Here is a 57,039-nt window from a genome sequence, read left to right as displayed (position 1 = left end):
ATGACATCAGCGGATGTTGTTGTTGCCAGTGCTGCAAAAGGGGGGCCAGATAGAGGTGTGCCAGCGTGTCTGTGATACCGATCCGCAGGGTACCCTTCTGCGGGTTTTCATCGGAGATCTGCTGTTTCATCTCCTGACTGATTGCCAGAAGTTTCTCCGCGTAAGGCAGAAGCTGAACGCCCCGGGCGGAGAGCCGGGTGCCACTCTTATCCCGGATAAACAGCTGTGCTCCCAGTTCCTCTTCCAGGGCATGGATTCGGGCTGAGATCGCAGGCTGAGTGGCATGCAACTGCTGGGCTGCGGCATGAAAACTCCCCAGGCGGGCTACTTTGACAAAGGTGTTAAGGTTTCTCAGGCGCATAGTTGCAGGGCTCAGCAGATATTGGTGTCACTATATAGGAGCTGCGTTTTACATAGAAGTCTGGATTTTGTTGCAGGCTTCGATAGTGCTTCACCGGTTAGCAGTTGGACAGTGGCAGTCGGGTGGAAAATTTGATCTCTTCCATCGCAAAACTCGAGGTAACATCGGTCAGGCCATCGACTTCACTGATCAGCTTTTTATAGAAACGGTCGAAGGATTCGATATCCCGGGTCGCTACCCGCAGCAGATAGTCCCACTCGCCAGCCATCCGGTAGCACTCCATCACTTCATCGAACCGGCTTATTGAGTGCGCAAAACGCGTTAACCACTGCTCTTCATGTTGCTGGGTTTTTATATGGACAAATACGGAGACCCCTGCGCCTACTTTGGCGCTGTCGAGCAGGGCCACCCGGGCTTTGATGACGCCGTTCTCTTCCAGGCGTTTGATGCGCTTCCAGCAGGGGGTTGTCGAAAGGTTAACCCGTTCAGCTATTTCCGCTACCGGCAGGGTAATATCCTGTTGTAGCAGATTGAGAATCTTCTTATCTATCGAATCCATGGAAAAATTATCTTATTTTTTTAGATTATAGATAAAATTATTCTATAAATTCTCTTTTTTATCCAGCAGAAAGCAAAAAATATCTCTGCCTGCATACGTATACTGTCTCCATTAATTGTTGATTAAAAGAGAGGCTTTCATGAGTGTCTGGACCGAACAGGCAGTGGCAAGAATTCAGGCTGATGCACAGCGCTCAGCCGACACCCATCTGATTAAACTGGAGCTCCCCGCACTGGCGGGGATCGATCTCTACCTGAAAGATGAAAGCAGTCATCCTACCGGAAGTCTCAAACATCGGTTGGCCCGCTCCCTGTTTCTCTATGCATTATGTAATGGTCAGATCAACCAGGGAACGACTGTGATTGAGGCATCATCTGGCAGTACTGCGGTGTCGGAGGCGTATTTCGCCCGTATGATCGGTGTACCCTTTGTGGCGGTTATGCCCCGCAAAACGGCCAAAGCAAAAATCAGACAGGTTGAGTTCTATGGTGGCCGGTGCCACTTTGTCGATTGTCCCACGCAGATGCATGAAGCGGCGGTAGTGCTTGCAGCTGAGTGCAATGGCCATTTTATGGATCAGTTCCGTTTTGCTGAGCGGGCCACCGACTGGCGAGGCAACAGTAATATAGCCGAGAGTATCTTCCGGCAGATGAAACTGGAATCACATCCGGTACCGGCAGCGATTGTGATGAGTGCCGGTACCGGTGGTACCACCGCCACCCTGGGGCGCTATATTCGCTATAAGGGGTTGAACACCACGCTGGTTGCGGTAGATCCCGAAAATTCGGTTTTCTATGATGTCTGGCAGACCGGTGATCGCAGCCTGGAGATAAAGCAGGGAAGCCGTATCGAAGGGATCGGTCGCCCCCGGGCAGAGGAGTCATTTCAACCAACGGTGATTGACCGGATGATGCGGGTCCCTGATGGCGCATCGGTCGCGGCGATGCTCTGGCTGGAACAGCACTGTGGTCGCAGAGCGGGAGCGTCTACTGGCACCAATCTCTGGGGCATGCTGACGCTGGCGGCGGAGATGCATCAGCGGGGAGAGCAGGGGTCGCTGGTCACCCTGATCTGTGATGGTGGCGAGCGCTATCTCGATAGTTACTATGATCCGCTATGGGTAGCAGAAACGCTGGGCGATATCTCTGGGTATCAGTTACAGCTGAAAGGGGTGTTAGGGGGGAGATAGATCAGGCTTGAAATACAGTTTGGTCTATCGCGTCTGGACACCGCTCCTGCGAAAAAGTCTATATTGTAGGAGCCCCTTCCAGGGGCGATAACCAGAATCGCGGCTGGAAGCCGCTCCTACAGTCCAGGCGGCGTTTTTAAAAAGTTAGTCTGTATAGCCGATCAGCGCCCTGAGTCCGGCGATTACACTGTCGCCCTCTTCCAGCGGCAGGCCATCTTCGGTCAGTTGGTTGATGCGGGTGACACCATCGACACTGCCCAGTTTTGACAGATATTCAATGATCGCCAGCGGATCAATTTCACCCAGCAGGTCACGGCCGCTCCACAGGCTGAAGAAGGTGATCAGACCGTAGGCACCCCAGTTGGACACATCGGCGATCAGAAGCTCATCAACACGGGTCGCTGCCGGAGTGATATCCAGTCCCTTAATCGCTTCGGTGATGTTGCCCATGCCGATCTCGTTGCCACCATCGCCAATACCGATGGTTGGGCATTTTGCATTGTTAACAAAGGTGTCGAAGCAGGCTGTACGGGCGCTGATGCTTTCACCGCGCATATTGTAGTAACCACCATCTTCAGCCTGTCCCGGACGTTCAATCGACAGCACCGCATCAGGGTTGTAGTTATACAGCGCCTTGAACGCTTCAAGGGTGCGTTCCTGGTGCTCGCCGACGCGGATCTCGTGGACACGATATCTTTCCATCAGCGCCTGAGAGACCGGCGGACCGCAGACAATGACCGGCGTAGCGCCGAGTTTTTCCAGCGCATCGTATAGTGCAATGGCCCCCAGGGGGCCATCGGTTTCAAAGGTATCCACCACCGGGAATCCGGTGCCGATCAGGACATGCCCTTTACACTTATAGAGGGTGCGTGCTGCCCGCAGATAGTAGCCGCTGGAAAGTGCTGGCTGGACGGTTTTCATGCCACGCAGGTTACGTGCAACCAGCAGGTCTTCTACCTGCTTGCTCAGAACTGTTTCATTGATCGAATGTTGTGACATCGAGTGCTCTCTCTGTTTCGATTCTGTACGTTATCCGGCGTGTTACTGTGACCGGAGATAAAATGCGACCGTTCTCGACCGGAATTAATCAACGGGTTCCGGCTCGGTATTGTTAAACCGTATATGGGCCAGGCAGTGCAGGTTATGGGCATCATCGATGCTGATCTCATCGAATGATATCCGTGAGCCGGGGAGCATCTGGGCCATACGGGCGGTATCCAGCGCGATCATTGAGCCAATCTTAGGATAACCGCCAATGGTCTGGCGATCATTCAGCAGTACGATTGGCTGGCCATCGGCGGGGATCTGTATCGCACCGTGGCAGATACCTTCCGATAGAATACCGTCAAGCGAGGGCTTTACTTCAGGCCCCGCCAGTCGGTAACCCATACGGTCAGCCCGATCGGTGACTTTGTATTCACTGCTGAAGAACAGCCGTTTCTGATAGTCGCTGAAGGCCTGTTGCTGATAGCCGGGAATAACCCGCAGAGTTACATTATCGCTGTAGTCCGGGCGGTGTGTTTCAGGCAGGCGATAACCTTTGTGCTGTACAGGGGGGGTGCAGTTCAGGTAGTCGCCCTGCTTTAGTTTCTCTCCGGTGAAGCCGCCGATCCCCTCCCGGGTGACGGTCGCGCTGCTGGAAAAACTATGCTCGACCTGAAAGCCGCCGCTGACGGCCAGATAAGCGCGGGCTCCCTGGGCTGAAAAACCAACTTCGATCTTGTCCCCGGCTTTAATCCGGTGGGCATGCCAGCGATCCTGCTCAACACCGTTTATCTTCAGGGGCATCTGCGCGCCTGCCAGAACGATCTGTGCATCGGTTTCTGCCAGCAGTACCAGGCCTCCAAAACTGATCTCAAGCGCTGTGGTGTTCACTGGATTATCAACCAGGCGGTTGGCCCATTTGAATGCCAGTGCATCCAGAGGACCACCCGTGGTCAGGCCGATACGGTGATGGCCAAAGCGTCCGGCATCCTGAATCAGAGTCATCAGGCCGGGCTGTACTACTTTAAAACCGCTCATCTGATCTCTCCCAATTCACCGCCCTGGGCGAAAAACTCTTCCCGGCTGATCGGATTAAACCGCACCCGGTCACCCACCTGTACCGGCATGGTTGGCTCCGCTTTTGGATCAAACATCCGGGTGGGGCACAGGCCGATAAGATTCCAGCCGCCCGGGGATACTGCCGGATAAACCGCTGTCTGACGATCAGCTATAGCGATGGCTCCCCGCGGTACTTTGGTTCGGGGTGTTGCCAGCCGGGGCGCAGCAATACGAGCATCCACTTCGCCAAGGTAGGCAAAACCGGGGGCAAAACCGATCGCGTATACCCGGTATTCCATCTCGCTGTGAATTTTAATGACCTCCTCTATGCTGAGGTCTGCCCGCTGCGCCAGTGCTTCAAGGTCAGGGCCTGATTCGGTGCTGTAATAGGCGGGTAAAATAACTAAGTTGCCTTCGCTGCCTTCATTGTCGTCCAGCTTGCTCAGTACTTCACGAATGCAGCGGCGTACCTCCAGATGGTCGGTCGCCAGCTGATCGTAGATCACCAGCAGGGAGGCGTAAGAGGGCACCATATCGATCAGTTTGCCATTAAGCTCCGTTTCGAGAATGGTCACTGCCTGTTGCACCTGAGAGGAAACCCGGGGATCGGTTTTGTCACCGAAGTAGATGATCAGGGCGTTTTCCCCGGCAATTTCAACCCGAATGTTGTTTGTTTCGGTATTCATTGGCTGATCAACCTGCGAATTTCCTGGATGGCGTTGACCCCGTCCATATTATCGCCATGGACACACAGTGTATCGGCTTGCAAGGTCAGGGTGTGGCCGCTAACTGTGGTAACTGTGCCCTGTTCCTGCAGCTGTTTAACCTGAGCGAGCATTTTCTCTTTACTATGCACTGCACCGGGCTTTGATCGGGCCAGCAGTTTGCCATCATCGTCATAACAGCGATCAGCAAAGATCTCAAACCAGAGTTCAAGGCCGATACTGTCGGCTTCCTGCTGATGTTGCGCTGACTGGGGGGTGCTTTGCAGCATCAGCACCAGTGGGCGGTGATAGTCAGACACTGCCTGCATAATGGTAGCGCGGACAGCCGCGTCGGCCATCATATCGTTGTACATTGCGCCATGGGGTTTGACGTAGGTCAGCGTAAGCCCCTGAGTCTGAGCCATGCCATCAATAGCAGCGATCTGATAATGCACCATCGCTTTGAGTTCGTCGGATGAAGCTTTGAGGCTGCGACGGCCAAAGCCAACCAGATCAGGATAACCCGGATGGGCACCGATGGTGACATTGTTCTGTTTTGCCAGAGTCAGGGTTTTTTGCAGCACTAGTGGGTCGCCCGCATGAAAACCACAGGCGATATTAGCCTGATCGATATGCGGCATCACCGCTTCATCCAAACCCATTTTCCACGAGCCGAAGCTTTCACCCAGGTCACAGTTAAGACGTAAAGACATATTCAGTGCTCCTTTTACAGCACAGCCAGTCGGCTGTTAGGCAGATCGGTGATCAGCATGTGGCCGGGACTGTGGGTGATACAGAACTCGGGTTTAGCCTGTTCAATCGCGACCTGAGGTGTTACACCGCAGGCCCAGAATACCGGCAGTTCTCCCGCTTTAATGGTGACGGCATCACCAAAGTCAGGGCTATTGATATCGCGGATGCCGATCTGAGAAGGATCACCCAGATGCAGTGGTGCACCGTGAACTGACGGGAAGCGGGTGCAGATCTGAACGGCACGGATCGCATCGGCAGCCTTCATCGGGCGCATGCTGACTACTGTGGTGCCACTGAAACGGCCGGCACTTTTACACTCAATATTGGTGCGGTACATCGGCACATTGACACCTTCGGTGATATTGCGTACTTCCAGTCCGTCAGCGAGCAGCGCTTCTTCAAAAGAGAAAGAGCAGCCCAGTACAAAGGTGACCAGATCATCGCGCCAGTAGGGCTTGAGGTCGGCAACTTCCTCGGTGAGGACTCCGTCTTTGTAAATACGGTATTTGGGAACATCGCTACGGATATCGATATCCTGTCCCAGATCGGGCAGCATGAACTCGCCAGGCTGGCTGGACATACCAACGATAGGACAGGGCTTGGGGTTTTTTTGGCAGAACTGCAGAAAATCATTCGCCCACGCTTTCGGCATGATAGCCAGGTTTCCCTGAACGAAACCCTGACCATATCCGGATGTATTGCCGGTAAACTCACCGCTGCGAATCTGCTGGCGGATCTCAAAAGGTGTCATCTCTTTGTTCATCGGTTAAGCCTTAGTCTGCGGGCCGCAATGCGGCGATCTTGTAATCTTTCTACAGCCTGGTTCCTGTGGAATACCAGGTGGAAAGGAGTAACCTGGCCATGCAAGATGTCAGGTGATTTATCTGTTCTGCACGGTAATAGCTTAGACCCTACAGGAGAAAACGGGCATCCATGACAGACGATGGTACCGGAGAATGTGCCGGATGGCAGGGGTTAGAGAGGCTGCCCAGGATCACTGGCCAGCCCATTAACTGATCTATCTGCAGATGCTGAAATATCAGTTAAAAAACCAGCTGGCTTACTGTGAAGCCAGCCATTGTTCAACCTGCGCTTTGCTGCGGCCGAAAAAAACGACACGCGCTGTAGCACTCAGGGCACCGTTATAGCCGATATTGCGACGGTAGACCCACCAGCTATCAGCGGCCTTCTCAATGATTGCGTCAACGTGACGGAGTTGCTGAAACTGGTCCAGCGGAATCATTGTGCTCATGGTCTTGGTTGTGCTCCTGATAGAATCATCACTATTGTCAAAGTAAGTAGCATTGTGGCGTTACGCTGATGAGCTGTCTAATGAATAATCCCTTACATATCTGATAACTTTTATTTATCAGGCCGGAAACTGACTGCTGCCAATGAGGGGAGTTGTCGGGGAGGATCTGAGAACGTCTGAGCCTAGGTTATTTTTTCCATGGTCTCACGAACCCAGTTGAGGCTGTCTGTGTAGGCATTGTTCAGTTGCGGGCCAGAGTAAAGGTCGGGTAATGAATGCCACTCGCCCAGAATAAAACTGTCGACAGTGGTTAGCAGATTACCGTACTCCCCGTCACCATACTGAATCGCTTTGTGGATCACGTCACTCAGAGGAACCTGCTGCAGAATTTCCTCTCTGGGGGTGTCCAGCAGCGCATCCAGTCCGGCAAATATCCCCATCATAAATGCACTGGAGCCGGAGAGAGCAGGATTGTTTTCGGCCAGCAGTTCACACATTCTCGCCCGTATCAGCGTATGTCGGGTGAGTTCGTCGGGTTTAGTCATCTCTCCGGAAAAGGCGATCAGGGCGCACCAGCGCTTTATCTCCTGCACTCCCAGTATGACAACCGCCTCGTCAAGACTTTCTATCTTCCTGACCAGATTGAATAGTGGAGAGTTGACGATGCGGATGATCTTAAAGGTCAGTTGAGGGTCTTTTTTGACAATCTGTCCTATCTCTGCGGGCGTCACGGCGGGCTCTGCTAACAGGGACATCAGCTCCATCATCACAATCTCGCTGGAGCTCAGCTTACGCCCTTCAACCACTTGTGGCCGACACAGGAAATATCCCTGAAACAGTTTAAATCCCAGCCCTTTGCAACGCTTAAAAGCCTCCATCGTTTCGATCTTTTCAGCTAGCAGAGTGACGTTATAGGGTTTGAGCAGCTCAATATGCTGTATCAGTTGCTGATCACTCAGTTGTAACAGATCCAGCTTGACCAGATGCACCATCTCAAGAATCGGATCATATTCAGGGCTATAGATAAAATCATCCAGCGCCATGCGGTACCCCGCATCGATAAATCGCTGGATACCTGCGATCAGGGTTTCATCGACGGTCATCCCTTCGAGGATCTCAAGCACGACATGTTTGCGGGAAATTGCCGGAATATGGCTCGATGTCAGCATCTCCCGGGTCAGGTTGATAAAAGCTGGCAGTGCTGTCAGTTTGCCCGCCTTGCAGATGCTGGTGAAATTGTTGAGTAATACCTGGGAGGTCGCACTGTTGCCGTCGGTAATAATCGAATGTTGTTGGTTGTCTTTGTCCCGATACAACAGCTCATAGGCAACAACATTGAGATTTGCATCGAATATGGGCTGGCGGGCCATTAAAATATCCTGAGGCATTGCTCCCCCTAAAGTCGCCGTGTCAGCCTTTGATATCCCCTTATCTGCATAGCAAGGGTCCTGATGTTCTGTCGCTCAGTATAGTCCTTTTGTGTCGGAAGATTGCCCTCTCTATCACCAGATTGGGTTTTAATCCCGATCTTTCCGGGTCGCCCGGTTGCTGTTGCTACTGCTTATACAATTGTTATGATTGGGCCTGTAGAGTTTATTTCGAAGGATTGAATAACGTGAAGGTGATTATGATCAAAGCTGCACTCTTAAACCCCCGATGTCTGAAAGCCCTGGGGCTGATTGTATTCAGCCTGATTTCGCCGCTGGTCATGGCATTTGATTATTTTGTCGTCAACCATGAGGCAGAAGTTTACTCAGCCCCTGACAGTAGTGAGTTGTTGACCCGTCTGGGCCAGGGTAGTGTGTTACTCGAAATTGATAAGAAAGGCAGTTGGTCGCGGGTATTTTTCCTCTCTGCGGATAAACAGCCGTTGAAGGGCTGGATGCTGAGCAGTTATCTTACCGCGCAACAACAGGGGCTGAGCGGACCGGTTGCAGAGGGGCTGCGCTATAGCGTGACGGTGAATAGTCTGCGCTTGCGGCAGGGACCGGGTAGCCAGTATGGCGTGGTTGGGAGTCTGTCACTTAATCAGCAGGTGACGGAATTACAGCGCCAGGGAGAGTGGGTCAAAGTGCATTATCGCAATCATTCCGGTGATAGTGCACAGGCCTGGACCGCGGTGCGTTTTCTCCGGGCTGTCGGGTCTTCCGGTGCTGAACAGCCAGCCCCTGGGGGCAGTTCGCCTGTAGCAGGTAAGCCGGAAATGTCTGCTGTGTCGTATCAGGTTAGCGGCCGCCATGTGAATTTCCGATCAGGTCCGGGAACCGGCTTTGCTGTTGTAGGGCAGGTGAGTGCTCCGCAACGGGTCGAGGTGGTCGGGCGACAAAAGGGCTGGATGAAGATTAATGTTGATCAGGGTGCGACAACGGTTTCAGGCTGGATTTTGCAACGTTTTCTTAAGCAGGTCAGGTAGGTCATTATCTGAAAAGAAAGGCTGAACAGTGTTCAGCCTTTTTTCAGGATTTCAGTTCGCTGGGAGAGCTATTCTTCCTCTTCAGCGATCTCCTCTTCCGGTTCCGCCATCAGCGGGACGCTGGAGCCTTTTTTGTTAGTTTGAATATCACGAATCTTGGCCAGTTGTTTGTCTATCTTGTGTGCCAGAGAGTCGAGTGCAGCATACAGATTTTCTTCACTGGCTTTAGCAAACAGGTCCTTACCGGTGGCGTGAACGGTCGCCTCAACAATCTCCTCTTTACCATTGCTTTTTTCAATAGTGACCTGGGCGCTGGTGATAACGTTATAGCGTCTTTGACTCTCCTCTAACCAGGCTTCAATTTTTTCTCGTAATGCAGGAGAAACTTTGTCATTGCGGTTGGTAATATTGATATTCATGATGTAACCCTTACTGCAAACTATGCTTAATGTCACACCTACAGAATGCTCTTTTCAGATTTTATTGCAAGCGAATTTGTCACAAAAAAATAACCATTATGTGTCGACCGTTTGAGCCTGTGTATATTGACGGGTTGCGAGGTTTGAGATCGACGGCTAAGGATCACTGGCCGGGCCATCGGTATAAAGCCGTGGTCGTAATTATTTTTGACCCCTGCAGATAATTATCACAGTATTGATGAGTGTGTAATGGCAATTGAGCGGAACCGGGCTGATGACCAGAGAGCGCAATAAAGTATCGACCTCAGCGCTGGCTAAAATGCTGGGAAAGAGTAGCCGTCAGTTGTTTACTGAGCTGGAGGCTCTCGGCTGGATTAAACGGGAAGAGCAGCGCTGGTCACTGACCGCAAAGGGTGAGTTTGAGCAGGGTAGTTACCGTGAGAGTGAGCGCTATGGTCGCTATATCGTCTGGCCGGACAGCGTGACTGAGCACCGCGCCCTGGTTAACCCTGAAGACCGGCTTACCGGTGTCAGGGGACTGGGGTTGAAAACCGGGTTAGCCGCCCCGCGTATCAATCAGCTGCTCGCTGACCTGGGCTGGATCAGGCCCTGGCTGAAGGGGTGGCAACTGACAGATACCGGTGAGGCTCAGGGAGGCGTTCAGAAAGAGGATATTCATACCTCTATCCCCTATGTGATATGGCCAAAAACACTGCCGGATCACACGGTCTTTAAACGTGCCTTGCGGGAGTTTGGTCTGCATATGGCTGAGGTGGAACAATGCCATGGCTGCCGGGCAATGGATGGTCATCTGCTGCGCTCGGAAGCAGAGGTTAAGATCGATAACTGGTTATATCTTGCTCAGATCATCCATGCCTGCGATAAACCGTTGCCCGTTGTTGAACAGGCCAGGGCTGACTTTTATCTGCCGCAGGCCGGTTTGTTTATTGAGTATTGGGGGAGTGAAAAATCACCCTCCTATCTGGCGGATAAAATGCGTAAAAAAGCGCTCTATGAAGCGCAAAATCTGGCGGTTATCGAGCTGCAGGAGATCGATCTCGATGAGCTGGATGAGGTGCTGCCCAGACAACTGAGACGCTTTGGAGTGGCCTGTTGAGCGGCGTTTAAGCCCCGGCTTTCAGACTCAGGGAACCGCCATACCCCGTTGTACAAACTCAATGTTCGACATCCGCTCCATCCAGTTTTTCACATTCGGGAAGTCGTCCAGCTCAACCTCCTGCCATTCAAAGCGGCACGCCCAGGGGTAGATGGCAAAGTCGGCGATACTAAGGTCCAGATCAACAATAAATGCCTGGCCAGCCAGTTGCCTGTCCAGTACGCCCCAGAGTCGCCGGCTTTCTTCAGTGTAGCGGCTGATCGCATAGGGGATCTTCTCTTTGGCGAAGCGATTGAAGTGGTGTGCCTGTCCCAGCATAGGGCCGAAGCCCCCCATCTGCCACATCAGCCATTGCAGGCATTGCAGACGTTTCATCGGGTCTGTCGGTAAAAAATTACCGGTTTTCTCCGCCAGATAGAGCAGAATGGCACCACTCTCGAACAGATGAACCGTTTCCCCACCGGGGCCCTCATCATCTGAAATAGCCGGAATTTTATTGTTTGGACTAATCGCCAGAAATTCCGGGGTAAACTGATCACCGGCCTGTATATTAATTGGATGAACTATGTAGGGAAGTGCCGTTGCTTCCAGCATAATTGACACTTTACGACCGTTGGGTGTCCCCCAGGTGTACAGATCGATCATGGGCGAGTCCTGTTTTTATTGGTGGGCAAAATGATTATAGATATCGATCAGTTCATCCTGACTGAAGGTGACAACAATAAGCTCCTGCCCAGGGGTTATCAGATTCGGGTTTTGTCCCAGTATCCCTTTATGATAGTTGTAGACATAGGTATCTTTTACCTTTTTGTCCAGAATCGAACCCAGAAATGAGCTGGTGCTGTTGGGGAGTCGTTCATCCGCTTCCTGTGGTATATCGGCGCTGATCAATTGGGCTTTCAGTTGAATACCTTTGGCAAAAGTATCTATCAGTCCGCTCTGAATGATCCCCCAGAGGCCCTGTTTGTCTGCGTCACTGACACCGTGAATATAGAACAGTGTGCCCGCCGGATTATCCGGATTGTTAAGTAACTCTTTCAGTCTGATCTGATCGGCCAGGGGGAGCTGGCTGGTGGGCACGGCTTTGTGTTGGGGATGGACAGAGTTGCCTATCTGCTCCAGATTGATGCCATAGGTTTTTGCATCCCCCTCTTTAACCGCTTCGGTGGCTGCTATTGCCGTAGCCAGGTCGGTCGGCAGTTTGAGTAACTGATCCTGAGTGACAAAGTTGTTGGCTGTGCCGATCTCGATCGCCTGCTCCGGTGCTGCTGTCAGGTTATCGATATGACGCTGGGCTTTTTCAGTCTCGCGCTGCACAGCCATTTTTGACAGTTCGTCCTGTCTGACTTCTGGGGGCGGAGTCTGAGCCAGCTGCGCTGGATTGAGGTAGAGGTAAGCGGCAATGCCGATGCCTGCCAGTATGAGTGAAATCAGAACGTTGCGCATTTTTCCCCCGTTAGAAATCATCGCCACTCAGTTTACTATACGATAAAAGAGTGGTTTATTTTCATAAGGTTCAGACTAAAACAGATTTTAGCGATATAAAAGTTAAATTGTTGCTCTGCAGAGGCCAGCCGGTCATTATCGGAGCTCAGCAGCACAGGCGCATCTCTTCTATACTGGATGAGTTGTAAGCTGCGTTTAACGGGATTGTCTATGACGGAACAGATTGAAGAGATACTGCAATTCTGGTTTGGTGAGCTGAAACAGGGATTTCCGGTGAGCGACCGAAAGTTGCTCTGGTGGTTTGGTGATGAGGCGATGGATCGTCAGCTCGGTGATCTGTTCGGCCATCAGGTCAGGCAGGCGCTCTGGGGGCAACTGGATGACTGGGCGGGGCAGCCCCGGGGCCGGCTGGCATTGATTATCCTGCTGGACCAGTTTACCCGTAGCATCTATCGTGGCTCGGCCGATGCCTTTTCCGGCGATTACAGAGCCGAACAGCTTTGTCGGGAAGGGATTGAACTGGGTCATGATATGGCACTTGAGGGTAGTGAAAAGTTATTTTTCTATATGCCCCTTGAGCATGCCGAAGATACCACCGCTCAGAACCTGTGTATCTCTCAGATAGAAGCGATGTTGTGCATCACTCCCCGGGAGTTGAGGCATCATATCGATAATGCGCTGGACTTTGCCCATGAGCATCGCAATCTTATTGTCCGCTTTGGGCGGTTTCCTCATCGCAATAAGATACTCGGGCGTTCCTCGACACCGGAAGAATTAGCATATCTGAATCAACCGCATAAACGTTATGGGCAGTAGATATTTGCATCAATCCTCAAAAAAGTATTTACTAAACAGAAAGATGGGTGTCATTAAAGGAATGAAAAGGTGATAGATACCAGGCAGACTGAAATCCGAAGCCGGGTACAGACCATTGTCATTATGGTGGTTTCAATACTGGTGTTTATAGCCCTGTTTATTGGCATTCGTTCCTATGAAGAGCGGGTTGCTGTACAGGCGATCAGGCTGGCAATTGAGCACCGGGTTGATAATGTAGATTATGCTCAGGCGGGCAAGGCAAAAGATATCGATTCACTCTGGGCGGTGTATGGCCCACAAAAGGAGCTGACTGAGGAGGAGTTCTATCGTCTGGCGGATCCGATTGTCGCCAGTCATCATACCTATCTGCCGCTATTTATCGCTTTGATGGGCGGAGTACTTAACTTTGTTATGCTGGGGATGGGAGTCAATGCGGCAATGCGTGCCCGCCAACTGCATAAAGTGCTTGAATCGAAAGAGATGGAGCTCAAGCGCAGCCAGGAAAAACTCGCTTCAGTGACGGTGATTGACGAACTCACGGGACTGGCGAACAACCGCCACTTCCATCAGGTTTTGTCAACCGAGTGTCGCAGGGCTGTACGGGAGTTTAGTCCGTTAACCCTGATGTTGATTGAGGTTGATAAGCTTGAGGCTGAGCAACTGCCTGAGAATTTTGCTGACCAGCAGGCGGGGTTGATTGCTGAGGTTCTTAAAGGTGCTATTTCACGGCCAGGGGATATGGCTGCCCGCATAGATACCGGACGCTTTGCTATGCTGTTGCCGGCAACTAACGAACAATCGCCGGTGTTGGCTGACAGACTCTGTCATGATATTCATGATATCGAACTTGGCGGGCATCAGTTGAGTGTCAGTATCGGTATCAGTACGCTACAGCCTTCAGCGCTCCTGACCGCCGAGTACATTCTGTCGCAGACCGAAGCGGCGCTCCATGAAGCGTTACAGAGTGGTGGCTGTCAGGTACGGGCGATTACGGAAGATCCCCGTGATATTCCTGTAACGTTTTCCAATTAGATTTGTTTCTGCTAAGCCTGCCCCGCGCAGGCTTTCTTTTGCGGCGGAGAGACAACAGTGAGTAACCCATCTGACAGCTCGGATATGAACCCCATATTACCGTTTGATAGGACTGATGATCTATCTGTCCAGGGCGGTCCTGAAACCTGTCTGGCTGATCGCCTGGTCGCGCATCGGGGGTATGCATCCCGGTACCCGGAAAATTCACTGTTGGCAATTGAGCGGGCGCTGGCAGCCGGGGCAAAGTTTGTTGAGGTGGATCTGCAACTGACCGCTGATTTTGAACCGGTGCTCTATCATGACCGGGATATGGCACGTCTTTCCGGCGCGGATAATAAAATTCAGCTGCTCACCTACGATGAGCTTGACCGCTATAGCCTGCATAACCCGGTGGCCTTTAGTGATCGCTTTGAAGATGAACCGATCTCCCATCTTCAGCATCTGGTAAATCTGATGCTGCATTACCCTGAGGTAACTTTTTTTGTTGAATTCAAGCGGGTTGCTATCGAAACATTCGGCGTTGAGGTCTGCGTGGAGAGAGCGCTGCCCCTGTTAGAACTGGTCAGATCGCAGGTGGTGCTGATCAGCTATTCCCGAGCACTGGTGGACCGGGTGCTTGAGGATAACTGGCGCGTCGGCTGGGTCTCTGATCAGTTTCCAGCCAGCGGATGGTGGCAGGGGTTTATCAGGCCGCCGCACTATCTGCTGCTCGATTATACCTGCTTGCGTAAAGTTGATCTTGCAACTGAAAAACGTAGCTGGCCCGGGATCCGTGTGGTGCTCTATGAAGTGGCGGATGCTGAGCTTGCCCGTACTCTGTTTGCCCAGGGCGCCGATCTGATAGAAACCTTTTCGATCTCCCCGATGCGCAAGGCCCTTGGTTTGGATCTGTTATCCTTCGAGTGAGTCCAGATATTCATTAAATGTATTCAGCCACGATTGGTAGCGCAGTGCTAAGGGGCTGTTATCTTGAGGAGTGAAGGTTTTTTCCGGTACAAAATCCCGTACGCTGTTTGGTAACACCTGCCAGGCAGCGCCCAGCGATGTGATCTCGTGTTGTTCATAGCGCAGCACCGGCAAGCCACTCAGATCTGCAACCCGCTGACAGAGCGAGTTGAGCTGACTGATACCCCCGCCAATGATAATCTGTTTTGCCGGGGGCAGTGCAGACATCGCCATGATATTTCTGCAGATAAGAAACACAATGCTCTCCATAACGGCAACCATCCGGGCCTCCGGGTCGTCGCAATCGTTAATCCAGCAAGAACGATCCAGTGATTGCCAGTAAGGAGACCCGACGCCTCCAACCATATTCATAAACAGGGGAGGGTCGGTGCACTTTTCGGCCCAGCTATCGATATCCCGGGTTTCTGGCCGGCAGATATTAAAGGCCCAGTCCAGGGCGTTTGCTGCACCATTGATGGTGGCTTCGGCGCTGTAAAGGGGTTGTTTGTCGGAGTGGATCAGGTGGTGCAGTATCCGCTCCTGAGGGTGCAATCCCCGCTCGGTCAGTACCCGGTTCATAAAGCCACCACTGCCGAGGTTGATATAGAGGTTGTCCTGCGACGGCTCGCCAAAGGCAAACAGTGCCGCAGCCTGATCACCACTGACATAGTTGAGGGGCAGGCTTAAGCCCGGCAGTTTCAGCGTACCAAAGTTGTATTTGCTGGGGCGGACTTTCGGCAGCAGTGAATCCGGAAGCTGAAACAGGTCCAGCAGTTCGGGATGCCAGTCCCGGTCTTTGAGGGAAAACAGCATCGTTCTGGCTGCGCTCACACCGTCAATCAGGTCCGGTTGCTCATGGAGTAACTGCTTGATAAGCCAGCTGGCGACAGGGCCGCCGCGGATACGATGCTTAGCCGTATTGAAGATCATATGTTCCAGACACCAGCGCAGCTTTGAGGCGGGCAGGTGGGCATTCGGGTAGAGCCCGGTGAGCTGGCGCACCATACTTGCCAGGGGCATCAGGTCGTCGATGTAATGAAAGCCGCGCCGGTCCTGCCAACTGATGATTGGGGTCAGCGGTTTACCGTCGTCTGCGTCCCAGCAGAGCACGCTGGAGCGTTGTGTTGTCAGGGCTGCGGTGCGCAGTTTGGCGCGGTCTTCCCGTGTCAGCTTGCTGACCGCCTCCAGAGCTGCGCGCTTCAGGGAAATCAGGATATCGGTCGGCTGCTGCTCCGCGCGGTTGGGCTGGGTAAGCCGGGTTTTTACCTGTACTTGTCCCTGACTCAGGCAGTTGCCAAAACGATCAAACACCATCGCCCGGCTACTATGGCTACCCTGATCCATAACAAGGCATAAGTCAGAACGCATCTGTTATCCCCACGCCTTTAAAAGCCTGTGATTGACTCTCATGGTGTTTATTTCGCCTCCTTACCCGGTTTCCGTTATTTCCTTATACCCTGACATACATAGCGTGTAAAATTCAATCCGGGTGAAATTAAGGAAAGGTCAGTGAACAGCATACAACCCTTAAACGACATAATTGTGTCTTTGTCGAATCACGTCCGCCAGGGGGCGCCCCGACAGTTGTTGCTGATTAGCGGTGATCGACAGTGGTGTCAGCAGCAGATTTCAGCTCTGAGTTGCCCGACAACCCGGATACTCTGGATTGGCGATGCAGGGGTCGGTCTGGTTCCCCCGGTGCAGCTTAAACCGGTCAGTGCCAAACAGACACATCAACTGCTGGGGCAGGAGAGCGAGTGTGTTTTCTTTGATTGCTGGAGCGGCTTTAACCCTAATGGATTTGGTCAGGTGGCAGGCACATTGATCGCAGGCGGGGTGTTTGTGTTAATCACTCCGCCTTTATCTGCCTGGCAGGCGTTTAATGATCCTGAGTATGGGCATATCGCTGTGGAGCCCTATGGGGTGGCCGATGTCGGGCGTCGCTTTATCCGCCATCTGCAGGGCTGTATTGGCAGCGATACTGACCTGATTCAGTTCACCGAAGATAACCCCTTGCCGCAGCTTTGCCGGCCAACAGATCCCCTGGCTTCATCGGCTGGGACCCATGTCCAGCCAGAAGCGGAAACTTCATCCTGCAGCGCACCGTTTCGCACCGCGGATCAGGAGAGGACAGTCAAACAGTGTCTGCAGGCGGTTCGTCAGTCCCGGGCTGTGCTGGTGCTGACCGCTGATCGGGGACGGGGTAAAAGTGCCGCGCTGGGTATACTCGCTGCGGTATTAATGAGAAGGGGTATAACAGCGCCGCAGCCGGATATCCCCAATACGGACTCATCCGTTAATCGCGACAGGCTCGATATTATTCTGACGGCCCCATCACGGGGGGCAGTGCAGTCGGTGATAGCGATGCTGGAAAGATTCTTATCTGCTGAGCTTCGCGAACACCCCCGGGACCTCTGGGTATATGGCCAGAATCGGTTGCGCTTTATGCTGCCTGATCAGCTGTCCCGGCAACAACCGGATGCGGACCTGCTGCTGATCGATGAAGCGGCAGCAATTCCAGCCCCGGTGCTGTTAAGCCTGCTGGATTATCGGCGGGTTATCTTTGCTTCGACCCTGCACGGCTATGAGGGAACCGGGCAGGGGTTTGCTGTGCGCTTTATGCCCACTCTTGACCGCAGGGTGCCCGAACGGCAGCTGCTCTCTATGCAGCAGCCGGTACGCTGGGCTGAAGGCGATCCGCTGGAGCGGTTTACCTATCAGGCATTGTTACTGGATGCCGAGCCTGTGACACTGGCGGCTACCCCTGCGCAGTGGGAAGGCGTGAATTTCAGAAAACTGGATCGTGATGATCTGATAGCCGACAGTGAAATGCTCAAACAGTTGTTTGGCTTGTTAATTCTGGCGCACTACCGGACCACCCCGGGGGATCTGCGTATTCTGCTCGATAGCCCCAATATTGAGGTGTGGGCGGGGTTCAGTGAAGAGGAGGAGTCTAAGCTGGTCGCAACAGCATTGCTGGCCTACGAAGGGCCGATTAACCACGGTCTGGCTGAGGCAATAATGGCTGGCACCCGGCGACCAAAAGGTCAGTTAATTCCCCAGACACTGCTGGCTCACTGCCATATTCCAGAGGCGGCAGGTTGCCGCGGACTGAGGGTCATGCGGATTGCTGTACATCCGCAACGACAGCGGCGGGGTATTGGCACAGCCCTGTTGCAGGCGATCGAACAGGCCAGCACAGATATTGACTGGCTGGGTACCAGCTTTGGGGCAACGGCGGAGCTGCTGAGTTTCTGGCAGCCATTTGGTTTCCGCCTGCAACGGCTTGGCTATAACCGGGATAAGGTCAGCGGAACCCACGCCGCAGTCATGCTGCGGGGAGTATCGCCTGCCGGGATTGTGCTGCAGGAGAAAGGCACTGAAAAGGCCAGCCTGCAGCTTAAAAAACTGGCTTCGCAGGGGACCGGGCAGATCAGTTCCGATCTGCTCAGTCTGTTTGCCCTGTAACATACCCGCTTCAGGTTATTGACCGTAGGTTTGTGCCTGACAGGTTTCCAGTACCTCTACAGGGTCGTTGAGCGAGATGATGCCATGGTTTAGTGGCACGAGGTTCTGCCCGAAATGGGCTTCTCCGTCAGCGCCCCTGCGGTACTGCTTTAAGACACTCAGAGGCTCCCGATCGGCGTTGCGCTCCAGGGTTTCCGGATCTGTGGTGGTGAGAATACAACGGCCGCAGGGTTTTACAATATCAAACTCGATTTCGCCTATTCTGATCCGCTGCCAGCCATCTTCAGCATAGGGTTCGCAATTGCTGACAACCAGATTGGGACGCATCTGCTCCATCCTTACAGTGCTTTTACAGCGTCTATTGAGATCGCTCAGGGATGCTTCAGAGATCAGTAGCAGCGGATATCCATCGGCAAAGGCGACCTGATTCCCAGGTCTGCGGTTCACCGGGCGGCTGGATTGCGGGCCAAAGAAATAGAGTTTACAGGGGCCTTGCAGATATTCACTGAACCACTGTGCAGCGTTATCACCGCAGCACACCGCATCGATGCTGTCCTGCCATACGCGGATGCTGTGGTAGGGGCCACTGAAGGCTGCATATTCAAGGTGAAGAGGCTCAACCCCCGGTGCTGTCAGCAGAATGCCCTCTGGCAGCAGAGCGGTTTTAACCCCCAGTAAGCGGGGCTTGGTTCTGGCAGTGATAAATTTGCCGTTGTCATCGCAGAGCACAAACTGCCGGTCAAATGCCAGCCCGGTATCCGTGACGGCGCTTCGGCTCAGAGTGACCGGTGCGGTCGACTTAACCGGATAGATGGTAATCTGAGTCAGTTGAGTCTGATCAGGCTGAGTTTTTAAAGACTGAGCTGGTAAAGATTTAGCTTGAGTCGGCGGTAATGTCATCCCTTGATCTCTCTTTTTCTGCCCTGGAGGCTAAAATGGGCGGTATTTAATGGCTGAGCAAAACGAAGCGTAACGCTTGCGCACCATGATTGGAATTATTTCGCGGATTATTTGCGCTATAGTCTAGTCCGACAAACAGGGTATAACGAGGCACAGATGGAGATAACCCCAGAAAGACTGCAGAAGCTGGCTAATATGAAGATGCCGTTTGGCAAGTATAAGGGCCGGATACTGGTGGATCTGCCGGAGCCCTATCTGGTGTGGTTTGCCGGAAAGGGCTTTCCTGAAGGGGAGATCGGTATTCTGCTGCAGATTCTGTATGAAGTGAAACTCAACGGCCTGGAAGACGTTCTCAGGCCCCTGAGAGCGTCATATTAATATGATCACCCTGATTCAGATCTAACCACTACGCTTGTCGGGGTGAAGTTGCTGCCCCGACATTTGTCGCTCATACTTTCTGTAAACGTAATCTGGAGATGCTGATGAAATTCTTAACGGTTTTACTCGCCTCGTCACTGCTTGCATTTTTGCCGGTAAGTGCCAACGCAGCGTCGGCTCAGGAGATTGACGCTAAAGTTAATCAGACGCTGAAGGAGTTCTATCATCATAGCCCGGCGGGAAAAGAGCTGGCCAGAAAAGCGGTTGGCGTATTGATATTTCCCGATGTGATTAAGGCGGGCATGGGGATTGGTGGAGAGTATGGTGAAGGTGCGCTTCGGCTGGGTGGTAAAACGGCCGCTTATTACAATGTTGCATCCGCCTCAATCGGTTTTCAGCTGGGGGCTCAGATTAAATCAGAAGTACTGCTGTTTATGAGTCAGGAGGCACTGGATAAATTCCGCAACAGTGATGGCTGGGAAGCGGGGGTGGATGGCAGTGTGGCCCTGGCGACCGTGGGAGCCGGTGGGCAGATAGACTCAAATACAGTGCAGCAGCCTATCATTGGTTTTATCTTCTCTAATAAGGGATTGATGTATAATCTCAGCATAGAAGGCTCGAAAATAACCCGTATCGATAGATAGAGATAGGAAAATTTTCAATATGCGTATAACTCCGTTATTAAGTGTTTTGCTTGTAGTCAGTGTTATGACGGCAGCCCCTGCTGTTTTAGCAAAGAAGGCCGAGAATCCGGGCAGAGAAGAGCACGGTGCTAGCCAGAGACAGGAGCGAACCGTCGAAGAGCGTAGTCGTTCGGAGCATGAAAATACCGTTCGTCACAGAACGTTTAGTGATGATGAGCGATATCAGATTCGGAACTTCTATCAGCAACGTAAAAAAGATAACGATCACCAGAAAAATGCGCAAAAGGATAAGCAGAAATCGATACCACAGGGGTTAGAAAAGAAGCTGCAGCGTGGTGGTAAGCTGCCTCCCGGCTGGGAGAAAAAAGTTGTCCTGGGCGATCGGCTTGATCGCGATCTTTATCGTCAGTCCGAGCCTTTACCCGATGATCTGGACAGAGTTATTGGGCGGGTTGCTGGTGAGGAAAACCGAAGGCTTGGCAATAAGGTGATCCGGGTGCTTGAAGGAGATGCAACCGTTGTCGATGTGATCGATATCCTCGATGCCAGTGGTGTTATGGAGTAAGCTCTGAGATGACCCCGGCTATTCAACTGGCTAAGAAAATGAAAATTAGCTTTGCCGTACATGAGTACAGGCATGACCCTTCCAGTGAGTCTTATGGTGAAGAAGCGGCTGCGGCGCTTGATATAAGTGCTGAACGGGTATTTAAAACGTTGCTGGTCGCGGTTAATGGTGATAACCGGCAATTGGCAGTAGCCGTCGTGCCGGTGGCCGGGCAGCTGAACCTGAAAGCGGTAGCCAGTGCGTTAAAAACCAAGAAAGTGACCATGGCTGATCCGCAACAGGCGCAACGCAGCAGCGGTTATCTGGTGGGAGGAATCAGCCCGCTGGGGCAGAAAAAATCGTTACCAACCCTACTGGATGATTCCGCCGGGCAGTTTGAAACGATCTTCGTCAGTGCGGGGAAACGGGGCCTGGAGATCGAACTTCGTCCCGCCGATCTGTTGCAGCTGACCCGTGGATCAATGGCGGAAATCGGTCGTTAGGCTGGCATCACTCTCTGGATACCTGTCATCATCTGCGCTACTTAACGTTGCCGATTGACCTTATAGACAGCTCAATAAAAAAGGCCATCAGCGATGGCCTTTTTTGATCAGTCAGAATGTTATCCGGCTTTTTTGTGCTCAATATACTCATGAGCTTTGCGTCCCGGCTTAAACTGGGAGGCTTCTAAATTATGCTTGTTCAGCAGTTTATAAAAGTCGGTCCGGTTGCGCTGGGCAATTTTGGCTGCCTGGGTCACATTGCCTGCAGTGATATGCATCACTTTGGTCAGATAGCTTCTCTCAAAACTGGATCGTGCCTCATTGAAGGAGGGGATTACCCGGTCCTGATTGGCAATCGCCTGATTCACCAGCCCTTCGCTGATGATCGGCGCGCCGGACAGGGCGACGGTCTGCTCAACCACGTTTTCCAACTGACGCACATTGCCGGGCCAGGCCGCCTGAGCAAGGATATGCAGCGCTCCGGGAGAGATCCCCTTAACTTTAGGATTGTGTCGTTTAGCCGACTGCTCGACAAAGTAGCGGGCCAGCAGTGGTATATCTTCAGGGCGATCCCGCAGCGGCGGCAGATCCAGGTTAACCACATTGAGGCGGTAGTAGAGGTCTTCGCGAAACTCGCCATCCTCCATCGCCAGCTCCAGGTTGCGGTGGGTTGCCGAGATTACCCGGACGTCGATCTCGATGGAACGGGTTGAGCCCACCGGGCGAATGGTCCGCTCCTGAATGGCGCGTAGCAGCTTAACCTGGAGTGTCGTAGGCATATCACCAATCTCATCCAGGAACAGCGTGCCCCCTTCAGCAGACTGAAACAGGCCTTCATGCTGTGTGACCGCCCCGGTGAAGGCCCCTTTGGCATGGCCAAACAGCTCGGACTCAAGCAGTTGTTCTGGCAGTGCGCCGCAGTTGATCGCTACAAAGGGCTTGTCGCAGCGGTCGCTGGCATTGTGGATCGCCTTCGCCATCAGCTCCTTACCGGTACCGCTGGGGCCGGTGATCAGAACGCTGACATTGGATTTAGCAACCCGTTCAGCCTGGCTGAGACGTTCATTCATCAACGGGCTCTGGGTCACGATAGCACTGCGCCAGCTATCATCCTGCGCGTGTGCAGAGTCCAGCGCCGATTTAATTGTGTTGAGCAGTTGCTCTTTATCAATCGGCTTGGTGAGGAAGCCGAAAATACCTTTCTGGGTTGCCTCAACGGCATCCGGGATAGAGCCGTGGGCGGTAATGATGACTACGGGCAGGGCCGGATGGTCTTCCTGAATCGCTGAGAACAGTGCCATGCCATCCATTCCGTCCATACGCAGATCACTCAGGACCAGGTCGGGTGTTTCATGTTTGATCCGTTTCAGTGCTTCTACGCCTGAATTAGCAGTATCAATGATAAAGCCTGAGGCACTCAGGCGTAAGCTTAGTACTTTAAGGATACCCGGATCATCATCCACAATAAGGATACGTTGCTGAGTAGACTTCATAAATATTCTCCTCTCTGTCTTTCTATCGAGACAGATCATTCTCAATGCGAGTTAATGCTTCTATCTGCTGCCTGAGCTTATCCCGTTCGGCGGAAAGCGCTTTGCGCTCAAGGTCAGCAGTATTCAGAGCACGCTGTAGCGTCATAACTGCCTGGGTGTACTGATAGCGTACCAGCAGGTATTGTTCTGCATCACATTGGGGTGTTTTATCCAGATCAAGCTGTTCAAACAGCTCAATGGATCGTTTTATCTGGGCCGTAGTGTTATCGGGCTGACTAAGAAGCATTGCCTGGATAATTACCTGATCTTTATCTGCTGCTTCTTTAAGCATAGCGGCTTTTCCCTCAGGCCGGGATTGTTGGTATTGCTGCTCCAGCATCATCCACTCACCCATATCTCCAGCAATACAGGTAAAGCCATTGTCTGGCGTCGGCAGAAACTGCTTTATCTGGCAGCCACCGAGCATCATAACTGTAAAAACAACTAACAGCGTTTTACTCATCTGAAGCGTGTCCTTGATTCGGTATACTTATCATAAAACTAACATAACCATCCTGATTGCTGTGAAGTTCAAGATTACCGCCCATTGCTCTGATTGCTTCCCGGGCGATGCTTAAGCCTATTCCAGACCCTTTGACTGACCCCTGTCGCTTGTTTACCCCCTGATAGAAAGGGTCAAACAGTTGTTCAAGGTCTGTTACCGGTATTTCTGGACCGGTGTTGCCGATCTCTATTTTAAGGGTTTCCCCCTCTTGCGTCAGAGTAATCTTCAACAGACCATTTTCACTACCGTAAACCGACGCATTGGAGATCAGGTTACTCAAAGCGCGTTGTAATAATCCTTTTTCGATACCCCAGGGAATGTCTTGCTTTGGCAGTGTGACCTGGATCTGTTTCTGTTTGAGCAGCAACTGATGGGATGACAGTGACTCTTTGATGACAGGCAGGATGGGTTGAGTCTGGAGCTCATGTTCACCTCCGTGCTGCAATCGGTTGTAATCAAGTAACTGTTCAATCAGCGACTGCAGAGAAAGGCTGTTTTCCTGCATCAGGGTGATGATTTCTTTTTGATTTTCGGTCAGGGGTCCCGCAAGCTCTTCGGCCAGGAGATCCGTACCCTCTCTCAGTGTAGTCAGGGGGGTTTTTAATTCATGGGACATATGCCGTAAAAAAGCCTGTTTTTCCTGCTCAAGCAGCTGCAGGTGGGTTTCCAGCCATTCCAGTTGCTGATTCAGTGCCAGAAACTCTTTAGGCCCATTGAAGGGTTCTGACATGTCCAGCTGGCCATGGCCTAAGGCTTTGATTCTCAGCATCAGCTGTTTGACTGGCTGAGTTATCCTGATACTGAAAAACAGGATCAGAATAGTGGACAGCGTGATCAACAGACCGGCCTGAAGCCAGAGCAGATTCTGCTGCTCTTCAGCCTTGGCATTAAGAAATTCCAGCCGCTGATCAAGCTTCTTACGGGTGTCGTCGTAGAGTGTCTGGGTCAGAGGCACCAGCTCGGTGACCTTTTCTCCGGTGGTTTTATCCAGAGGCAGTTTTTCAAGCTGAGCTATCAGGGCAAAGATGGTTTCAATATTACCGGAATCGATCAGAAAACTGTGCAGTTGCAACAGTTCTTTATATTCAGAAAGCTGCGAGCGAAAACGCTCCTCAATCTCACTTTTTTTCAGAACTTCATACTGTCGGGCTGAACGGACAAGATCTCCCGATAACTCTCGAAGATGCTGGCTGCGGCTGAAAAAATCGAGTGCTTCTTTGGCGTGCTCGCGCCCCTGGCGAGACAGCGTCACCATCGAGTCGGTAGCCTGATAGATAAGAATTCCCAGCGGTGCAACCACCAGAACAAACGCCAGAACCACCAGCTGCATCAATGATCGGGTTTGCAGCGAAGAAACCTTTCCAGTATTCAAGTTGTTTATAGCGTGACGTTTCCTTAACAGTTGTTGCTCATCAGATAATTCTCAGTGCTGTCAGCGTCAGAATATTCCTCAACCCTTTGATCTCTTCCTGCAGAGGCTGAATCTCTTCCCGGTTCAGAACCCCGTCATTGTTGATATCCAGTTTATGAAAACTGTTAACCAGTGATGGATGACGGCGCATCTCTGTCAGTGAAACCTCATTGTCACGATTCCTGTCCAGCGACTCAAACATCGACAGTGAACGGGTTCGCTTGACCGGTGTCTTATCTTTAGGAAGCTCAGAACGTATATGTTCAATCACTTCGATATTGGATAGTCGTTCCAATGATCTTTCAGGCTCAGCCTGAACCAGTGTTGCAGTGAAGGTCATTGACAATAGTATAGTTGCTACGCGCATCTCTATCTCCCGGAAATTGCTAGTTGACAGCTAATAAGCAATTACCGGGCCTTGATGTTAAAATAGCATATAAAACAAAAGCTTATTTTACAAATAACTCCCTGCAGTCGGTTATAGTATGAACTAACTTTAGCAGATTGTCTCTTAAAAGAGACTCGTAAACAGCTAAAGTTGATCAAATTCTTATAAAACAATGGTTTAGATGGTTATGAATTTAAGACAGAGGGGCTGAGCCGATAAAACTATTGTCCTCTGGTTCCTGTAGAACCGGATTGCTTAAACGGCCAATACCCTCGATCTCTATGGTGACCTGATCACCGGGTTTCATATATCCCCTTGGCTTCATTTTCACACCGACTCCGCTACAGGTTCCGGTGGCGATCACATCCCCGGGTTTCAGGGTGCAGACGGCGGACAGGGTGGCAACCAGTTGATAGCAGTTGAAGATCAGATGGCGGGTGTTGGAGTGTTGCCGTAGTTCATCATTCAGCCAGGTCCTGAGCTCCAGGTTGTGTGGCTCCAGGCTGTCGGATGTCACAATCCAGGGACCCATAGGGCCGTGGCTGTCAAACGATTTTCCCAGAGTCCAGGTGGGGGATTTGATCTGCCAGTCCCGTACGGAGACATCGTTGACGATGGTATACCCGGCAATCGCCCGGGGTGCATCCGCAACACTCACGTTGCGGCAATATTGTCCAATCACTAACGCCAGCTCGCCTTCATAATCCAGTTTGTTGGACAGATTGGGCCGGTAGATGGGGGCACCTGGATCGGTGACACAGCTGGACTGCTTATTGAACAGGGTTGGAAACTCCGGCGTTTGCAGGCCCGTTTCTGCGATGTGGTCAGCATAGTTGAGACCTACCCCGATAAACTTTTCTGGCTGTGGTACAGGGGCCAGCAGAGTAACCTGGTCCAGATCCAATGCTTGCTGGGCGCTTTTTTCAATCGCTTCCAGTAGGGGCCGTAGCTCATTCAGCTGGCAGAGAAGCTCAGTCATAGAGCCTGAACATAACGTGCAGGGTATAGGCGTTATATGTTGCTCTGTGACTATACCAAGCTGTTGTTTTCCTGAATAAAGAAATCGTGCGAGTTTCATGGAGAGCGGTTCCTGATTATCTGCAAACGAAGGGGCATTGTAGCAGAGCTCATCGGCAGAGTTCAGTTGTAGTAACCCTTTCAGATGCGACCGTTGCAGAGTATGCTAAGGGCCGCTTATTCACCAATGAATTGCCTGACAGATGATCCGAAAACTCTTCAAAATAACAGTTGTTATGACGCTAATCTCGCTGGTCGGGTGTGCAGTGGAAAAGCCTCAGCCTTTTCCGTCACAGATCGCTCTTCAGAATCTGGCCGGAGTGGTGGTTGAACGGGCAGGTGCTTTATGGTTTCAACCCTGCAATGAAAGGCTATGGTGGCCGGTTCAGGATAACACTGCTCAGCAGGAGCTGACCGCTTTCTACCGAAAGTTTACTCTGTTACGCAGTGAGGCGCTTTATGTCGAGTTGGTGGGAGGCACTGATCCGCAACAGGATAATATGCTGCGGGTGAAAACCGTGGAGACTGTCGGTGGCACTGCGCAAACCTGTCATTTTCGTCTCGAAGGTTTGCAGTACAGAGCAGCCAGCAGTGACCCTGTCTGGGTAGCTGATATTACGGCGGATCAGGTGATTGTTAAGAGTGTTATTCCGGCCGGTAGTTATCGTTTTCGTACGGCAAATGAAACCGGAAAGGATTCCCCTTCGGGCAGTGATACATTAACCCGGTCGAGTGGCACGGCAGAAGACCGCGAATCCACAGCGGTGCAGGCAGATTCAGCTGTTGTTGCGGTATACCGTGAAACCCTGCCGACAAAGCGACCGCTGGAAATAAAAATTCTTCAGCGCCGCTGCAACGATGCGGCAACCGGAACGGTGTTGCCTTTTACTGCAGAAATGCATTTCTTTGGCCGTCTCTACCGCGGCTGTGCCAGAAAAGGGCATCCCGTCAGTAGTGAGATCAACGGTTTTTATTGGTATCAGCCACCGGGCAGGGCGCAGGTGATGTTTAAGCTGTCTGCGGATCAGCGGGTACAGCTGGTAACCCGGGATGCCGGGGGCAAAACAGTGGCGGAGCGAGGCCGTTGGCAGTATCTGCAATCGGGTAAGCTGATATTCAGTATGCGCGACGCCGCCCGGCAGGAGTACCTGATGTTGTTCAGTCGGGAAGCCGATGGCCAGTTGGTATTGCAAACCGGTTCAGAGCATCTGGTCAGCTATGGTGCGACATTCAAACTGTGGCGGCCTTCCGGGCTCAGTGGCGGTCAGCTGCTGAGCGATCTGCCAGCCACAGCGAAAGGCATTGAACCGGGCGCTTCAACTGACACTCAGGCGTCTGAAACAGCGCCCGGTGAGCAGCATCAGGCTTTGTCATCCCAGTTGCAGCCGCCAGCGACTCAATCAACAGAGAAACCGTCGCTGCTGACCACCCCCCAGGTACAGGCCGCCGATATTGATGATGAGCTGCTGCATGAGATCATTGTTAATGACGCTGCCGCAGGTGCTGAATAAGTGGCCCTGGCGATTCAGGATAATTGCTTCAGTAGCAGGTCTTTGGCCCGGTTGATCTCTGCTGCCAGATAATCGCTGCCGCCGCGGTCGGGGTGAAGCTTTTGCATCAGTCGGCGGTGCGCCTCAATCACCTCCTCTTTTGACGCCCCCGGCTCAAGCCCAAGAATCTGGTACGCTCTGTCACTCTCTGAAAGTTCCGGGTTGTTCTGGTCTGAGGTGTCATCTTTGCGCCAGCTATCGCCAAAACGCTTGTCCAGATAGGTCTCAAGCAGACGGGCAGACTGCTGATCGGTTTTACGGCAGTAATTGAGTAGTTCGATAAACTCCGACTCACTCAGGGTTGCCAGTTGTCTGCCCTGCAGAGGGCCTTCAATGACTTCACCCTCAAGGGAGCCGCTATCGTGATCCAGCCGCATCTTCAGAATACGGCTGTTGACTTCAGAACGGTTGGCGCCGCCCTGCTGTTGAGATTGGTAGTGCCGGAAGAGTTTTCCCAGCAGAGGAAACAGGGGAATAAAACGGCGGATGAATGGCAGGGAAATGGCCACCAGCGCCGCAATCCAGTTAAGCTTTCCCGTGACCAGCAGATAGAGGATCGCTGCCATGATAACTCCAGCCAGCAGCATCAGGTTGGCTTTGCGCTGATCCGCAGCGGATTTGCGGCGCAACCAGAGAATCCAGCCCAACAGGATTAATCCGAGCAGTATAAGAACGATTGGGTTCAAGAGGCTGATCCTTGCTATTTAAGCTGGTGGGTGAGTTGCAGTATATCCGGGTGGCCTTTTTTGGCATATTCGAGCAGGGCCCGACGTCCTCCGGTGGCATAGACCGCTACTGCACTGAGCAGCGCTTTCAGGGTGGCTGCACTGCTATCATCAAAACGGCAATATGCGCCACCTGATAACCTGCTCATCTGTTTAAAAGCATGGGCCGCGGTGATGTCATGTCCCTCCTGAAAAATAAACAGAGGGGTCGAGTGGATACCGAGCTGGCCCGCCAGCTGACAGAGAAAGTCTACCGGTTCTTCAACGCAGTCTCCGATAAAAATGATCGCCTGAACCGGTTGTTGCCGGGTCTGTTTCAGACAGTGTTCCAGCAGTCGGGCGATCTGAGTATGGCCTCCGAGGCACTTAACACTGTTCATACGGTTGAGCAGGCTGTTGGTATCCTGCAGCCAGGGGCTGGCGCTGAACTGATTCATTCCGCCATAGTGGCATAGCTGGATCGAAAGTTGCCCCAGCTCCCGGGTTTGCAGAAACATCTCACTTTGCAGATGACAGGCATGATCCCAGGTCCTTTCTCGGCTGGCGGTGGCATCCAGAGAGAAGATCATCCGGGCATCACCCGCGGCGGGCACAGCGAGTTGTTGTGCCTGCTGCAGAAACTCTTCAATATCCCGATCACTGGAAACTGTAGTCAGAGGGTGTTTTTCTCTCATATAGTGTCAAACCTGATGCTTTGATCGAATAACGCTGTTCTCCCTGAAAGTCTGGCAGAAAAAAAGGGGCCTTGCAGCCCCTTGTTGTATTGAATATCGAATAGCTTAGTTGATATCACCAATATAACGGGCTCTTTTTTTCGCTTTAAGGTAATCCATATCCACCAGAACCAGCCCATCTACACAGAAATTGAAATCGGCATCAACGCCAAAATCGAGGAAGCGAACGCCGCCCTCTTCACAGACATCGGCATACTGCTTGTAGAGGGTAGGGACCGCGCAGTTGAGGCAATCCATCTGCTGCTTCAGTGTTTTGAAATCCTCTTTATAGTTGCTGCCATTGAAAAGTTTTTGCAGATCGGCGATGGTTTCGGGTTTCAGCGCGTAGGGGGTGAACGATTTTCCCAGGTTATCCCGATCTGGAAAATACAGACTGTAGAAAAACACCAGCAGATCCCTGGCGTGTTGTGGATAGCTGTTACTCAGGCTTACCGGACCAAACATATAGCGGACTTCGGGGTGACGTTTAAGGTAGGCTCCGATGCCATACCAAAGGTAATCAAGGCTGCGTTTGCCCCAGTACTTAGGCTGTACAAAGCTACGCCCCAGCTCGATACCCTGTTCGAAAAAGTGCTGCATAGCGGGGCTGTAATTAAACAGCGTTGAGCTGTACAGCTGATCATCTTCACTGTTATTCATCTTCCAGGCCTCCGCCAGGCGGTAAGCGCCGACGATCTCCAGTTCCTCTTCATCCCAGAGGATCAGGTGGCGATAGTGGGAGTCGTAGCGGTCCAGATCGAGCTTTTCACCGGTACCTTCGCCGACACAGCGGAATGATACTTCCCGTAGCCGGCCAACTTCACGCATGACGGCTGAATCGGCCTGATAATCGAACAGGTAGATGCGTTTGCCGTCTGCGGTCTCGCCCAGCAGTTCGGATTGCTTGAGTTCCTTTTTCAGCGCTTTCCGGTCCTGCGGATGGGCAATGGTCTTTTCGGTTTTGAACAGCGGACTCTTGCCTCTGGCCAGACGGTACAGGTGCTTGCGTACCATCTTGCTCTTTTCCACCCCCGACACCGGGAGTTTATCCAGTTGGCTGTAGGGGATCGGTTCGCCCACTTTAAACTTAAGATTCATGGCGTGTTTGTTAAACATCTCCCTTGGCAGCAGAAGTGCCGCCAGTGCACGATTGATACCGGAGATGGTATAGAACAGTGAGGAGTTCTTGCCGCCGATGAAAACTGGCAGAATAGGGCTGTTAGTCTTTTTGGCAAAGTGCAGAAAGCCCTGATTCCAGTTGCTGTCTTTTATGCCCGTGGCTCCGGCCCTGGACACCTCTCCCGCCGGAAATACAATCACCGCTTCCTCGTTATGCAGGGCATTGTTGATATTGGCAATATCCTGTTTGCGGGTTGCCCGGTTAAGGTTATCGACCGGCAGCAGCAGAGGGTTTAACTGCGAAAAGGATGACAGCATATCGTTGGCAACAATACGTACATCTTTGCGGATCTCGCCAATCATTTTTAACAGTGCCAGACCGTCCAGAGCCCCCAGGGGGTGGTTGGCAATAATCAGCACCCGGCCACTGGAGGGGATATTCATCAGATCTTTATTGGACAGGCTGTAGGTGAAACTAAAGTAGTCCAACACCCGGTCTATAAACTCGAACCCCTGGCAGTTATGGTTTTCCTCAAGAAATGTATTTACCTCATGTTCATGGAACAAACGGCGCAGCATAAACAGCGCCGTTTTCCGGATAAGCGCGGGTTTTGAGGCAAATGAGGGATATTTTTCGGTGATGACCTGTTCGACGTTAATCACGTTGTCTGACCTTTCCAATAACTGTTCACATATGCAAGTTATGTGATTTTCGTGACAGTTGGTTGGCAGAAAGGTGACTATCTGGTTACAGCCGATCAGGTTGATGATATTCAGTTCAGGTTATGGGACGCATTAGTCGAACTCAAGAGACTCCTTCCAGAGATCGCGGTCTTCTGTCCTGCGGCCATGATTCTTACGCCGATCTGCTTCAAAACGGATCTGATCGCGCCGGTCACGAATGTGGCGACGGTCCTTACCTGATCTTCGCTCGGGTATTATCCGTTTTGCTTGTTCATGGCTATCGGTATGATCTGTTTCCATCTTTACGGCCCTTTTGTACTACTCTTTCAGCTTAGAAGATTTTTTCGCAAATTCGAGCTGTGTGTGATCTGTTATCGCAGCTGTTGTCGACGGAGACAGAGGTTTTTGTGGTTGTTTTCTTGACGTTAAGCCCTTTAATCTTCTAAATTAGCAGCTGAAATTTTTAAGCTTCACGCATATCTAAGGGAATAGACGCATTATGGACAACCTTAATACGACATTTGCTCGTCGGCTTTTCATCTCCCATCTTATTACCACTGTTGATCGCCCCAGCGTACCCGTCCTGATGGAGAAAACAGGCTGGCCCAGACGTACCATTCAGGATGTTATTAAAGCGATTCCCGGTATGGGGGTTAATATCTACTTCAAGCAGGATGGCCGACGCAATAATGATGGTTATTATGTTATCGACCATTGGGGCGCAATTAATCCGGACTGGTTGAGTCAGAATATCGATGATGTGAAGAGTACGCTGAACTTTAATTAACTGTTTTTTTGTACAGTATTTCGTAGTAGGCTTAGGAAAACGCATTCTAACCGCGTTAATCCGGGCCTGGCAGTGACAGAGACACTTCAACGAAAAATTATCCATTGCGACTGTGATTGCTTCTTTGCAGCCGTTGAGATGCGCGATGATCCCACGCTCAGAGAGATTCCGCTGGCTATCGGTGGCTCCTCTGAGCGTCGGGGAGTGATCTCTACCTGTAACTATCCCGCCCGGAAATTTGGTATTCACTCCGCTATGGCAACCGCCCACGCGCTCAAGTTATGCCCCGCGCTGAAGGTTATTCCCGGCAATATGGAAAAATACCGTCAGGCCTCCGCTGCTATTATGGCGATCTATGAGGACTATACTGATGTGATAGAGCCATTGTCGCTGGATGAAGCCTATCTTGATGTGACTGGGACAACGCTAAAAGGGGGCAGCGCTACCCTGATCGCCCGGGAGATCCGCCAGCGGGTTAAGGACACCGTTGGCATCACCATCTCCGCCGGTGTTGCGCCAAATAAGTTTATCGCCAAGATTGCCAGTGACTGGAATAAGCCGGATGGCCTCTGTGTGATTACACCTGATCAGTTGGAATCCTTTGTGCTGCAGCTTCCGGTGAAAAAAATCTATGGTGTGGGAAAGGTTACTTCAGCGAAGTTGCAGCAGATGGGGATCGAGACCTGTGCTGACCTGCGAGCGTTGACTATGGCCCAGTTGGTCGATCGTTTTGGCCGGTTCGGTAAGCGGCTCTATGAGTTGAGCCGGGGTGAGGATGATCGCCCTGTACGAACCAGCAGAGAGCGTAAATCGATCAGTGTCGAACACACGTTCTCTGCTGACCTGCCCGATATAGCCAGTTGTCTGGAACAGCTGCCAGTGATGCTGAATGAGCTTGAATCACGTTTTAAGCGGCATTCAGATCAGCGGGAGATAGCGGGCGGGGTGATTAAACTGAAGTTTGCCGACTTTACCCAGACGACAATGGAGCAGAGTGGCACTGAGTGCTCCTTGGCGCTCTACCAGCATCTGTGCCGTGAAGCCTGGGAGCGGGGCAAGAAAGCGGTGCGGCTGATTGGTGTTGGTTATCGCCTGAAACCAAAAAACTCGCAAATGGCGGTCCAGCTGAAACTGATCGAATAAGACACCGGCTTAATATCACTGGCTTGGGGGAGACTCAGATGGCTAAGGCAGACCCGGTTTCATCCGGCACAACGTTAACCGCCCCATTGATTGGTCGCCTGGAGCAGCTGCAGGCCGATCCGGAGTATCGGGATGATCGCCATGCGCTTTACTGCTGCCGTCTGGCTCTGGATGCATTAGAGCAGGGAAACTACGGTGTGGCTGCGATTCTGACGGATCCCCAGGGAGCGGTGGTGGCTCAGTCGGAGAACCGGGTATTCAGTGCCACGCATGACAACAGTGATAGCAGTCGCCAGGGTTTCAGCAGCAGGGCCCATGCAGAGATGCTGCTGATCGATCAGTTGGAAGAGAACCTGATAGCACATCCCCCTCAACAGCTGACAATGCTGGTCTCTCTGGAACCCTGTCCGATGTGTCTGGCGCGGCTGCTGTTATCCGGTATGGGTTCAGTGCGGTATATTGCAGCGGATCCGCACGGCGGGATGCTGCACTGTATCGATAAGCTGCCGCCAGCCTGGCGAAACCTGTCTCAGCTACAAACCCACTATCAGGCCCATGTTTCAGAACCTGTTCGTCAGTTCGCTACCGATATCAGTTCAGCCAACCTTCCTGTGTTGCGAGAGAAGCTTTTAAAGCATATCCGCCCCTAAACCTGTTTTGTGCAGATGCACAATGCTATAATCGCGCTTTTTTTGCCGTCCGCTCTCAAAATCAGGAAAAGTGTTCCCCTATGCTGCAGTTGATTTATAAACGTTCTCAAAGCATGAAATCCGACATCTTGTCTGGTCTGACCGTGGCGCTGGCGTTGGTGCCGGAAGCCGTGGCTTTTGCTTTTGTTGCCGGGGTTGAACCACTGGTCGGTCTGTATGCCGCTTTTATGGTGGGACTGATCACCGCAACCATCGGTGGGCGGCCTGGGATGATCTCCGGTGCCACCGGTGCACTGGCGGTGGTGATGGTCAGTCTGGTGGCGGAACATGGCATCGAGTATCTGTTTGCCACCGTGGTGTTGATGGGAATCTTTCAGATTCTCGCGGGTACTTTTCGCTTGGGGAAATTTATCCGCATGGTACCCCATCCCGTCATGCTGGGGTTTGTAAACGGCCTGGCGATCGTTATTTTTCTGGCACAGCTGAAGCAGTTTCAGGTTGCCGATGCAGACGGGGTGCTGGGATGGATGCAGGGACAGCAACTGGCTGTCATGCTGGGTCTGGTGGTGCTGACAATGGCGATTATCCATTTTTTACCTAAGTTAACCAACGCCGTGCCCTCAACTCTGGTGGCGATTCTGGTTGTCACCGGCGTCGTGATCGGTCTGGATATCGATTCTGCCCGCAGCGTGCAGGATGTGCTCGCGGATATGACCGGTAATCCAGCGGCAAGCATTGCGGGTGGTTTGCCACAGTTTCATATACCCATGGTGGATATCAACGCAGAAACCCTGAAAGTAATTGTGCCCTATGCCTTGATTCTGGCTGCCATCGGTCTGATCGAATCGTTATTGACGCTGACACTGATCGATGAGATTACCGAAACCCGTGGTCGTGGTAACAAAGAGTGTGTCGGCCAGGGGGTGGCAAATGTGGTCACCGGTTTCTTTGGCGGAATGGGCGGCTGCGCGATGATCGGTCAGAGTATGATCAATATCGGTTCTGGTGGTACTGGCCGGGCCTCAGGCATCTCTGCGGCACTGTTCCTGCTGCTCTTTATTCTGGTGGGGTCAAGCTGGATTGAGATGATACCGGTGGCAGCACTGGTCGGGGTGATGTTTATCGTGGTGATTGGCACCTTTGAGTGGGCCAGCATCAACCTGATGCGTAAGATCCCACCCTCTGATGCTATCGTGGTCGTGACGGTGACGGTGGTGACAGTGATCACTGATCTGGCGATTGCGGTGATTGTCGGCGTGATTGTGTCTGCCCTGGTATTTGCCTGGAAGCATGCGAAACATATGCGCATCGATACCAGTATTGAGCAGAACGGCTTCCTCAAGGTTTATAAGCCCCATGGGCCGTTATTCTTCGGTTCTGTACAGGCGTTCCGGGATAACTTTACCCCTAAGTTTGACCCTCAGGAGGTGATCATCGATTTCGCAAACTGCCGGGTAATGGATCATTCCGGTGTTGAGGTGATCGACTCGCTGGTGGAACGATATGAGAAGGCCGGTATCGATATCCATATTCGTCATCTGAGTAATGAGTGTATCCGTCTGCTTGAAAAGGCGGGCAGTGCCGTTGAGATCAACCGGGACGAAGATCCCGACTACAAAGTGGCTGATGACAAGCTGGGATGATCTGCTACTTGTTATCTCCTGAAAACCCGCGACAATAGTCGCGGTTTTTACTTTAAGTGGATTTGAAAATGGATATTGGACTGATTGTCGCCTTTATTGCGTTGGGAACGATTGTCGGCTTTCTTGCGGGCCTGCTAGGCATCGGCGGAGGCCTGGTAATGGTGCCGGTGCTGACATCCCTGTTTATCTGGCAGGGGATTCCTCAGGAGCAGGTGGTGCATCTTGCTCTGGGTACCTCAATGGCATCGATTGTGATTACCTCGATCTCCAGTATGCGTGCCCACCATAAAAAGGGAGGGGTGCTGTGGCCAGTGGTAAGACTTATCGCGCCGGGGATCGTGGCCGGTGCGTTTCTCGCGACTTTTCTGGCTTCGGTGCTCAGTTCTGCATCTCTTGGGATATTTTTTGCCTGCTTTCTGGTGTACGCATCGGCTCAGATGTTCCTGAATATCAAACCGAAGCCATCGCGAAATCTGCCGGGTATGCCCGGGCTGTTTGCTGCCGGTAGTGTAATTGGCAGTATCTCGGCATTGGTTTCTATTGGTGGCGGGACGCTGACCGTACCCTATCTGAGCTGGCATAATGTTGATGTAAAGAAAGCGATCGGTACCTCTGCGGCTATCGGTTTGCCAATTTCAGTAGCAGGCTCCATTGGTTATCTTGTCAATGGTTTATCAGCAGATCTGCAGATCGACTACGTGTTTGGTTTTATCTATCTGCCTGGTGTCGTGCTAATCTCAATGATGAGCTATTTTACAGCGCCAGTGGGAGCGCATGTCGCCCATCGGTTACCGGTGCCGGTACTCAAGAAAGTATTTGCAGTATTGCTGCTGGGACTGGCGATTAAGATGATCAGTTCAGTTATCTGATGCGATGGCAAAGGTGAGTGCAGAACAGCGCAATAGAAAAAGCGCTTTACTGTGGCGGATGCTGAGAGTCAGCATCGGGTGATCTGCTAAAGGGTAACGACTAAACTTTCAGGCATAAAAAAAGAGCTTCAGGTCCCTGAGCTCTTTTTTAATTATGCTTGCTTTAGCTGCCCTGTGTAAGACAGGTCCATACTGTAACCTCTTCGCAATCCCGGAAGAGGCTTCCCATCCATGGAAATTTTCTGCGAAATACCAGTCAGCGTCCTGCCGATAGGTCATGTCCATATCGCGTTTATACTTCCATGTCCCCCAGCCTGTTCTTCAAATCCATGAAGAGTGTCGCTCCAACGCGGATAAGTATCGCGATATTGTGGCTGTGAGAATATAGGAAAAAGTCTTAATTTTGTCTTGGATAGGAGACTTTCCTGTCTAAAAGGTGCGACATGATGCCGCACCTGATTCAGATCAGGGTTTGGCGGTTAACGCGGTTTCTTCAAAAATGATGCCCGACCAGCCATGCACCATAAAGTTACGGATGTTGCCGTGATCGCTGCCCTGGGGATTCTCAAGTACATCGTTGTGATAGAAGCGACCAAAGCAGTTCAGGGTTTGCTGCTCTGACAGTCCATTCAAGCGGGCGAAAGCAAAGATTTTGCAGGAGCCTTCATTGGTGCCGGCTTCATTCACCAGTTCGCCATTGGTGAAGCGGGTCGGTGTGTAGTCGTAGTTTGCTGCGATAGTCGCCATTGTGTCTTCAAAATCAAAACGACCACTGTCATCAAGTTGCTCAAGAAACTGCTTAAGATCCATTCGGTATTCCTGTTGATTACTATTTTCTGCGATTTAAGTGTATTGCTCTATAAGGAGGGTTGTTCCTGCTGTTGCAGCAATGCGTGAACCAGTTCCGTGTTGGGCACATCGATGCCGAGCTGAACGGCCCGTTGTAGAACAGCACCGCTGATGCCATCCAGTTCCAGCGGTCGTCCCTTCTCTTTGTCGACCAGCATTGAGGTTTTGATCGCATCAAAGCTGCTGATCAGTTCAAACATCTCATCGACATCCTGTTTGCTGAGGATGACATCATCGGCAACGGAAACGGCGGCGACCTCCTGCATCATGCGATAAACCGTTTTGCCATAGGTGGGGTGTGATGTCAGGCTCCGGGTGTCCAGCCGGGTCAACGCGGAAAGCGGATTGACTCCATTATTGATCAGTAGTTTACGCCATAGTTCATGGCGGATATCCGCACTCAGCCGGGTAGGGATGCCTGCCTGGTTCAACACATCTACAATCGGTTCTAAGGTGCTGGGGTTGCAGGCCTGATCGCTGCTTTGGTTTGGCCAGCTACCCATCACCACCTGGGCGGGGCCTGTAGCCTCAATCTGTCCCGGCGCAATGATATGACCGCCGATGCGCACCGCCAGCCCTCCCAGAGTGCGTGGGCGTCCCAGAGCCTGTTCAATCAGAGGTTCGTTATCCACACCGTTTTGCAGTGATAAAACCGGTACCTCTGCAGTGTGCAGCCAGTCTTTCAACTGTTGCAGAATCGCTGCGGTAGCACCCGCTTTGAGCGTCAGCAGAATAAGGTCGAAGCTGTTGCACGGGTATTGGCGTTGAAGGCTATCGATATCAACCGCATCGACCGGTTGATTAAAACTGAGGTCAGGATGGCTTACCTGCAGTCCGTTTTGTTGCAACGCCTGCAGATGCTCGCCCCGGGCCAGGTAGCATACCTGATGGCCCTGAAGTTGCAGCCGGGCGCCGTAATAGCAGCCTATCCCACCGGCACCGATGAAAAGAAAACGCATAGTGCTACCTGCTCATATCAGTTTCTGGATGAGGGTAGCACTTTACCTGAAAAGATAACGATTTCCACCCGGGAAGCCGTTGTGAATGGCAATTTTTAACCGCGGGAAATACCGGGTCTGCCCCGTGCCGGGCGACGGTTCCCCGGTTTGGCCGGGCTGTTGCCTCCACTGTTGGAACGACCGCCACGGTTCGCGGGTTGCTGCTTGTTGCCAGAAGCGTTGCCCTGGGCCGCTTTGGCCTGCGCGGGTTTACGCTGGGCAGGTTTACCCGGGGTTAACGCGGTTTCCTGACGACCAGCGCCGCTGGTGCGGTGGCGCTTGTTCTTGCCGGCGGGCTTGTGGCCACGGGCAACATCTGCTGAGCGCTGGCCATCTTTGTGCTCACCCTGAGGCTTCGCTCTTTTGGGCTTATTCGGTTTGCGTTTGCGACTGTTGAGGCTGGATTCAGGCAGATTGTGTAGCGGCTGAAAGCCCAGAATCTCCTCCCGATCAAGTATCCGGCCAATCAGATGCTCGATATCTGACAACTGGTCAAACTCATCAGCGCTGACCAGTGAGATCGCCTGACCACTGGCGCCGGCACGACCGGTACGGCCGATCCGGTGAACATAGTCTTCTGCTACATTGGGCAGATCAAAGTTGACGACCTGAGGCAACTGATCAATATCCAGGCCTCGCGCAGCGATGTCGGTTGCCACCAGTACCTGAATCTTGCCCTGTTTAAACTCCAGCAGCGCTTTGGTGCGGGCTCCCTGACTTTTATTGCCATGTATGGCCGCGGCATTGACTCCGCCCGCATCCAGATGCTTACACAGCTGGTTGGCACCGCGTTTAGTACGGGTAAACACCAGCACCTGATGCCATTGGTGTTCCTCCAGCAGGGCGCTGAACAGTGCCGACTTCTGTTTCTTATCAACCGGACAGATCCACTGCTTTACATTGGTTGCAGTGGTGTTGCGCGGGGTGACAGAGATCTCGACCGGGTTGTTGACCAGCCCTTTGGCCAGATTGCGGATTGAATCGGAGAAGGTGGCTGAAAACATCAGATTCTGACGCTGTTTAGGCAGCAGATTGATGATTCTTTTGATGTCATGGATAAAGCCCATATCCAGCATCCGGTCCGCTTCATCCAGCACCAGCACTTCAACTTTGTTAAATTTAACGGCGTTCTGATTATACAGGTCCATCAGACGACCGGGGGTGGCGATCAGAATATCGATCCCTTTGCGCAGCTGCATCATCTGCGGATTGATACTGACGCCACCAAATACCACGGCCGAGCGCAATGGCAGATGTTGACCATAGTCGCGCACGCTTTCTGCCACCTGAGCGGCCAGTTCACGGGTGGGGGTGAGAATCAGTGCACGGATCTGATTGCCCTGGGCGCGTTCTCCACGGCTTAGCAGTTCCAGAAGAGGCAGGGTGAAACCGGCAGTTTTACCGGTACCGGTCTGAGCGGCAGCCATCAGATCCTTGCCCTCCAGTACAGCGGGAATCGCCTGCGCCTGAATCGGGGAAGGGGTCTCGTAACCTTTATCGGTAACGGCATCAAGTATCGGTGCCGACAGGCCCAGATCAGTAAATTTCATGCACTCTCTCTATCAACAGTATTGTCAAAATGACGAGCGCGAAGGATACAGCAAAGGCCGTGGGATTGGCAGTGATTATAACGTTGCTGTACAACTCAGTTGCCATACCTCGACCGCACCCTCACTGAGGTTAGCGATGACATTGGGGCCCATCTGCTTAAACGCTTCACCAAGAATCTGAATCGGTGAGACTGGCGGGGGGGCGGGGGACTTTTCAGTATGCTTCTCTTTATCCGCTTGCCGCTGACGCCATTGAAGTGCTTCCTCTGACCAGTTTTCTGCCGTGCTGAGTTGAAAACCACTTCTCTCCAGCAATGTAGATAGCGTTTCAAAGGTAATCAGATGTGACTGATCTGCGGAGCGTGCCCAGGGCACCGGATAGGTCATACGGGCGGAATGGGGGCCTTCTAATACCTCGTGTAGCAACAGCGAACCATTCCCATCCAGTACTCTCAGGCACTCTTGCAGGCAGCGCTCTGTATCCGGAATATTCAGCAGGCTGTGCTGCAGAATAATGCAGTCAAAACGGTTGTCAGCAAAGGGAAGTTGTTGCGCATCACAGGTGATTACCGGGGCGACTGAGCTATCTGTCAGAGCGGTCAGAGCACGGTTCAGGGTATTAAAACGGTGGGTGATATCGATACCAATCACCTCTGCACTGAAGCGGCTATTGATCATCCGCATCAGTCCGCCTGCACCACTGCCTATCTCCAGAATACGTCTGGGTTGCGCTTGTTCCAGCTGTTGCAGGAGCTTTTCTGACGCTTTGATGCCGCCGATATGTAACTGATCGATTGGAGCCAGCTGATACAGTGTCGGCCCTGCGGGATAACGTTCTTTCAGGGTGTTTAGCAGGGCGGTTTCAGCCATGTGAGCGCTGTAGTGGTGCTCTATATCCATCAGTATGTCCAGTGCAAAAAAGAACAGGGCCCAGCGTAATTTAACCTGACGTTAATACGCTTGAGCCCTGATATTCTATCGGCAAATCAACAGCTCAGATATCATCCAGCCCCAATTCTTTGATAGAGATCTCACGCATCTTGAATTTCTGAATCTTGCCGGTCACTGTCATCGGAAACTCATCAACGAACTTAAAGTAGCGCGGAATCTTGAAGTGGGTGATCTGCCCTTTGCAGAAATCCCGCAGCTGCTCCTCGGTGACGCTTTCTGAATCTGCACTCAGTTTCACCCAGGCGATCAGCTCCTCACCATATTTTTTGTCGGGTACACCGGTAACCTGAACATCGATGATGTTCGGATGGGTATAGAGAAACTCCTCGATCTCTTTAGGATAGACGTTCTCGCCGCCACGGATCACCATATCTTTGATCCGGCCAACGATCTGGATATAGCCGTCTTCATCCATGGTCGCCAGGTCGCCGGTATGCATCCAGTGGTGCTCATCGATGGCGCCTTTGGTGCCCTCTTCGTTGTTCCAGTATTTGATCATCACACTGTAACCCCGGGTGCACAGTTCACCGATCTCGCCCCGCGGCTGTATCCGCCCGGTCAGAGGATCGATAATTTTACTTTCCAGGTGTGGCTGGGTACGGCCCACGGTGGTGACCTGTTTCTCAAACGGATCATCCGCCCGGGTCTGGGTGGAGACCGGGCTGGTCTCGGTCATGCCGTAAGCGATCTGTACCTCTTTCATATGCATCTTGGAATTGACCGCTTTCATCACCTCGGCGGGGCAGATTGATCCGGCCATAATGCCGGTGCGCAGGCTGGAAAGGTCATAGTTATCAAAATCCGGATGATCCAGCTCGGCAATAAACATGGTGGGCACACCATAGAGAGCGGTGGCTTTTTCCTTCTCGACCGCTTCCAGCACCGCTTTCGGTTCAAAGCCTTCGGTCGGGTAGATCATGGTTGCGCCGTGGGTCATGCAGCCCAGGTTGCCCATGACCATGCCAAAGCAGTGGTATAGCGGTACGGGAATGATCAGCCGGTCTTTGTCGGTAAAGTTCTGACTCTCTGCAACAAAGAAGCCGTTATTGAGAATATTGTGGTGACTCAGGGTCGCGCCTTTAGGGAAACCGGTGGTGCCAGAGGTGTACTGGATATTGATCGGGTCATCAAACTGCAGCGACGCCTGAATATCCTTAACCTGCTGCAGGTCAACCTTGTCGGCTTGCTGAACAAAGGCGTTCCAGCGCCACATGCCGGGATGCTGCTCATCCGCCAGGTTGATGATGCATTCCAGGGTTTTCAGTTTGGCCGATCTGAGCTGGCCGATCTCGCAGTTGTTCAGTTCGGGCGCCAGCTCCAGTAACATCGCGGTGTAATTGGATGACTTGAAACTGTCTGCAGTCACCAGAAATTTGGTGCCGGACTGATTCAGGGCATATTCCAGTTCATGCAGACGATAGGCTGGGTTGATATTCACCAGAATCGCACCAACCTTGGCTGTGGCGAACTGGGTGATCGTCCACTGGGCGGTATTGGGTGACCACATGCCAACACGATCACCGGGCTTCACGCCGATGGCCAGCAGGGCCCGGGCGCACTGTTCAACTTTCTCTTTCAGCTCGGTGTAGGTCCAGCGAATATTCTGATAGTGAACAATCAACGCATCATTATCGGGATAGGTGGCGCAGATCTCATCAAACTTTTCGCCAATCGTCATGCCCAGCAGGGGAGTGTTGCTGGTGCCACTGGTATAACTGGGTTGTGCATTGCTCATTGCTTCATCCCTTCATTATTTTTATATATTGAGGGTTAAATATCCGTGCTGTCAGCCTGATCAGCACGGATATCTGCTCATCTGTTTAACGTGCCTGAGAGTGATATTCAGGATTGGGCTGCATATCCACGGCGCCTGCTACCCGGTTGGTCATATTGTAAAAGCCGGCTACATTCGCAATATCCCAGATATCCCGGTCGCTGAATCCTGCATCCCGCAGCGCCTGACGATCACTCTCCTCAATACAGTCGGGAGATACCGTCATCTTAACGGCGAAGTCCAGCATCGCCCGGTGGTGAGTTGACAGTTCAGCGGCGCGGTAATTGATAGCAAGCAACTCGCCCAGTGCCGGATCGCCAGAATAGTTTCTCACTGCAGCACCGTGGGCGGCGATGCAGTAAAAACAGTGATTCTGAGAGGATACGGCTACCGCTATCATCTCCCGCTCAAGGGTGGTCAGATTGCTGTCGCCGAACATCATCTCATTGTAGAAACGGGAGAACACCTCCAACTGAGCCAGGTTCTGACTGTATGCCTTGAGGACATTGGGGATCATGCCCAGCTTTGCATCGCAAACATCGAAATATTTTTTAACGTCGTCGGGCAGCTCTTCCCGTGACGGGTAGTGCAGGTCCAGCGCGGTAATATGATCAGGTTGAGACATGGTATTACTCCGTATTATTTTTGTCCGTCAGAGCAGATAAGCGGATTGTTCCGCCCGGATTCATAAGCAGGAACCTGGATATCTGCTCTATATTAGGGTAAACCCTTACTTTCTTTCAAGAGGAAAGTTTTAAGATCGGATTAAATCTATTCACTGTCCCTTTGTGTTTATTGACAACCGATGGCCAGAGCCACTTTGGAACCGCTGGTGCGACCCAGCTGAGCCGTAATCCAGTGGCCGGTCTGCGCCAGTTTTTTAAGATCGACACCAGTGTCGATGCCCAGTCCATTCAGCATGTAAAGGACATCCTCGGTGGCGACATTGCCTGATGCTCCTTTGGCGTAGGGACAGCCACCCAGACCGGCAACCGAGGCATCGATCACCGCGATGCCTTCCTCGATCACCGCATACAGGTTCGCCAGGGCTTGTCCGTAAGTGTCATGGAAGTGTGCTGCCAGCTTCTCTATAGGCACTTGCTTGCTCACTGCTTCCAGCATCCGCTTGGCTTTAAGTGGCGTGCCAGTGCCAATGGTGTCGCCCAAAGAGATCTCATAGCAGCCCATATCCAGCAGCTCACGGCTAACCGCAGCCACCTGAGCGGGGTCTGTCTCACCCTCATAGGGGCAGCCCATCACCGTGGAAACATAGCCACGCACCCGGATATTGCAGGCTTGTGCCCGTTCAATCACCGGTGCAAAACGTTCCAGGCTTTCACTGATCGAGCAGTTGATATTTTTTTGGGTGAAGGCTTCTGAGGCTGCGCCGAATACAGCAACCTCATCAGCGCCCGCAGCGATGGCGCCCTCAAGTCCTTGCAGGTTGGGTGTCAGTGCCGAGTAGGTCACTCCGGCTTTACGGTTGATACCGTTCATAACGGCAGCGGCATCGCCCATCTGCGGCACCCACTTCGGTGACACAAAGCTGGCCGCTTCGATATGACGCAGACCGGTTTCACTGAGGCGGTTAATCAGCTCTATCTTAATGGCTGTATCAATCACCGCTCCAGGCTCGTTCTGCAAACCGTCACGGGCTCCCATTTCGAACAGACGAAGATGTGTCGGAAATGCCATCGTTATGCCTCCGTTAGATCCAGAGAGATCAGTTGTGCACCATCTTCAACCAGATCGCCTTCAGCAAAATAGATCTCAGCCACCGTGCCGTCATGGGGCGCTTTCAGACTGTGTTCCATCTTCATCGCTTCCATAATCACCAGCGTGTCTCCGGCTTTAACAGTTTGACCCGCTTCAACCAGTACCGCGACCACCGCACCGTTCATGGGGGCTGTCAGGTTATTATCGCCAGCCTGATCATCACTGCCAAAGGTTTCCCGGTGCTGCTCACAGATAAACTGTTCGCCTTCGTGGAACAGGGTGAGCTGATCGCCATCGTTAAACAGGTGCACGCTAAGGCGGTGACCATTGATCACCACATCCAGCAGATCATCATTCAACTGGGCGGTGACCTGGTAGCTGGCATCATCGATCTGCACCTGATACTGACCTTTGTTGCCGCCTTCCAGAATGCTCAACTGGTAGTCGGTGTCAGCATGGATCAGTGTCAGCGGGCGGGCATATTCTGAGTTAAGCCGCCAGCTGTTCTGATAACCGAAGGGTGAATAAGGGTCGTCCGGGTTATTGGCCTGCTGCTTGGTTTTTTCACTGAAGAAACAAGCCGCCATGACCAGACAGAATGCGCTGTTCAGATTGCTGGCCGGAAACAGCAATGCTTCATGTTTCTCAATAAAGCCGGTATCCAGATCCAGAGCCTTAAAGGGCGCACTGCCCGCCAGATTGCGCAGGAAGCGCAGGTTGGTTTTCAGGCCGCTGATGCGGTACTCCTCCAGTGCCTGTTCCATCCGCGCAATAGCCCGGTCACGGTTATCATCCCAGACAATCAGTTTGGCGATCATCGGATCATAGAAGACACTCACCTCATCGCCTTCCACCACGCCGGTATCTACCCGAACATGCTGGCTTTCCTGCGGAGTGCGCAGATAACGCAGGGTGCCGGTGGCGGGCAGGAAATCGTTATCTGGGTCTTCCGCATACACCCGGGTTTCCAGTGCATGGCCGTTGATACGGATCTCGTCCTGCTGCAATGGCAGCGGTTCGCCACTGGCGATCCGCAGCTGCCACTCCACCAGATCCTGCCCGGTAATCAGCTCGGTAACCGGATGTTCAACCTGCAGGCGGGTGTTCATCTCCATAAAATAGAAGGAGCCGTCTACGTCATAGAGGAATTCGACCGTACCGGCGCCGACATAATCGATCGCCTGAGCCGCACGGACTGCCGCTTCACCCATCGCCTTACGGGTTTCATCGGACAGATTGGGGGCAGGCGCTTCCTCGATCACTTTCTGGTGACGGCGCTGCACCGAACAGTCCCGTTCAGCCAGATAGACACCGTTACCCTGTTTGTCACAGAACACCTGTATCTCAACATGACGGGGTTGGGTAAGGTAACGCTCAATCAGCATATCCGGGTTGCCAAAGGCGTTTTTCGCCTCACGACAGGCGGACTTCAGCGCTTCATCAAACTCATCAATAGAGTTAACCACCCGCATCCCTTTACCGCCACCGCCAGCCACCGCTTTCAACAGTTGGGGGAAGCCGCAACGCACCGATTCCTCTTTCAGCAGTGCCGGGGTCTGGTCTTCGCCATGATAACCGGGCACCAGTGGCACCGCTGCGTGAGACATAATCTCTTTGGCGGCGGATTTGGAGCCCATCGCTTCAATCGCACTGGTGGGGGGGCCGATAAACTCGATACCGTTATCGAAACAGGCGCGGGCAAATTCGGCGTTCTCTGAGAGGAAACCATAACCCGGGTGGATCGCCTGAGCGCCGGACTGTTTGGCGATCTCAAGAATCTTGTCACCGCGCAGGTAACTTTCGCTGCTGGGTGCAGGCCCCAGCATAAATGCTTCATCCGCCATCGCCACGTGACGGGCGTTTTTATCGGCTTCAGAGTAGACAGCAACACAACGGATACCCAGACGGTGAGCGGTCTGAATAACCCGGCAGGCGATTTCTCCACGGTTAGCTATGAGTATTTTATTAAACATGTTGTGCCTCCGTGTCGAACTCGCCTGTACGCACTGCGTGCGTCGACATGCAATTTGGCTTCGCCGCCAGATTGCTACACAACTGGTCGCCTCTATTTACTATTAGAATTTTATTAAACATGCCGCTTACTCCTGAATCCAGTTCGGTTTACGCTTCTGCAGGAAGGAGCTCAGCCCTTCCTGACCTTCGTCGCTGACGCGGATATCTGCGATGCGACGGGCGGTGTCATCGATCACTTCAGCGGTGATCTCTTTCTGGCTGACGGCATAGATAAGCTGTTTAGCGGCTTTCATCCCCTGGGGACTGTTTTTTTGTAGCGAGGCGACAAACCGGTCGCAGGCTTCGTCCAGTTGTTCAACGTTTTCAACGACCTCATGCACCAGGCCAAACTGTTGCGCAGCCTGGGCGCTGAACAGTTCTGCGGTGAGGAAATAGCGGCGTGACTGGCGTTCACCAATGGCACGTACTACATAGGGACTGATCACGGCGGGAATCAGTCCGATTTTGACCTCTGAAAGACAGAATGAACTGCTCTCGGCGGCAATCACGATATCGCAACAGGCTGCCAGGCCTACTGCACCACCGTAGGCGGCACCCTGAATCAGGGCGATGGTGGGTTTGCTGTGGTTGTGCAGCAGTTCCATCAGTTTTGCCAGACGGCCGGCATCGACCATGTTTTCTTCATGGGTGTTGTTGGCCATCCGCTTCATCCAGCCCAGGTCGGCACCGGCAGAAAAGTTTTTACCCCGGGAGCGCAGCACCAATACCCGCACTTCAGGGTCTTCATGGGTGGCTTCAAGGCAGTGGATCAGCTGTTCTATCACGCCATCGTCAAAGGCATTGTGAACCTCTGGGCGGTTGATAATCAGCTCGGCAACGCCGTTGGCACTTTTTTCCAACAGCACCAGTTGTTGTGTATTGATTGTCATTGTCTGATCCTCCATCACATCCGGAATACACCGAAGCGGGTGTCACCCACCGGCTTATTGAGTGCGGCAGACAGACTCATGCCGATCACATCGCGGGTTTGTTTTGGATCGATCACGCCGTCATCCCAGAGGCGGGCAGAAGCGTAGTAGGGGTGTCCCTGATGCTCATAGGTATCGATGATCGGTTTTTTGAAAGCGCTTTCATCTTCAGCCGACCACTGTTCACCGGTACGGTTCATATTGTCCCGTTTTACGGTTGCCAGAACCCCTGCTGCCTGCTCGCCGCCCATCACTGAGATACGGGCGTTAGGCCACATAAACATCAGGTTGGGGCTGTAGGCCCGGCCGCACATGCCGTAGTTGCCGGCACCAAAGCTGCCGCCGATCAGCACGGTAAATTTCGGCACATCGGCACAGGCCACCGCCATCACCATCTTCGCACCGTGCTTGGCGATACCCTCTGATTCATATTTCTGCCCCACCATAAAGCCGGTGATGTTTTGCAGGAACAGCAGCGGAATTTTGCGCTGGCAGCACAGCTCGATAAAGTGGGCACCTTTCTGTGCTGACTCACCAAAGAGAATACCGTTGTTGGCGATGATGCCGACGGGATAGCCATGTATATGGGCAAACCCGGTCACCAGTGTGGTGCCGTAGAGTTTTTTAAACTCATCAAATTCAGAACCATCGACGATGCGGGCAATCACTTCGCGAACATCGTAGGGTTTTCTCAGGTCGGTACCGACAATGCCGTACAGCTCATCAGCCGGATAGAGCGGTTCTTTGGGGGCCTGAGTTTTAATGTTGATCTCTTTGCGGCGGTTCAGGCTGGCCACGCAGGTGCGGGCGATCTCCAGCGCATGCTGATCGTTTTCGGCGTAATGGTCGGCGACCCCGGAGACTTTACAGTGCACATCGGCACCGCCCAGATCTTCGGCGCTGACTACTTCACCGGTGGCCGCTTTTACCAGCGGTGGCCCGGCCAGGAAGATGGTGCCCTGATTGCGCACAATAATGGATTCATCCGCCATCGCCGGTACATAAGCACCGCCCGCGGTACAGAGGCCCATTACTACAGCGATCTGGGGAATCCCTTTGGCAGACATACGCGCCTGGTTATAGAAGATACGGCCGAAATGATCGCGGTCGGGGAAGACATCATCCTGTTGGGGCAGGTTGGCCCCTCCTGAATCCACCAGGTAGATACAGGGCAGGTGATTCTGTTCGGCGATCTCCTGTGCCCGCAGATGTTTTTTCACCGTCAGCGGGAAATAGGTGCCGCCCTTAACGGTGGCGTCGTTGGCGATAATCATACACTCAACGCCTCTGACACGGCCGATACCGGTAATGATGCCGGCAGCAGGTACATCGTCATCGTAGACCTTATAGGCGGCCAGTTGTGACAGCTCTAGCAGGGGGGAACCTTCGTCCAGCAGGGCGTTGATCCGCTCCCGGGGTAGCAGTTTACCGCGGGAGAGGTGACGTTCCTGATATTTGGCGCCGCCACCCTGATGAATCTGTGCTGCTTTATCGCGCAGATCCCCTACGACGGCGTCCATGGCGTCATAGTTAGCGCGAAACTCTTCAGCCCGCGGGTTAATTTTTGTTTTTATCGTTGCCATTGCTTTCTCTCCGGCGTCACTCGTTAATGCTTCTCTCAGAACAGTTGGATAGAGTGTTTACCCATAACAACTGCCCGATCAATGCTCAAAAAACGCCTTGTCTGAATTCGTCATGATTCACAGTGAAAAAGAGGGGAGGTGCAGAACACCATTCCCCATAAAGTCCACTGATGGAAAACGGGTTTACTTATTCAGGAACAGCTCACGACCGATCAGCATCCGGCGGATCTCCGATGTACCGGCACCGATCTCATAGAGTTTCGCATCGCGCAGCAGGCGACCGGTGGGGAACTCGTTAATATAGCCATTGCCGCCGAGCAGCTGGATCGCATCCAGGGCAATCCTGGTGGCCATCTCTGCGGTATAGAGGATGACGGCTGCACAGTCTTTACGGGAAGTTTCACCACGCATCGCAGCATTGGCAACGGTGTAAGCATAGGACTTGGAGGCGTTCATCAGCGTGTACATATCGGCCACTTTGCCCTGTACCATTTCGAACTCACCGATCGCTTTGCCAAACTGTACCCGGTCGCGGGTATAAGGGATGGTGATATCCATGGCCGCCTGCATGATACCCAGTGGGCCACCGGCCAGCACCAGACGCTCATAGTCCAGACCCGACATCAGTACTTTAACGCCACCGTTCAGTTCGCCAAGAATATTCTCTTTAGGCACCGGGCAATCCTGGAACACCAGTTCGCAGGTGTTGGAGCCGCGCATCCCCAGCTTGTCCAGTTTCTGATGACGGGAGAAGCCAGGATAATCACGTTCAACAATAAAAGCGGTGATCCCTTTAGGTCCGGCAGTCAGATCGGTCTTGGCATAGATAACATAGGTGTTGGCATCAGGACCGTTGGTGATCCACATTTTGTTGCCATTGAGCAGGTAGTGGTCACCGTTGTCGCGAGCCGTCAGTTTCATTGAAACCACATCGGAACCGGCATTCGGCTCAGACATCGCCAGCGCGCCGATATGTTCGCCGCTGATCAGTTTTGGCAGGTATTTGAGCTTTTGCTCATGGGTACCATTGCGGTGGATCTGATTAACACAGAGGTTAGAGTGGGCACCGTAAGAGAGGCCAACAGAGGCTGAAGCACGGCTGATCTCTTCCATCGCGATCATGTGTGCCAGATAACCCATCTCAACACCGCCGTACTCCTCTTTAACCGTAATACCCAGCAGACCCATATCACCGAATTTGCGCCACAGATCGTTGGGGAACTCATTATCATGATCGATCTGCTCGGCGCGGGGAGCGATCTCCCGTGCAGCAAAACTGTTAATCTGCTCCCGCAGCATATCCAGAGTTTCGCCGAGTCCGAAATTAAGTGAGCTGTACTGTGCAATCATTTTCTGTCCACCTGGCTTAAGGAGTCGATAGGGCAGCTTTGTTGTCGCTGCCGGTTTCGTCTCCGGTTTGTGTTTATTGTTGTTACTTCGTTATTGATCAATCTTTCTCCGCCAACCTGTCGTATTGCTAAGGCGGTCTAGAGCGTTTTCTCCGTCAGATCAGCCATCGCTTCGCGGCAGCGACTCTCTGCGCTGTCCAGTTCCAGCTGAAGCATGGCGATATCATTTAACTGCTGTTCAAGGGCTGCTTTCTTTTCTTCAATTTTAGCCATCAGCAACTGCAGCTGTTTCATACTGCCGGTCGGGGTTTCATCCCACAGGGCAAACAGCTCCCGGGTTTCCGCCAGCGAAAAGCCCAGCCGCTTGCCCCTGAGAATCAACTTCAACCGCACTCTGTCCTGGGCACTGTAGATGCGTGTTTGCCCACGGCGGGTGGGGAAGAGCAACTGCTGGTCTTCATAAAAGCGGATGCTGCGTGTGGTGACATCAAACTCACTTGCCAGCTCACTGATAGAAAAAGTACGTGTGTTCATAATCTGCTTCCTGACGCTTATGGGATTTAATGTAGCGGAAGTTTACGTAAACGTAAAGTGTGTTTTTTTAATTTGCCGGAATGTTACATTTCGTAGGATTGTTTTTAAGTCATTGATATGTAGTAATAAATTTCGTTATCTACATAAGCAGGCACTTATTATTATACTAAAGTAGTACTTGTTAACCTGTAGGGGAAATTGCTAACTTGGCTGCAAGGCTGACATGGACAACGTGGTTGTGGTTGCCCATCTGATAATAAAAACAAATATAAGTGAGGCTGCTTCTTAATGAGTGCCGACTATGTTCTCGAGACCAGAAATCTGGTTAAGGAATTCAAGGGCTTTACTGCCGTTGACGATGTAAATCTTCAGGTTGAGCGGGGAACAATACACGCGCTGATCGGCCCTAATGGTGCCGGTAAGACAACGGTATTTAATCTGCTGACGAAATTTCTGACACCCTCCCGTGGCACTATTCTCTACAACGGTGAAGATATCACCTATCTGAAGTCCGCCGCGATCGCCCGAAAAGGGATAGTGCGTTCATTTCAGATCTCGGCGGTGTTCCCACACCTCTCAGTGCTTGAGAACGTGCGTATCGCCCTGCAGCGAAAAGAGGGCAACAGCTTTCATTTCTGGAAGTCGGAAAAGGTTTTGCAAAAACTCGATGCCCGGGCTCTTGAACTGCTGGATGAGGTGGGGCTGAAAGGCTACGCCAACACGGTCACTGTCGATCTGCCCTATGGTCGCAAACGCGCGCTGGAGATCGCTACCACTTTAGCGCTGGACCCTGAGATGTTGCTGCTGGATGAACCGACCCAGGGCATGGGCCATGAAGATGTCAGTGTGGTGGCCGATCTGATTAAAAAAGTCTCGGCTAACCGCACCATTCTGATGGTTGAGCATAACCTGCATGTGGTGGCTCAGCTGGCCGACAAGATTACCGTATTACAACGAGGCGCCATTCTTACCGAGGGCGACTATGCAACCGTGTCTCAGGATCCGCGTGTCCGTGAAGCCTATATGGGGGTTGAAGCGGATGACGAGGTGGCGAATGCCATCGCTGCAGAAACCGCTGCCGCGAATGCTGCGAAGAAGGAGGACGTTGCATGAGCACAACAGGTGAAAAGCTGCGTATCAGTGATCTGCATGCCTACTATGGCGAGTCACATATTCTCCATGGTATCGATATGACCATTATGCAGGGAGAACTGGTCACTCTGCTGGGACGTAATGGCGCAGGCCGGTCAACCACGCTGAAAGCGATTATGAATATGGTGGGGCGCCGCACCGGTAAGATCAATATCAATGGTAATGAGACCATCGGCATGGCAGCCCATAAGATCGCCCATCTGGGGGTGGGGTACTGCCCTGAAGAACGGGGGATTTTCTCCAGTCTGAATGTGGAAGAGAACCTGATGCTGCCGCCTAACGTTCGCTCTGATGGCATGAGCGTTGAAGAGATCTATGACATTTTCCCCAACCTGGCTGAACGCCGTTATAGCCAGGGGACCCGCCTCTCAGGCGGGGAGCAGCAGATGCTGGCGATGGCCCGAATTCTGCGAACCGGTGCAAATATTCTGTTACTCGATGAGATTACAGAGGGGCTGGCTCCGGTCATTGTGCAAAAACTGGCTGAGGTTCTGGTGATGCTCAAGGAGCGGGGCCTGACAGTTTTGCTGGTTGAACAGAACTTCCGTTTTGCTGCGCCTATCGCTGATCGTCACTATGTTATGGAACATGGTCATATCGTAGAAGAGGTTCAGAAGCATGAGCTGGAAGCAAAAACGGAACTGTTGAATACCTACCTGGGCGTCTGAAGCCCGAAAACGCGTTGTAGTAAAAAAGCTCTAATCATGAAGTTCGATAAAAATAACAAGTTCTCAAGCAGGAGTGACAAAATGAAAGCAATGAAGAAGACCCTACTGGCTGTAGCGATGAGCGTGGCCGCAGCCACCGGTGTTCAGGCCGAAGGCATCTCTAACGATGTGGTTAAAATCGGTGTACTGGCGGATATGGGCGGCGTATATGCTGATATCTGTGGCCAGGGCTGTGTTACCGCCGTCGAGATGGCGGTCGAAGATTTTGGCGGCACCGTGCTCGGTAAGCCGATCGAGATTGTTAGCGCTGATGACCAGAACAAGCCGGATGTGGGCTCTGCGAAAGTGCGTCAGTGGATCGAGGATGAGAATGTTGATGTAGTAACCGGTCTGGTGGCTTCATCGGTAACAGGTGCCGTGACTAAAGTGCTGACCGACGCTAAGAAGATCGCCCTGATCTCGGCCTCTGCCAGTAATGCTTTCACCACCAAAGCCTGTTCTCCCTACAATGCACACTGGACCTATAACGTCGCGGCACTGGCAAACGGTACCGTTAAGCCGATGGTTGAATCCGGCAAGAAGAAGTGGTTCTTCATTACCGCTGACTATGCGTTTGGTCACGCCCTGGAAGGGATTGCCACGAAGGTTATCGAATCCAGCGGCGGTGAAGTGGTCGGAGCGGTGCGTGCACCGTTGGGCACCACTGACTTCTCCTCTTATGTTCTGCAGGCACAGGCGTCTGGCGCTGATGTCGTTGGTCTGGCAAACGCCGGTACTGACTTCGTTAACTCGCTGAAAACCGCAGCAGAGTTTGGTCTGACTGAAACCACTGATGTTGCTGGCTTGCTGGTATTCACCCCTAACGCTCAGGCACTAGACCCTGCTATCGCTGCAGGCATGAAGGCGACCACTGGCTTCTACTGGGATATGGATGACCAGACCCGCGAATGGTCTGCCCGGTTTAAAGCGCGTCACGGTTCTATCCCTGCCATGCCACACGCCGGTGCTTACTCTATGACCATGCACTACCTGAATGCTGTTAAAGCGGCGGGTACGGATGAATCCGATGCGGTTATGAAGCAGATGAAGGCCTCTAAGCCGGATGATTTCTTTGCCCGTAACGCCTACCTGCGTAACGATGGCCGGATGGTCCACGATATGCTGCTGGTGAGCATCAAAGATGCCGCAAGCCGTCAGTCTGCCGATGATATCTACAACATCGAAGCGACTATTCCAGGTGATGTAGCGTTTAATCCGATGCTGCCTGAGTGTGATTTCAAGTAATTCTTAAGCAAGAGCCTGAAATCAGGAGGGCGGTGCAGTGCTGCTGCATACCCTCCGGTCTTTTCATAAGAAGTTAGTTTGAAAAGATAGTCTGAAAGGACTGTATGCAATCGGCTTGAAGGGGGCGGTTGCATACACCATCTTTGCTTCTCTGGGTGATGTTATGGCGACGATATTTGGTATAAATCTGTTTGCGCTGTCGGGACAGCTGCTGGTGGGGCTGATCAATGGCTCATTCTATGCGCTGCTGAGTCTCGGTCTGGCGATTATTTTTGGTCTGTTAAAAATCATAAACTTCGCGCAGGGCGCGATGTATATGCTCGGCGCATTCTTTGCCTGGATGGCTCTCAATTATATGGGCATCAACTACTGGTGGGCGCTGCTGCTGGTGCCACTGGCGGTTGGTGTTCTGGCGATCCTGATGGAGCGTTTTCTGGTGCGTCCCATTGCCAATGAGGATCACCTCTACAGTCTGTTGCTGACCTTTGGGGTGGCGCTGGTGCTACAGGGGCTGTTTACCCATTTCTATGGCTCTTCCGGTTTGCCTTATCAGATTCCGACTGAACTGAAAGGCGGTACCAAGTTGCCGTTTATGTACCTGCCAAACTACCGAGCCTGGATTATCGTCAGCTCGCTGGTGGTCTGCTTCAGCACCTGGTGGGTGATTGAAAAAACCAAGCTGGGGGCTTATCTGCGGGCGGGCACGGAGAATCCTCAGCTGATGCAGGGCTTCGGTATCAATGTGCCGCTGATCACCACGCTGACCTTCGGTTTTGGCGTGGCGCTGGCCGCTTTTGCCGGGGTGCTGGCGGCGCCGGTGTATTCCGTGAGTCCGGAGATGGGCTCCAATATTCTGATCGTGGTGTTTGCCATTGTGGTTATCGGCGGAATGGGCTCTATTGGTGGAGCGATTCTGACCGGTCTGATGATGGGGGTCGTTGAAGGGCTGACGAAGTTTTTCTATCCGGAAGCATCCACTACCGTCATCTTCCTGTTTATGGTGATCGTGCTGTTGGTTAAGCCGGCCGGTCTGTTTGGTAAAGAGGCCTGAGCCATCTGGCAGGAGATAAATGACATGATAAAAATGAATAAGCTCTATCTGTTTCTGATCGTCATAGCACTGGTGGCACCGAGTATTGTCTATCCGGTATTTCTGATGAAACTGCTGTGTTTCGCGCTGTTTGCCTGTGCTTTCAACCTGTTGCTGGGCTTTGTTGGCTTGCTGTCCTTTGGTCATGCGGTGTTTCTCGGGACCGGCGGATATATCACCGGCTACCTGATGTTGCACACCGGGCTGACGCCGGAGCTGGGGATTCTGGCGGGTACTCTGGGGGCCGGGCTGCTGGGTGCTGTTTACGGCAAGCTGGCGGTTAAGCGTGAGGGGATCTACTTTGCGATGGTAACCCTGGCGCTGGCGCAGCTGGCGTTCTTCTTCTACCTGCAGGCGCCCTTTACCGGCGGTGAAGATGGCTTGCAGGGCGTACCCCGTGGAGAGTTGTTTGGCCTGATCGATCTGAATGATAACTTTGCCATGTATTACTTTGTGCTGGCGATCTTTATCTTCGGGTTCTGGCTGGTGCAGCGCACGGTACACTCACCGTTTGGACAGATTCTCAAAGCGATCCGGGAGAATGAGCCCCGTGCTGTATCGCTGGGTTACAACGTCAATGATTACAAGTGGGTGGCCTTTATTATCTCCTCGGCACTCGCAGGTCTGGCGGGTTCCACAAAAACGCTGGTATTCCAGCTGGCGTCACTGACCGATGTCCACTGGCATATGTCCGGCGAAGTGGTGCTGATGACCCTGCTGGGCGGTATGGGTACCATCTTCGGGCCGCTGGTGGGTGCCGGTGTGGTGATCTCGATTCAGAATATGCTGTCCGGCGGTGAGCTGGGTAACTATATCCACATTATTATGGGCATCATCTTTATCGTCTGTGTACTGGCATTCCGTAGCGGTATTGTGGGTGAGTTCCAGAAACTGGTTAAAAAGAACTTCGGTTAACTATTATTAAGTCGGAAAGGGACGCTATCTGCGTCCTTTTTAGTTATCCCATTCAGTAACATGTTGGTGGGTTTGGAGAGAGATATGAGTCAGGATTCAGTGGTAATTGTCAGTGCTGCCCGAACACCCATGGGGGGCATGATGGGCGCATTAAGCGAAGTGCGTTCACCCGATCTGTGCGCTACGGCGATTAAAGCAGCGCTTGAACGTGCTGCTCTTCAGGGCAGTGATATTGATGAAGTGATTATGGGCTGCGTTTTGCCTGCTGGATTAGGACAGGCACCCGCCCGTCAGGCGGCTCGTGCTGCAGGTATTCACGATGCTTCCGGGGCAACCACCGTCAACAAGATGTGTGGCTCCGGCATGAAAGCGGTGATGCTGGCACACGATCAGCTTAAAGCGGGGCAGGTGGATATTATGGTGGCCGGGGGGATGGAAAACATGAGCCTGTCACCCTATCTGCTGCCGAAGGCCCGTGCCGGTATGCGCATGGGACACCAGCAGGTGATCGATCATATGTTCTTTGATGGTCTGGAGGACGCCTATGAAGGCGGTCTGATGGGGAGTTTTGCCCAGAAGAGCGCCGATGATTTCAATGTCACCCGCGAGGCGATGGATGATTTCGCTATCGGCTCACTGGACAAGGCGCTGGCAGCAATCGAGAGCGGTGCTTTCAAAGATGAGATTGCCGCGGTGACGGTGAAAACCCGTCAGGGTGACACGCTGGTTGACACCGATGAACAGCCGGGCAATGCACGAAAAGATAAGATCCGTCAGCTGAAACCGGCTTTCAAAAAAGATGGTACCATCACCGCAGCGAACTCCAGCTCCATCTCCGATGGCGGTTCGGCGCTGGTGCTGATGCGTGAATCCGAAGCACAGAAACGCGGTTTACAGCCGCTGGCACGGATCGTCGCCCATTCAACCCATGCCCAACTGCCCGCCGAGTTTACCATCGCGCCGATCGGTGCCATTGATAAAGTACTGACCCGGGCAGGCTGGAGCAAAGACGATGTTGATCTCTATGAGATCAACGAAGCCTTCGCCGTCGTTACCATGCTGGCGATCAGCGAACTGGGGCTGGATGCGTCAAAAGTCAACGTCAACGGCGGCGCCTGTGCACTGGGTCACCCCATCGGATCATCCGGTTCCCGCATTCTGGTCACGCTACTCTACGCACTGAAAAACCAGGGTAAGAAAAAGGGCGTTGCTTCGCTCTGTATCGGTGGCGGTGAAGCCACAGCGGTAGCGGTTGAGATGTTATAGACCGGTTGAGTGTTTAAAAAAGGCTGATGCAGAGATGTGTTGGCCTTTTTTAATAAAGCTGAGAAAGTAGCTAGTGTAGTGTTTCACTCTTGATGATTCTTAATGTATCCTCAGCTCAAATACCCTGAGAGAATCGGACTTATCGCATGCGAATTGCCACCCCTATTGTGCTTACTGAAGAAGAAAAGGCTGAGCT

At 52.5% G+C, this 57,039-nt stretch carries 58 protein-coding genes (1 of these 58 only partly in view); 23 read left to right on the top strand and 35 right to left on the bottom strand.

Features of this window, described 5'->3' with window-relative positions; all coding sequences use genetic code 11:
• Both JW499_RS05070 and JW499_RS05065 read right to left on the bottom strand, forming a co-directional pair.
• Positions 1–361 carry the start of a LysR family transcriptional regulator gene (locus JW499_RS05070; protein ID WP_205209581.1) on the bottom strand. It extends 524 nt beyond the left edge of the window, so the window shows 361 of its 885 coding nt (coding positions 1–361); the start codon lies at positions 359–361; its stop codon lies off the left edge, out of view.
• 97 nt (positions 362–458) lie between these two features.
• Complete coding sequence (locus JW499_RS05065) at positions 459–920, bottom strand: Lrp/AsnC family transcriptional regulator (protein WP_205209580.1); 462 nt, start codon at positions 918–920, stop codon at positions 459–461.
• A gap of 139 nt (positions 921–1,059) precedes the next feature.
• On the opposite strand from JW499_RS05065, the gene JW499_RS05060 reads away from it, so the two are divergent.
• Positions 1,060–2,109, top strand: coding sequence for a PLP-dependent cysteine synthase family protein (locus JW499_RS05060; RefSeq protein WP_205209579.1), 1,050 nt, complete (start codon positions 1,060–1,062; stop codon positions 2,107–2,109).
• A 144-nt stretch (positions 2,110–2,253) separates the two neighbouring features.
• Here JW499_RS05060 and JW499_RS05055 read toward each other — a convergent pair whose 3' ends face one another.
• The 7 genes from JW499_RS05055 to JW499_RS05025 form a co-directional block, all read right to left on the bottom strand.
• The gene (locus JW499_RS05055) at positions 2,254–3,108 is read right to left on the bottom strand and encodes a DUF4392 domain-containing protein (RefSeq protein WP_205209578.1); all 855 of its coding nucleotides are present in this window, start codon (positions 3,106–3,108) and stop codon (positions 2,254–2,256) included.
• 84 nt (positions 3,109–3,192) lie between these two features.
• Positions 3,193–4,131, bottom strand: coding sequence for a 5-oxoprolinase subunit C family protein (locus tag JW499_RS05050; RefSeq protein WP_205209577.1), 939 nt, complete (start codon positions 4,129–4,131; stop codon positions 3,193–3,195).
• The gene (pxpB, locus tag JW499_RS05045; RefSeq protein ID WP_232846245.1) at positions 4,128–4,838 is read right to left on the bottom strand and encodes a 5-oxoprolinase subunit PxpB; all 711 of its coding nucleotides are present in this window, start codon (positions 4,836–4,838) and stop codon (positions 4,128–4,130) included. Before pxpB ends, JW499_RS05050 begins: the two co-directional genes overlap by 4 nt.
• Complete coding sequence (locus tag JW499_RS05040) at positions 4,835–5,569, bottom strand: 5-oxoprolinase subunit PxpA (protein WP_205209576.1); 735 nt, start codon at positions 5,567–5,569, stop codon at positions 4,835–4,837. Before JW499_RS05040 ends, pxpB begins: the two co-directional genes overlap by 4 nt.
• 14 nt (positions 5,570–5,583) lie before the next feature.
• The gene (locus JW499_RS05035) at positions 5,584–6,372 is read right to left on the bottom strand and encodes a putative hydro-lyase (protein ID WP_205209575.1); all 789 of its coding nucleotides are present in this window, start codon (positions 6,370–6,372) and stop codon (positions 5,584–5,586) included.
• Between the two features lie 297 nt (positions 6,373–6,669).
• A complete protein-coding gene (locus JW499_RS05030; protein WP_091353445.1) occupies positions 6,670–6,861 on the bottom strand; it encodes a hypothetical protein in 192 nt (63 codons plus the stop codon).
• Positions 6,862–7,043: 182 nt separating this feature from the next.
• Entirely contained in the window at positions 7,044–8,231 is a 1,188-nt protein-coding gene (locus tag JW499_RS05025) for an EAL and HDOD domain-containing protein (protein ID WP_205209574.1), read from the bottom strand.
• A gap of 257 nt (positions 8,232–8,488) precedes the next feature.
• On the opposite strand from JW499_RS05025, the gene JW499_RS05020 reads away from it, so the two are divergent.
• Positions 8,489–9,274 carry an SH3 domain-containing protein gene (locus tag JW499_RS05020; protein WP_205209573.1) on the top strand — a complete coding sequence of 262 codons (786 nt, stop codon included), beginning with the start codon at positions 8,489–8,491 and terminating at the stop codon, positions 9,272–9,274.
• A 68-nt stretch (positions 9,275–9,342) separates the two neighbouring features.
• On the opposite strand, the gene hpf is transcribed toward JW499_RS05020, so the two are convergent.
• Positions 9,343–9,693 carry a ribosome hibernation-promoting factor, HPF/YfiA family gene (gene hpf / locus JW499_RS05015; protein ID WP_091353455.1) on the bottom strand — a complete coding sequence of 117 codons (351 nt, stop codon included), beginning with the start codon at positions 9,691–9,693 and terminating at the stop codon, positions 9,343–9,345.
• Positions 9,694–9,967: 274 nt separating this feature from the next.
• Between hpf and JW499_RS05010 the strand changes: the two genes are divergently transcribed.
• Positions 9,968–10,810 (top strand): hypothetical protein, encoded by an 843-nt coding sequence (locus tag JW499_RS05010; protein WP_205209572.1) that lies wholly within the window; start codon positions 9,968–9,970, stop codon positions 10,808–10,810.
• 27 nt (positions 10,811–10,837) lie between these two features.
• Here JW499_RS05010 and JW499_RS05005 read toward each other — a convergent pair whose 3' ends face one another.
• Together JW499_RS05005 and JW499_RS05000 are read right to left on the bottom strand one after the other, a co-directional pair.
• Entirely contained in the window at positions 10,838–11,455 is a 618-nt protein-coding gene (locus JW499_RS05005; RefSeq protein WP_205209571.1) for a glutathione S-transferase N-terminal domain-containing protein, read from the bottom strand.
• Between the two features lie 15 nt (positions 11,456–11,470).
• On the bottom strand, positions 11,471–12,256 hold the full coding sequence (locus JW499_RS05000; protein WP_205209570.1) for a hypothetical protein: 786 nt from the start codon (positions 12,254–12,256) through the stop codon (positions 11,471–11,473).
• Between the two features lie 210 nt (positions 12,257–12,466).
• Here JW499_RS05000 and JW499_RS04995 point away from each other — a divergent pair, with 210 nt between their 5' ends.
• From JW499_RS04995 to JW499_RS04985, 3 genes are all read left to right on the top strand, one after another.
• Entirely contained in the window at positions 12,467–13,072 is a 606-nt protein-coding gene (locus JW499_RS04995) for a DUF924 family protein (protein ID WP_205209569.1), read from the top strand.
• A 69-nt stretch (positions 13,073–13,141) separates the two neighbouring features.
• Positions 13,142–14,104, top strand: a complete 963-nt coding sequence (locus tag JW499_RS22800; RefSeq protein WP_205209568.1) for a GGDEF domain-containing protein — start codon at positions 13,142–13,144, stop codon at positions 14,102–14,104.
• A 57-nt stretch (positions 14,105–14,161) separates the two neighbouring features.
• Positions 14,162–15,010 (top strand): glycerophosphodiester phosphodiesterase family protein, encoded by an 849-nt coding sequence (locus JW499_RS04985; protein ID WP_205209567.1) that lies wholly within the window; start codon positions 14,162–14,164, stop codon positions 15,008–15,010.
• Here the strand turns inward: JW499_RS04985 and JW499_RS04980 are convergent.
• Positions 14,996–16,417 (bottom strand): FGGY family carbohydrate kinase, encoded by a 1,422-nt coding sequence (locus JW499_RS04980; protein ID WP_205209566.1) that lies wholly within the window; start codon positions 16,415–16,417, stop codon positions 14,996–14,998. The two genes, JW499_RS04985 and JW499_RS04980, sit on opposite strands and share 15 nt — an antisense overlap.
• 141 nt (positions 16,418–16,558) lie before the next feature.
• Here JW499_RS04980 and JW499_RS04975 point away from each other — a divergent pair, with 141 nt between their 5' ends.
• Complete coding sequence (locus JW499_RS04975) at positions 16,559–18,517, top strand: tRNA(Met) cytidine acetyltransferase TmcA (RefSeq protein ID WP_205209565.1); 1,959 nt, start codon at positions 16,559–16,561, stop codon at positions 18,515–18,517.
• A gap of 15 nt (positions 18,518–18,532) precedes the next feature.
• On the opposite strand, the gene JW499_RS04970 is transcribed toward JW499_RS04975, so the two are convergent.
• Positions 18,533–19,417, bottom strand: a complete 885-nt coding sequence (locus JW499_RS04970) for an MOSC domain-containing protein (RefSeq protein WP_205209564.1) — start codon at positions 19,415–19,417, stop codon at positions 18,533–18,535.
• A 156-nt stretch (positions 19,418–19,573) separates the two neighbouring features.
• Here JW499_RS04970 and JW499_RS04965 point away from each other — a divergent pair, with 156 nt between their 5' ends.
• From JW499_RS04965 to ybaK, 4 genes are all read left to right on the top strand, one after another.
• A complete protein-coding gene (locus JW499_RS04965) occupies positions 19,574–19,795 on the top strand; it encodes a DUF3820 family protein (protein WP_232846244.1) in 222 nt (73 codons plus the stop codon).
• Between the two features lie 104 nt (positions 19,796–19,899).
• Positions 19,900–20,439: a BPSL1445 family SYLF domain-containing lipoprotein gene (locus JW499_RS04960; protein WP_205209563.1), complete on the top strand. Its 540-nt coding sequence runs from the start codon at positions 19,900–19,902 to the stop codon at positions 20,437–20,439.
• A 64-nt stretch (positions 20,440–20,503) separates the two neighbouring features.
• A complete protein-coding gene (locus JW499_RS04955; RefSeq protein WP_205209562.1) occupies positions 20,504–21,004 on the top strand; it encodes a hypothetical protein in 501 nt (166 codons plus the stop codon).
• An 8-nt stretch (positions 21,005–21,012) separates the two neighbouring features.
• The gene (gene ybaK / locus JW499_RS04950) at positions 21,013–21,486 is read left to right on the top strand and encodes a Cys-tRNA(Pro) deacylase (protein WP_205209561.1); all 474 of its coding nucleotides are present in this window, start codon (positions 21,013–21,015) and stop codon (positions 21,484–21,486) included.
• Between the two features lie 119 nt (positions 21,487–21,605).
• Here ybaK and JW499_RS04945 read toward each other — a convergent pair whose 3' ends face one another.
• The 5 genes from JW499_RS04945 to JW499_RS04925 all read right to left on the bottom strand — a co-directional run bounded on the left by JW499_RS04945 (position 21,606) and on the right by JW499_RS04925 (position 26,301).
• Positions 21,606–22,979 carry a sigma 54-interacting transcriptional regulator gene (locus JW499_RS04945; RefSeq protein ID WP_205209560.1) on the bottom strand — a complete coding sequence of 458 codons (1,374 nt, stop codon included), beginning with the start codon at positions 22,977–22,979 and terminating at the stop codon, positions 21,606–21,608.
• 22 nt (positions 22,980–23,001) lie between these two features.
• Entirely contained in the window at positions 23,002–23,481 is a 480-nt protein-coding gene (locus JW499_RS04940) for a hypothetical protein (RefSeq protein ID WP_205209559.1), read from the bottom strand.
• Positions 23,474–24,895, bottom strand: a complete 1,422-nt coding sequence (locus JW499_RS04935) for a sensor histidine kinase (protein WP_205209558.1) — start codon at positions 24,893–24,895, stop codon at positions 23,474–23,476. The genes JW499_RS04940 and JW499_RS04935 overlap by 8 nt, the downstream gene beginning before the upstream one ends.
• A 40-nt stretch (positions 24,896–24,935) precedes the next feature.
• A complete protein-coding gene (locus JW499_RS04930; RefSeq protein WP_139203121.1) occupies positions 24,936–25,301 on the bottom strand; it encodes an EF-hand domain-containing protein in 366 nt (121 codons plus the stop codon).
• A gap of 214 nt (positions 25,302–25,515) precedes the next feature.
• Positions 25,516–26,301 (bottom strand): fumarylacetoacetate hydrolase family protein, encoded by a 786-nt coding sequence (locus JW499_RS04925; RefSeq protein ID WP_232846243.1) that lies wholly within the window; start codon positions 26,299–26,301, stop codon positions 25,516–25,518.
• Positions 26,302–26,575: 274 nt separating this feature from the next.
• On the opposite strand from JW499_RS04925, the gene JW499_RS04920 reads away from it, so the two are divergent.
• The gene (locus tag JW499_RS04920) at positions 26,576–27,850 is read left to right on the top strand and encodes a hypothetical protein (RefSeq protein ID WP_205209556.1); all 1,275 of its coding nucleotides are present in this window, start codon (positions 26,576–26,578) and stop codon (positions 27,848–27,850) included.
• A gap of 14 nt (positions 27,851–27,864) precedes the next feature.
• Here JW499_RS04920 and JW499_RS04915 read toward each other — a convergent pair whose 3' ends face one another.
• The 4 genes from JW499_RS04915 to JW499_RS04900 form a co-directional block, all read right to left on the bottom strand.
• Positions 27,865–28,575: a DnaJ domain-containing protein gene (locus tag JW499_RS04915; RefSeq protein WP_205209555.1), complete on the bottom strand. Its 711-nt coding sequence runs from the start codon at positions 28,573–28,575 to the stop codon at positions 27,865–27,867.
• Between the two features lie 14 nt (positions 28,576–28,589).
• Positions 28,590–29,288, bottom strand: a complete 699-nt coding sequence (locus JW499_RS04910; protein WP_205209554.1) for a VWA domain-containing protein — start codon at positions 29,286–29,288, stop codon at positions 28,590–28,592.
• Positions 29,289–29,393: 105 nt separating this feature from the next.
• Complete coding sequence (gene olsF / locus JW499_RS04905; protein WP_205209553.1) at positions 29,394–31,109, bottom strand: bifunctional ornithine lipid synthase OlsF; 1,716 nt, start codon at positions 31,107–31,109, stop codon at positions 29,394–29,396.
• A 132-nt stretch (positions 31,110–31,241) separates the two neighbouring features.
• Positions 31,242–31,430 carry a hypothetical protein gene (locus tag JW499_RS04900; RefSeq protein WP_205209552.1) on the bottom strand — a complete coding sequence of 63 codons (189 nt, stop codon included), beginning with the start codon at positions 31,428–31,430 and terminating at the stop codon, positions 31,242–31,244.
• Between the two features lie 199 nt (positions 31,431–31,629).
• Between JW499_RS04900 and JW499_RS04895 the strand changes: the two genes are divergently transcribed.
• The 5 genes from JW499_RS04895 (at position 31,630) to JW499_RS04875 (ending at position 36,222) form a co-directional block, all read left to right on the top strand.
• Positions 31,630–31,917, top strand: a complete 288-nt coding sequence (locus JW499_RS04895; RefSeq protein WP_091353522.1) for a helix-turn-helix domain-containing protein — start codon at positions 31,630–31,632, stop codon at positions 31,915–31,917.
• A gap of 66 nt (positions 31,918–31,983) precedes the next feature.
• The gene (dinB, locus tag JW499_RS04890) at positions 31,984–33,060 is read left to right on the top strand and encodes a DNA polymerase IV (protein WP_269814536.1); all 1,077 of its coding nucleotides are present in this window, start codon (positions 31,984–31,986) and stop codon (positions 33,058–33,060) included.
• Positions 33,061–33,098: 38 nt separating this feature from the next.
• Positions 33,099–33,710: a nucleoside deaminase gene (locus tag JW499_RS04885; protein WP_205209550.1), complete on the top strand. Its 612-nt coding sequence runs from the start codon at positions 33,099–33,101 to the stop codon at positions 33,708–33,710.
• A gap of 80 nt (positions 33,711–33,790) precedes the next feature.
• Positions 33,791–35,353 carry a SulP family inorganic anion transporter gene (locus tag JW499_RS04880; RefSeq protein WP_205209549.1) on the top strand — a complete coding sequence of 521 codons (1,563 nt, stop codon included), beginning with the start codon at positions 33,791–33,793 and terminating at the stop codon, positions 35,351–35,353.
• A 68-nt stretch (positions 35,354–35,421) separates the two neighbouring features.
• Positions 35,422–36,222, top strand: a complete 801-nt coding sequence (locus JW499_RS04875; RefSeq protein ID WP_205209548.1) for a sulfite exporter TauE/SafE family protein — start codon at positions 35,422–35,424, stop codon at positions 36,220–36,222.
• 465 nt (positions 36,223–36,687) lie between these two features.
• On the opposite strand, the gene JW499_RS04870 is transcribed toward JW499_RS04875, so the two are convergent.
• From JW499_RS04870 to JW499_RS04815, 12 genes are all read right to left on the bottom strand, one after another.
• Entirely contained in the window at positions 36,688–37,032 is a 345-nt protein-coding gene (locus JW499_RS04870; protein ID WP_205209547.1) for a HopJ type III effector protein, read from the bottom strand.
• Positions 37,033–37,079: 47 nt separating this feature from the next.
• Positions 37,080–38,030: a ketopantoate reductase family protein gene (locus tag JW499_RS04865; RefSeq protein WP_091353541.1), complete on the bottom strand. Its 951-nt coding sequence runs from the start codon at positions 38,028–38,030 to the stop codon at positions 37,080–37,082.
• A gap of 95 nt (positions 38,031–38,125) precedes the next feature.
• Entirely contained in the window at positions 38,126–39,619 is a 1,494-nt protein-coding gene (locus tag JW499_RS04860) for a DEAD/DEAH box helicase (RefSeq protein WP_205209546.1), read from the bottom strand.
• A gap of 75 nt (positions 39,620–39,694) precedes the next feature.
• Positions 39,695–40,519: a class I SAM-dependent methyltransferase gene (locus JW499_RS04855; protein ID WP_205209545.1), complete on the bottom strand. Its 825-nt coding sequence runs from the start codon at positions 40,517–40,519 to the stop codon at positions 39,695–39,697.
• Positions 40,520–40,613: 94 nt separating this feature from the next.
• Entirely contained in the window at positions 40,614–42,305 is a 1,692-nt protein-coding gene (locus JW499_RS04850; protein WP_205209544.1) for an AMP-binding protein, read from the bottom strand.
• A gap of 85 nt (positions 42,306–42,390) precedes the next feature.
• Positions 42,391–42,969 (bottom strand): peroxidase-related enzyme, encoded by a 579-nt coding sequence (locus JW499_RS04845; protein ID WP_205209543.1) that lies wholly within the window; start codon positions 42,967–42,969, stop codon positions 42,391–42,393.
• 167 nt (positions 42,970–43,136) lie between these two features.
• On the bottom strand, positions 43,137–44,039 hold the full coding sequence (locus tag JW499_RS04840) for a hydroxymethylglutaryl-CoA lyase (protein ID WP_205209542.1): 903 nt from the start codon (positions 44,037–44,039) through the stop codon (positions 43,137–43,139).
• Positions 44,040–44,041: 2 nt separating this feature from the next.
• On the bottom strand, positions 44,042–46,033 hold the full coding sequence (locus tag JW499_RS04835; RefSeq protein ID WP_205209541.1) for an acetyl/propionyl/methylcrotonyl-CoA carboxylase subunit alpha: 1,992 nt from the start codon (positions 46,031–46,033) through the stop codon (positions 44,042–44,044).
• A gap of 126 nt (positions 46,034–46,159) precedes the next feature.
• Positions 46,160–46,963 carry an enoyl-CoA hydratase/isomerase family protein gene (locus JW499_RS04830; RefSeq protein ID WP_205209540.1) on the bottom strand — a complete coding sequence of 268 codons (804 nt, stop codon included), beginning with the start codon at positions 46,961–46,963 and terminating at the stop codon, positions 46,160–46,162.
• A 14-nt stretch (positions 46,964–46,977) separates the two neighbouring features.
• Complete coding sequence (locus JW499_RS04825; protein ID WP_205209539.1) at positions 46,978–48,585, bottom strand: carboxyl transferase domain-containing protein; 1,608 nt, start codon at positions 48,583–48,585, stop codon at positions 46,978–46,980.
• A 183-nt stretch (positions 48,586–48,768) separates the two neighbouring features.
• A complete protein-coding gene (locus JW499_RS04820; protein WP_205209538.1) occupies positions 48,769–49,935 on the bottom strand; it encodes an isovaleryl-CoA dehydrogenase in 1,167 nt (388 codons plus the stop codon).
• A gap of 137 nt (positions 49,936–50,072) precedes the next feature.
• Complete coding sequence (locus JW499_RS04815; protein WP_091353561.1) at positions 50,073–50,468, bottom strand: MerR family transcriptional regulator; 396 nt, start codon at positions 50,466–50,468, stop codon at positions 50,073–50,075.
• 288 nt (positions 50,469–50,756) lie between these two features.
• On the opposite strand from JW499_RS04815, the gene JW499_RS04810 reads away from it, so the two are divergent.
• The 6 genes from JW499_RS04810 to JW499_RS04785 all read left to right on the top strand — a co-directional run bounded on the left by JW499_RS04810 (position 50,757) and on the right by JW499_RS04785 (position 56,843).
• Positions 50,757–51,581, top strand: a complete 825-nt coding sequence (locus JW499_RS04810; protein WP_205209537.1) for an ABC transporter ATP-binding protein — start codon at positions 50,757–50,759, stop codon at positions 51,579–51,581.
• Positions 51,578–52,288, top strand: a complete 711-nt coding sequence (locus JW499_RS04805; RefSeq protein WP_205209536.1) for an ABC transporter ATP-binding protein — start codon at positions 51,578–51,580, stop codon at positions 52,286–52,288. The genes JW499_RS04810 and JW499_RS04805 overlap by 4 nt, the downstream gene beginning before the upstream one ends.
• Before the next feature lie 81 nt (positions 52,289–52,369).
• On the top strand, positions 52,370–53,572 hold the full coding sequence (locus tag JW499_RS04800; RefSeq protein WP_205209535.1) for an ABC transporter substrate-binding protein: 1,203 nt from the start codon (positions 52,370–52,372) through the stop codon (positions 53,570–53,572).
• Positions 53,573–53,735: 163 nt separating this feature from the next.
• A complete protein-coding gene (locus JW499_RS04795; RefSeq protein WP_205209534.1) occupies positions 53,736–54,623 on the top strand; it encodes a branched-chain amino acid ABC transporter permease in 888 nt (295 codons plus the stop codon).
• 24 nt (positions 54,624–54,647) lie between these two features.
• Positions 54,648–55,577, top strand: coding sequence for a branched-chain amino acid ABC transporter permease (locus JW499_RS04790; RefSeq protein WP_205209533.1), 930 nt, complete (start codon positions 54,648–54,650; stop codon positions 55,575–55,577).
• Positions 55,578–55,661: 84 nt separating this feature from the next.
• Positions 55,662–56,843 (top strand): acetyl-CoA C-acyltransferase, encoded by a 1,182-nt coding sequence (locus JW499_RS04785; RefSeq protein WP_205209532.1) that lies wholly within the window; start codon positions 55,662–55,664, stop codon positions 56,841–56,843.
• Positions 56,844–57,039: the final 196 nt, after the last annotated feature.

Origin of the sequence: Amphritea pacifica, assembly GCF_016924145.1 — a bacterium.
In the GTDB taxonomy this organism is placed as follows: domain Bacteria; phylum Pseudomonadota; class Gammaproteobacteria; order Pseudomonadales; family Balneatricaceae; genus Amphritea; species Amphritea pacifica.
This window is presented reverse-complemented; position numbering and strand designations above follow the sequence as displayed.

Coding starts and splice junctions, on each gene's coding strand:
- JW499_RS05065 (WP_205209580.1), bottom strand. CDS start 920: ATGGATTCGATAGATAAGAAGATTCTCAATCTGCTACAACAGGATATT.
- JW499_RS05060 (WP_205209579.1), top strand. CDS start 1,060: ATGAGTGTCTGGACCGAACAGGCAGTGGCAAGAATTCAGGCTGATGCA.
- JW499_RS05055 (WP_205209578.1), bottom strand. CDS start 3,108: ATGTCACAACATTCGATCAATGAAACAGTTCTGAGCAAGCAGGTAGAA.
- JW499_RS05050 (WP_205209577.1), bottom strand. CDS start 4,131: ATGAGCGGTTTTAAAGTAGTACAGCCCGGCCTGATGACTCTGATTCAG.
- pxpB (WP_232846245.1), bottom strand. CDS start 4,838: ATGAATACCGAAACAAACAACATTCGGGTTGAAATTGCCGGGGAAAAC.
- JW499_RS05040 (WP_205209576.1), bottom strand. CDS start 5,569: ATGTCTTTACGTCTTAACTGTGACCTGGGTGAAAGCTTCGGCTCGTGG.
- JW499_RS05035 (WP_205209575.1), bottom strand. CDS start 6,372: ATGAACAAAGAGATGACACCTTTTGAGATCCGCCAGCAGATTCGCAGC.
- JW499_RS05030 (WP_091353445.1), bottom strand. CDS start 6,861: ATGAGCACAATGATTCCGCTGGACCAGTTTCAGCAACTCCGTCACGTT.
- JW499_RS05025 (WP_205209574.1), bottom strand. CDS start 8,231: ATGGCCCGCCAGCCCATATTCGATGCAAATCTCAATGTTGTTGCCTAT.
- JW499_RS05020 (WP_205209573.1), top strand. CDS start 8,489: ATGATCAAAGCTGCACTCTTAAACCCCCGATGTCTGAAAGCCCTGGGG.
- hpf (WP_091353455.1), bottom strand. CDS start 9,693: ATGAATATCAATATTACCAACCGCAATGACAAAGTTTCTCCTGCATTA.
- JW499_RS05010 (WP_205209572.1), top strand. CDS start 9,968: ATGACCAGAGAGCGCAATAAAGTATCGACCTCAGCGCTGGCTAAAATG.
- JW499_RS05005 (WP_205209571.1), bottom strand. CDS start 11,455: ATGATCGATCTGTACACCTGGGGGACACCCAACGGTCGTAAAGTGTCA.
- JW499_RS05000 (WP_205209570.1), bottom strand. CDS start 12,256: ATGCGCAACGTTCTGATTTCACTCATACTGGCAGGCATCGGCATTGCC.
- JW499_RS04995 (WP_205209569.1), top strand. CDS start 12,467: ATGACGGAACAGATTGAAGAGATACTGCAATTCTGGTTTGGTGAGCTG.
- JW499_RS04980 (WP_205209566.1), bottom strand. CDS start 16,417: ATGCGTTCTGACTTATGCCTTGTTATGGATCAGGGTAGCCATAGTAGC.
- JW499_RS04970 (WP_205209564.1), bottom strand. CDS start 19,417: ATGACATTACCGCCGACTCAAGCTAAATCTTTACCAGCTCAGTCTTTA.
- JW499_RS04965 (WP_232846244.1), top strand. CDS start 19,574: ATGGAGATAACCCCAGAAAGACTGCAGAAGCTGGCTAATATGAAGATG.
- JW499_RS04960 (WP_205209563.1), top strand. CDS start 19,900: ATGAAATTCTTAACGGTTTTACTCGCCTCGTCACTGCTTGCATTTTTG.
- JW499_RS04955 (WP_205209562.1), top strand. CDS start 20,504: ATGACGGCAGCCCCTGCTGTTTTAGCAAAGAAGGCCGAGAATCCGGGC.
- ybaK (WP_205209561.1), top strand. CDS start 21,013: ATGACCCCGGCTATTCAACTGGCTAAGAAAATGAAAATTAGCTTTGCC.
- JW499_RS04945 (WP_205209560.1), bottom strand. CDS start 22,979: ATGAAGTCTACTCAGCAACGTATCCTTATTGTGGATGATGATCCGGGT.
- JW499_RS04940 (WP_205209559.1), bottom strand. CDS start 23,481: ATGAGTAAAACGCTGTTAGTTGTTTTTACAGTTATGATGCTCGGTGGC.
- JW499_RS04930 (WP_139203121.1), bottom strand. CDS start 25,301: ATGCGCGTAGCAACTATACTATTGTCAATGACCTTCACTGCAACACTG.
- JW499_RS04925 (WP_232846243.1), bottom strand. CDS start 26,301: ATGACTGAGCTTCTCTGCCAGCTGAATGAGCTACGGCCCCTACTGGAA.
- JW499_RS04920 (WP_205209556.1), top strand. CDS start 26,576: ATGACGCTAATCTCGCTGGTCGGGTGTGCAGTGGAAAAGCCTCAGCCT.
- JW499_RS04910 (WP_205209554.1), bottom strand. CDS start 29,288: ATGAGAGAAAAACACCCTCTGACTACAGTTTCCAGTGATCGGGATATT.
- JW499_RS04900 (WP_205209552.1), bottom strand. CDS start 31,430: ATGGAAACAGATCATACCGATAGCCATGAACAAGCAAAACGGATAATA.
- JW499_RS04895 (WP_091353522.1), top strand. CDS start 31,630: ATGGACAACCTTAATACGACATTTGCTCGTCGGCTTTTCATCTCCCAT.
- JW499_RS04885 (WP_205209550.1), top strand. CDS start 33,099: ATGGCTAAGGCAGACCCGGTTTCATCCGGCACAACGTTAACCGCCCCA.
- JW499_RS04880 (WP_205209549.1), top strand. CDS start 33,791: ATGCTGCAGTTGATTTATAAACGTTCTCAAAGCATGAAATCCGACATC.
- JW499_RS04875 (WP_205209548.1), top strand. CDS start 35,422: ATGGATATTGGACTGATTGTCGCCTTTATTGCGTTGGGAACGATTGTC.
- JW499_RS04870 (WP_205209547.1), bottom strand. CDS start 37,032: ATGGATCTTAAGCAGTTTCTTGAGCAACTTGATGACAGTGGTCGTTTT.
- JW499_RS04865 (WP_091353541.1), bottom strand. CDS start 38,030: ATGCGTTTTCTTTTCATCGGTGCCGGTGGGATAGGCTGCTATTACGGC.
- JW499_RS04860 (WP_205209546.1), bottom strand. CDS start 39,619: ATGAAATTTACTGATCTGGGCCTGTCGGCACCGATACTTGATGCCGTT.
- JW499_RS04855 (WP_205209545.1), bottom strand. CDS start 40,519: ATGGATATAGAGCACCACTACAGCGCTCACATGGCTGAAACCGCCCTG.
- JW499_RS04850 (WP_205209544.1), bottom strand. CDS start 42,305: ATGAGCAATGCACAACCCAGTTATACCAGTGGCACCAGCAACACTCCC.
- JW499_RS04845 (WP_205209543.1), bottom strand. CDS start 42,969: ATGTCTCAACCTGATCATATTACCGCGCTGGACCTGCACTACCCGTCA.
- JW499_RS04840 (WP_205209542.1), bottom strand. CDS start 44,039: ATGGCATTTCCGACACATCTTCGTCTGTTCGAAATGGGAGCCCGTGAC.
- JW499_RS04835 (WP_205209541.1), bottom strand. CDS start 46,033: ATGTTTAATAAAATACTCATAGCTAACCGTGGAGAAATCGCCTGCCGG.
- JW499_RS04830 (WP_205209540.1), bottom strand. CDS start 46,963: ATGACAATCAATACACAACAACTGGTGCTGTTGGAAAAAAGTGCCAAC.
- JW499_RS04825 (WP_205209539.1), bottom strand. CDS start 48,585: ATGGCAACGATAAAAACAAAAATTAACCCGCGGGCTGAAGAGTTTCGC.
- JW499_RS04820 (WP_205209538.1), bottom strand. CDS start 49,935: ATGATTGCACAGTACAGCTCACTTAATTTCGGACTCGGCGAAACTCTG.
- JW499_RS04815 (WP_091353561.1), bottom strand. CDS start 50,468: ATGAACACACGTACTTTTTCTATCAGTGAGCTGGCAAGTGAGTTTGAT.
- JW499_RS04810 (WP_205209537.1), top strand. CDS start 50,757: ATGAGTGCCGACTATGTTCTCGAGACCAGAAATCTGGTTAAGGAATTC.
- JW499_RS04805 (WP_205209536.1), top strand. CDS start 51,578: ATGAGCACAACAGGTGAAAAGCTGCGTATCAGTGATCTGCATGCCTAC.
- JW499_RS04800 (WP_205209535.1), top strand. CDS start 52,370: ATGAAAGCAATGAAGAAGACCCTACTGGCTGTAGCGATGAGCGTGGCC.
- JW499_RS04795 (WP_205209534.1), top strand. CDS start 53,736: ATGGCGACGATATTTGGTATAAATCTGTTTGCGCTGTCGGGACAGCTG.
- JW499_RS04790 (WP_205209533.1), top strand. CDS start 54,648: ATGATAAAAATGAATAAGCTCTATCTGTTTCTGATCGTCATAGCACTG.
- JW499_RS04785 (WP_205209532.1), top strand. CDS start 55,662: ATGAGTCAGGATTCAGTGGTAATTGTCAGTGCTGCCCGAACACCCATG.